Raw genomic sequence first — 57330 nt, forward strand, 5'->3', positions numbered from 1 at the left:
TGCAATATTTACGTCAAAAGTAGACGGGCAGGTTATCGAGTGATGGAGAACTCAATCAATTTCCTAGAGGGTGAACTGAAATTAACCGTGAATCGTGAGAAAAGTGCGGTAGGAAGTCCACTGAAACGAAAGTTCCTGGGTTTTTGCCTACTGGCAACTAGAAACGGTGTCAAAATCCGACCACATCATAAGGCTAAGTCTACCGTGAAGCAAAAGTTGAAGAAAATAACAAAGCGGAGCAGAGGGAAGAGCATTGAAGTCCTCTTCAAACAAATCAAGCAGCTAATGACAGGGTGGATAAACTACTACGGCATTGGTGAAATGAAAAGCTTTATGAATGATTTGAATGGTTGGTTGAAACGACGAATCAGACAATACATTTGGAAACAGTGGAAAAACCCACGAACCAAACGTAGGAATCTCATTCAACTAGGTATCGAAAAGCAAAAAGCCTATGAATGGTCAAATACCCGAAAGGGTTACTGGAGGATTTCTGCCAGTTATATCCTTCATAGGTCTTTAACAGATAGAAAACTGGTACAACTCGGATATATGGATATATCCGCAAAATACCAGTTTGTACACTCAAATTATTGAACCGCCGTATACGGGTCCGTACGTACGGTGGTGTGAGAGGGTCGAACGAATCAATCTTCTGATTCGTTCACTCTACTCGATTTATATAGGGATATATAATACCTCGAAATTTCTCCGCTTATTTATTAAACCATGCTGATTTCCTCATCTCTTGGTCCTTGAGAGTTCGCTCTTTCTTTTTATTTATGGGTGTCAAAGAGGTGTCAGACTGCACGCCTTTGTTCAAAGATAAGAAAGCATAAAAGTTTGTACCTAGTTTTAGTGTCTAGCTCCGGGCGCCATCGGCTCGAGGTCATAAACCAATCCCTTCCCAAAGGCAAAAAACGCCTTCAGTCAGGGCTCGTCTTATGCTTGTCGCCGAAAGGTGGGCGCCCTGCGCTTTTCTTATTGTCATTTATAGGATTTGCACCTCAAAACGGACCCCTTCTGCGTTTTTTCATATTTTAATGACTTGTTATTCAATAAATGCACCAATAAGTTCAATAAAGTTTTGCATTTACTACAAACAGATAATTTCTATTACTGAATGACGATATTCCCCGCATATTGAACATAGCCTTTACTCGTTCGAAGTACTAAATCTAACACATACTCCCCTTTTACTTCTGGGAAATAAAATGTACGGTTATCACTTAGTTCTAATTTTTTCTTTTCATCGTTTACCCAAACCGAAATGTTTAACTCTCTAACATCAAAATCTTCATGTTCAAAAAGTAATTCTGCTTGTTGTCCAGAATTAACCATTACTTGTTTTTGCTCTCTTGCCAACGATTGAATGTCTTCCGTTTCTATTTGGTATTGTACAGGAGAACGCCATTCTATATTTGCTTCTTCTAATTCCGTCAATTCATTATTATCTATTTGAATTTTAACAGTAGGAACACATAAACCTTATAATATCAGTATAGATATAAAGACGAATTCATATGCGAATTCGTCTTAAAAATGACCTGTTATTTTTGATTTTCTACCTCTGAACCGAATTACTTAGATTAAATTCAACGCTCTTTGCTTTTAGGTAAGAAATTATAAAATGATTCGTATGCTTTTACAAAAACTCCTCTGTTTTGTTAGTCATCTAGTATAATTCGTTTCCTTCTTTGTCTAGGGACACGTATTGTTAAAACACCATCGCGATAAGAGGCTTTTACATCCTTTTCTTTGACAGTATAAGGTAAGCTAATCGTCCTTGATGATTTATTGCTAGAGAGTTTTTTATAGTAATAATTTTGTTTGGTATTAGTCTCCTCAAGTTGTTCAGTATGATTGATGGAAATAATTAGTTGATTTCCAATAAATTCAATGCTTATCTGTTCTCTTTTTATCCCAGGGAGATCAGCTTTTATAACAAGTTCATTTTCTGTTTCATACATATCTACTGGAATTTGTAGCACTGGAAATGGGTGATCAAAAAAATCATCAATGGTGTCTAAAAGCTTTCTAACAGGTTTTTGATGAAAAAAATCATTCATCGATTTCATTAAATCACCAAATGGTTCTCTTTCAAGCTTTTTGGGGTATTGTTTATCTTTATCTGGATCCATCGTATTACCTCCTACTATGTTTCTGGGTCTTTAATAAAATATTCAACTAAAATGTATTCGGTTATTATTTTTTTAGATCAACACATATCTAGAACACGCATTTTAGATAGAAAAAAAGCAAGACCATGTGGTGGCCTTGCTTAATTTAAAAATTTGTATGTAATTAAGCTAGTTCGTTCTCAATTACATGTTTGTCAAATATAAAATAACCTTGCTCATCTGTTTTAATGAAATTCTTTTTTTTCAACTTAGTTAAGGTTCTGCTAACCGTTTCTCTTGTTGTACCAATCATATTCGCCATGTCTTTATTTGTAAAGTGTGTTGTTAAAATAGTAGTACCATCCGTTAGCAACTTTCCATCTGTGTCTGCCAGACGTAATAAAAGCTTGATGATTTGCTCGTATGTATTATTTAATATTTGTGATTCAAGTCGGTTTTGAAGATCAATAATTTTTTCGCCCATTACGCGAAAAAGTTTTATGCAAACTTGAGGATGTTGAAGAAGCAACTTTTCAAAATGCGCAATTGAAATTATAACAATTCGAGCATCCTCAATAACTTGAGCAAAGGCAGGGTAGGTTCCCTTACGAAAAAAACCAACATGCGGAAACATATCACCTGATTTAAATATGGACACAATTTGTTCTTTTCCGTTTACGTCGTTTCGATAGATTTTAACTTTGCCGCTATGAATAAAGTAGACATTCTCAAGTGGATCGTCTTGCATGAAGACATGGATACCCTTAATAAAATGTCGATTTTGAGCAATGTTAACGATTTCTAATAATTCATCCCTTGAAAGTTCCTTAAAAAGAGGTACTAATTTCAATACTTCTTCAATTGTTGTTCGGTCCATACTATCAACTCCATTACTAAGTACTTAATTAATTGTAGCAAATAGTAAGTGAATATTAAAAAGAAAAAATCAGAAATATATAGGAAAGTATGATACTGTTGTTCACATTTTGATAACAAATTGGATTTGGATCTTAAAAGGCGATACTGCCAGTAACTACTAACTCAAATGATACACCAATTATCTTGTTTTATTATCTAGTACATAATTTCCTCTATTTTACATCATATTATGAATATAAAAACTCCACGAGAAAGTGAGACTTAGGTTATGGTACAAACTAGAGAAAAAGGTAAATCGATTTTAAGATTCCATCGAAACAGATGGTACATAATACTAGCAGCTTTAGAAAATAAGCAAGAAATAACACTTTTTGAAACTCCATTTCCTGCATTTGTGGGTTCTCCAATAAGACGATCACTTAAATTCTGTTAATGGTGCCCCTATGAAAAATGATAAAACAATAGAAGTTATATTATGGAGTATAGCTTTACCTGGCTTTGGTCAGATACTGAATAAACAATTATTTAAAGGAATTCTTTTTATACTATTAGAATTTATTATAAATGTTAGTAGTAATTTTAACACAGCGATTAGACTCAGCTTTTTAGGTGATATAGAAGGGGCAATTAATGTTACCGATTATCAGTGGCTCATGTTTTACCCATGTGTTTATATGTTTGCGATTTGGGATGCTCATCGTACAGCAACACCCGAAAGTTCGAGGTTTATTTTTCTGCCCTATGTATTTTCAGCCTACTTTGTCACTGTTGGTTTAATGTACTCAAGTCACATTATGATTTTCGGAAAAATTTTAGGACCTGTATGGTTACCCATGCTATTTGTGATTCCTGGGGTTTTGGTGGGATTTATTATCAGGGCTATTATATTAATACTTCGTCGTAATCAATAAAAGGCTGTTAATAAATTTTAAAAAAGTGGAGGATGCTCCACTTTTTTGTTGTTTAGGAATTTACAAAATTGTAAGGTTGTGTATAACTTCGTGTCTTTGTCTATCTACGTCTAGTTCCGGGCGCCCTGCGCTTTTCTTGTTTAGGAATTTATAATTAACCAATTTTTAATATTTCTGTAATATTTTTCAATATATTATGGTAAAATTGAAAATAAAAATCAGACTAGTTTATGATTTCAGAATTAATAATCTAGTAAGGGGGAAAAAATTTGAAAAGAAAGTACTTATCTTTAATGGCATTATTTTTTGCAGTCTTCATTGCGCTTGCAGGCTGTTTTAGTGGCGGCGAGGAAGCAAATAGTCCAGCTACACCAACGGACACTGAAAAACCAGCAGACAGTACTGAAGAAAAACCAGCGGAAAATAACGAACCTAAAATTTTAAGGCTAAACAATAGTTCAGAGCCAGGTTCATTACACCCTGGAACTGCACAAGGAACACATGATTCATGGGTTTTAGAGCATTCATTTGAAGGATTAACAAAGAAAACGCCAGAAGGTGAAATCGTAGCTGGAATGGCAGAAACATGGGATACAAGTGAAGATGGTAAGACTTGGACATTCTATTTACGAGATGGGGTTAAATGGTCAAATGGTGACCCGGTAACCGCTCAAGATTTTGAGTATGCCTGGAAGTATGCTTTAAATCCTAAAACTGCGTCTACATATGCTTATCAACTTTATTATCTAGAAGGTGGAGAAGCGTTTAACGCAGCTGAAGAGGGTGCTGATTTACAAGCACTTGAGGACGCTGTAGGAGTTAAAGCACTTAATGATAAAACACTAGAAGTAAAACTTGTTACGGGTACTCCATATTTCTTAGATTTAACTTCATTCTATACTTATTACCCAATTAATAAAAAAGTACAAGAGGAAAATCCAGAGTGGTATCAAGAAGCAGACACTTATGTATCTAACGGAGCCTTCAAATTAACTGAATGGAAGCATAAAGAAAGCATGAAGCTTGAGAAAAACGAATATTATTATGATAGTGCAAAAATCAATTTAGATGAGGTTCAATTTGTGATTATTGATGATGAGAACACTGTTTGGCAGATGTATCGTTCTGATGAGATAGATCTAGTTTATCCATTACCACAGGATGTCCAAGGACAATTACTAGCTAATAATGATCCAGAGTTCAACCTTGGACCAGATCTAGCTATCTACTACTATAATATCAATACTGAAGTAAAACCGTTTAATAACGCTAAAGTTAGAAAAGCATTGTCGATGGCAATTGATCGTGAAACGATTGTTGAGCACGTCGCTCAAGGTGGTCAAACACCAGCTTACTCGGTAGTTCCTCCTGGAATACCTGATGTAATTGGTGATTTTCAAGAAAACACAGGTAAATTATTTGAGGCAAACGCAGAAGAAGCTAAGAAACTATTAGAAGAAGGTTTAGCGAAAGAAGGTATGGACGCACTTCCTCCATTTACGTTAACATATAACACTTCTGAAGGGCATAAGCTAATTGCTGAAGCCGTTCAAGAAATGTTTCGTAAAAATTTAGGTGTTGAAATTACACTTGAAAATGTAGAGTTCCAAGTAAAACTTGATCGTGAAAAGGCAGGAGACTATACGATTTCGCGGGCAGGCTGGGTTGGTGACTATGTTGATCCAATGACATTTATGGATTTATGGGTATCAGATGGACCCTATAATGATGCTAATTGGAGTAATGCTGAGTATGATAGACTTGTAAACTTAGCTAAGTCTTCAATGGATCAGGCAGAACGTATGCAAGCAATGCATGACGCTGAGAAGATATTAATGGATGAGATGCCAATTATACCAGTCTATTTCTACACAAAACCATTTACTGTTAAACCATATGTGACTGGTATTTATACACCAATTAACAGTTATCCTCAGTTTATTTATGCGGATATTAAAAAGTAATAGGTTTCATAAGAATCGAGGTATGCTTAGGGTATACCCCGATTTTTAATGACTATTATATTTATTCTCTACCGCATATTTAAAATAGAAACCATTAATTGAAATTATTGGGGGGTAATGAAATGTTGATGTATACCATCAAACGACTAGGTTGGGCAGTGCTTACGTTGTGGGTAATTATTACAATTACTTTTACACTAATGCATACTATTCCTGGAAATCCATTTGCACAAGAAGGAACAATGCCTAAAGCGGTATATGATAATTTACAAAGCTACTATAACTTGGACAAACCACTAATCGTGCAGTACGGTCTTTATTTAAAAGCATTAGTTCAATTTGATTTTGGACCTTCTTTAAAATCATCTTCTATTTCAGTTAACGATTATATTAAAAATGGGTTCCCGATATCTTTACATTTAGGTGCTCAGGCTCTTTTGATTGCGGTTACTTTTGGGTTAATCCTTGGTGTTATCGCATCCTTATATCGGAACAAATTTCCTGACTATCTATCTATGGTTCTTGCGATTATCGGAATTTCAGTACCTAGTTTTATATTAGCAACGTTTTTAATGAATTTCTTAGCAGTGGAATGGAGATTATTCCCGGTTGCTACCTGGAAATCATGGTCACATACAGTTTTACCATCCATCTCCCTTGCAATGATGCCCATGGCATATATAGCTCGGTTGATGCGTTCAAGTATGTTAGAGGTTTTAAGTCAAGATTATATTATTACAGCAAAAGCAAAAGGGTTAAAAAAAGGTGTAATAATCATAAAGCATGCGGTAAGAAATGCGATATTACCTGTAATAACGGTACTTGGGATATTAACTGCAAACCTTGTAACTGGAAGTTTTATTATTGAAAGCATTTTCGGGATACCTGGTATGGGAGAAATGTTTGTTAAAGGTATTTCAAACCGAGATTATCCAGTTATTCTTGGTTCTACCGTTTTTTATAGTGCAATCCTCATCTTCTTGATATTCATAGTCGATATTGCTTACACATGGATCGATCCAAGAATTAAGGTGACGGGGGAGAGTAAATAATGGCAAATGATCTAAAGTTAACAGAGGATATGTTTACTCCTGTAGAGGATAACTTTAAAGAGGCTGAAAAAATATCTCGTCCTATCCAGTCTTATTGGGCAGATACGTGGCGACGTTTTAAAGAAAATAAATTGGCGATGTTTGGTTTAATCGTTATTATTTTCTTGGTAATCATGGCGCTAATTGGTCCTTATTTAAATGGATACACATATTATGAACAAGATTTTACTAAAAAGAATTTGCGTCCGAACTTAGAACATTGGTTTGGAACTGATCAATCAGGTCGTGATTTGTTTACAAGAGCCTGGTATGGCGCAAGAATCTCCTTGTTTATTGGTTTTATGGCGGCACTAATAGATTTCGTTGCAGGTGTTGTATATGGAGGTATTTCAGCGGTCAAGGGTGGAAAGGTTGATAATGCAATGATGAGGATTGCTGAGATCCTTTATGCAATACCATATTTATTAATGGTTATTTTAATTATGATTGTGTTAGAACGTGGTTTATGGCCGATAATCATTGCGATGACTATCACCGGTTGGATTCCGATGGCAAGGCTTGTTAGAGGTCAAGTACTACAATTAAAGGAATACGAGTATATTCAGGCTGCTAACGCAATGGGAGCTTCTACCTCCTGGTCTCTTAGGAAGCATTTAATTCCTAATACAATGGGACCTATTTTAGTAAATGTAACATTAACTGTTCCATCGGCAATTTTTGCAGAAGCCACTCTTAGTTTTCTAGGGTTAGGGATCCCTGCACCGGAAGCGAGTTGGGGGACAATGGCCAATGACGCCCTTGGGAGTATATTAATAGGTAACTTTTATCAATTGTTTATTCCTGCTATTCTCATATCACTAACTATGTTTGCTTTTAATGTCTTTGGAGATGGTTTAAGAGACGCTTTAGATCCTAAATTACGAAAATAGTAGGGAGGACAACCAATGGGGAATTTGTTAGAAGTAAAGGACTTACACGTTTCGTTTAAAACGTATGCTGGTGAAGTACAGGCGGTCAGGGGTGTATCTTTTTATGTGAAACCTGGTGAGGCTGTAGCAATTGTTGGTGAATCAGGTTGCGGTAAAAGTGTAACTGCGAAATCCATTATGCGTCTACTACCGGAACCTCAAGCAATCATTAAGGAGGGGTCTATTCATTTAAACAATAGTAATCTAGCTGAAAAAAGTGAAAGAGAAATGCAAAAAATACGTGGCAATGAAATAGGGATGATTTTTCAAGACCCAATGACTTCATTAAACCCCACGAGTCGCATTGGAGTGCAAATTACAGAAGGGCTTTTAAAACATAATAGTATGTCGCGAAAAGAGGCATATGGCACTGCGATCAATATGTTAGAGATGGTAGGCATACCGAACCCTGAAAAACGTTATAATCAATACCCACATGAATTTTCGGGAGGAATGCGTCAGAGGGTAATGATAGCAATGGCGCTTGTTTGTCAACCCAACCTATTAATAGCAGATGAACCAACAACTGCATTGGATGTTACAATCCAAGCCCAGATTTTAAAACTAATGAAAGACCTTCAAGAAAAAACGGATACATCGATTATTTTAATTACACACGATCTTGGAGTAGTTGCAGAAATGTGTGACCGAGTTGTAATCATGTACGCAGGTCAAGTTGTTGAATCCGGTACCATAAATGAAATTTTCGCTAGTCCCAACCATCCCTATACAGAAGGTCTATTAAAATCGATGCCTCGAATAGATATGAGTAGGAATGAAAAGTTATCTCCAATTCCAGGTACTCCACCAGATTTACTTGATCCTCCAAAGGGTTGTGCTTTCTATGCCCGTTGTGAGAAGGCTATGAAAGTATGTAAAGAGCATGCACCAACTCTTGAAAAAATCGGTAAAACTGCGCAAGCGGCTTGTTGGTTACACCACCCTTTAGCAAAGTCTGTACAAAAGAGTTCATAAGGAGGGATTACGTTGTCGACTGAATCAACAATAAATGAGAAGCCTTTGGTACAAATAAAAAATCTGAAAAAGTACTTTCACTCAAGTGGAGTCCCTTTAAAAGCTGTGGACAATATAAGCTTAGATATTTTACGTGGAGAAACAGTTGGGTTAGTTGGTGAAAGTGGATGTGGGAAATCAACTGTAGGTAAAACAATTATCCGTTTGTTGGAACCATCAGATGGTGAAGTAATCTTTGATGGGGAAAATATATATAAACTATCATCTTCAGCTATGAAGAGGCTTCGAAAGGATGTCCAAATTATTTTCCAAGACCCTTACGCATCTCTTAATCCTAGAATGCAAATTGAGGATATTATTGCAGAACCGCTAGATATTCATCGTGTAGCTAAAGGGAAAAAACGTAAGGAACGTGTAGTCGAATTATTAGAACTAGTTGGCCTAAATCCGGAACACGCAAACCGTTATCCTCATGAATTTAGTGGCGGGCAAAGGCAAAGGATTGGAATTGCAAGAGCGTTGGCGCTTAATCCAAAGTTTATTGTTTGTGATGAACCAATATCTGCACTAGATGTTTCAATCCAAGCCCAAGTAGTCAATTTGTTAAAGGATTTGCAAGAGAAAATGGGATTAACGTATTTATTTATTGCACATGATCTCTCGATGGTAAAATATATTTCTGATCGAGTATTAGTCATGTATCTAGGAAATATGGTTGAACTTGCAGATAGTGAAGAGGTGTATGAAGAACCACTACATCCATATACTCAAGCCTTATTGTCTGCTGTTCCAATTCCGGATCCGACCAAACACTCAGAGCGGATTATATTAGAAGGAGATGTTCCAAGTCCTATGAATCCCCCGAGTGGCTGTGTTTTTAGAACTCGTTGCCAGCACGCCATGGATATTTGTGCAAAAGAGACTCCAGGGTGGAAAGAAGTAAAACCTCGACATTTTACTGCATGCCATTTATATAATGAAACTACAAAAAATTGATCCGTTATGGGGTCGATTTTTTATTTATAAGTCGATTCATATCTAAGAAAATGTCTCTTCACCATTATTTGTGAACATGGACGATATAATGAGTAGGAAAAGTCTCTTGTTTAACAACATCAAATTCTGGCAAATCTAGTGAAATGGAAAAAAATTCCAGAATCTCCTGTAATGTTTGTTTTAGTCACTAACATTATTGCCAGGAATCTGTGAATGTTTTCCTTTTTTTAGTCAAATCACAAAAAGTGGTGATGAATCAAGAAAATATACATAAAACATAAAAGAGCAGAGATAATGAAACATCTCTGCTCTTTGCTTATTGTAAGAAAGCATAAAAATTTTCACCTAGTTTTGGTGTCTAGTTGCGGTCTCCCTACGTTTCTCTTATTTAGTAAAATGATTTTTGCAGTATGTAATGATCATCTCTTCTTCTTCTTGTTCAAGCTCAAAATCTAAATGTTGATTAGTTTCCTTCTCAATTAAATGGTACTGTGCAATGCGTTCACCCTTTTCGTCTGTGACGAGTATAGCTCTAATAAAGATGCCTTTTTCAGAGTGTAACTCATCTTCAATCGGAACCTCTATATGTAATATAAATTCATAACGCTCACCAGTTAATAAACCCATAGGGTCCTCTAATTTTGAAATGGTATGACCAGTTATGTTCATATGTTAGTTTCATCCTCTCTTTTTAAATCCTCTCTTATTATATACATACAATGAGAATTATAAAAGGAATACATTAATGCTGCTATATAAAGTGGTATTGCTTCAGACTTAGAGACCTCGTTCATCAACTTACTTTCTTTTTTTAAATAATGGTATATAGTTTACACATATTCATATGCCTATCCCAAGGGAAGAGTATAGAGCGATAAAAAAGGACCGATTCGCTAGTCGGTCCTTAGTTAATTGTTAAAGCATATTAATTATACAAAGGCTGCTCCAACAATTATTAGTAAAATGAATAATACTACGATCAGAGCGAATGCTCCGCCTCCACCGACACCAGCGCCATAGCCACCGACACCAGCGCCATAGCCACCAACACCAGCGCCATAGCCACCAACACCAGCGCCATAGCCGCCATAATTACCAAATCCATATCCAAAACCCATAATAATTCTCCTTTCATTTATAGGATTAATATAGCCTATTATGGAAAGAGTAGAATTGATTGTACTTATGCCTATTTTAATAAAAAAGTAATGTTGATAAGGAATTAGAAAATAATTCTTAAAGAATGCTCTAAATGGATATATATGCCCATACGTTAGAAGATTTACTTGAATAGGATATAAACGATTAACATGATAGGGGAGGTGTAGGGATGTCCGGAAATAAAAAAGAAAAGGTAATTTATGTTGATAACTTAATCATTCATGCAAAAAACGTTGAAATTATTCATGATCGTATTGATGATCATATTGATGATCGAAAAGAAGGCGACTTTTCAAGGAGAGATCCATGGGGGCTCTTTTGGGGAAAAAGAAAACAAATGGATGAAGTAAATGAGCAAGAAGGGGAAATACAAGATATAGAAAAGCGTCATAATTTAGAGGACACGAGCAAATAAGGTAAGGAATTTTACTCCTGTACTTCAATTTGAGAAGACAGGAGTCTCCTAATTCGTTTGTCACTATAATATCTACTTAAAAAAATATTGGGTGAACTGAAATTCAATTGCTTCGAGATTGTCCAGATATTTGCAAAATACTTAGCTGAAAATAATCATTTAGCTATATCCGTTGCTCGATATTTTGCATATGTTTATGAATTATGTGGAAATACATGTGGACAGTTTCCAGATGCTAATCACAATAATGTGCTACAAACATGCTTACACTGTACACAAGAATGTCGTTAGCTGCAACACCGTTTACGTTCCTTAAGGTGGGCGGAAAACGCAACTACCTCCCTAAAATAATGCAGCATAGGTTACAATTGAGGTAACATATGATAAATGATGCAAAAGATGCAAAATCTCAGGAAGGCATTCTTTTAATATGATTGGAATGTTTTTTGTTAATCTCTCGTCATTTTGGAGATACTATCTTGCTTTTGTTTGAATGATATTTTTATTATCCTTCGTTTTAGTTGGTAGTATTTTATTTGAACACGCTTTTTATTAACTTCTGATAAAGAAATTGTGGTTCTAATGGACGCGCCGATTGGTACTTTTAGCTTAGTTTCGATTTTTGAAATCCTTTTGGGAGGATTTCAAAAAGTTTCAATGCTAGAATTTTGCATCTTTTTTTCTTAGTTTAGGAATTATAAATTATAAAAGTCTATCTACTTTTTATAGGATGATAATTGACTAATCTATAGACATTTTGTAAAATTTATACAACAAACATGAACCCATATTCATAGATTAGTTATTGTAGGAGGAAAAAATGGGAGATGAAAAAAAGCTACCGTCAGACGTTACAGATGAGTTAGATGAAGAAACATTGTTTATGGTGTCACAGACATTTAAAGCTCTTGGTGATCCAACAAGAATTAGAATTCTACACCTTTTATTCCAAAAGGAACATTCTGTAAATGAAATCGCTGAAAAATTAAGCCTTTTACAAACAACGGTTTCTCACCAATTACGATTTTTAAAAAACTTACGATTAGTGAAATATCGCCGTGAAGGAACGTCTTTGTATTATTCACATGATGATAACCATGTTATGAACATACTTGAACAAACAATTCATCACGCTAGACATCATTAGGATTTTAAATAAAGAGGTGCAAAAACCCTGCGCTTTTCTAATTTATTTTACTTCATAGTTAGAAGAACCTCACAATATTGGTATAAGGTTCAGTATTTAAAAACTAGAACAGAAATATTATAAACCAATTAACAAATTTCACGTACACCTGCGTATAATCTTGTTAGATTTTCGGCATTTGCCGATTTATTCGGCTTATGGGTTTTCCCAGAGCGTCATTATATTCTTCCTCCTACTTTTGGTAGGAGGAATTTTCTTTTTATATAAAAAAACAAAAAACAAACTAGAAAAAGAAATACAAAATTATCTAGGTTCAGCATAATTCCACGTTTGAACCATTTCGTTACTGATGAGGGTTTAACACCAAGAAATTGTACTTTTATAGCAGAAAGTCAGTATACCCCTTAGTGTCATAGGGTAAATAATTTACTATAATACACTCTTCTATACAGGTGTAGGCATGAAGTCCCTCCAAATGTCTTTCTATCACTTATTATATTTTATAGAAAAACTTAACTTATTGTTGCACATAATTGAGTGAGGGAATATAATTTGTCTAAGGGAAACATTTTTATATTAGACAAACACAATGTAGATTACTCTAAGTAACGAGGTGAATCAAAGTGACATCAAGTAAAATGAAACAAAAGGCATTGGCAAAGTCCGCGCAAGATGCTTTAAGTGGTCGGACACACGGATTCAGAAGAGTGCTACCGTTTTTAGGTCCTGCTTTTATAGCAGCTGTAGCTTATATTGATCCCGGAAATTTCGCAACAAATATAGCATCGGGATCCCAATACGGATATTTGTTGCTTTGGGTTGTGTTATTCTCAAATTTGATGGCTGTGTTGATTCAATCCATGTCTGCAAAACTTGGTATTGCCACTGGAAAGAATTTACCAGAAGTAGCTCGAGAACAATTTCCGAAGCCTGTTTCCTTTGGGCTCTGGATTCAAGGTGAATTAGTAGTGATAGCGACGGATTTGGCAGAATTTATTGGTACGGCACTTGGACTTTACTTACTTTTTGGTATTCCACTTTTTCCGTCAGCAATCATAGCAGCAATTGGATCTTTTGCTATTCTCGAATTACAAAGACGAGGAGTACGGTCTTTAGAGGCAGGAATTACTGGGCTTGTTTTCATTGTGGTTATTGCTTTTGGAATTCAGGTGTTTTTTGCAAACCCAGAAATGAGTCCACTTTTAACTGGCTTGTTTACGCCAAGGTTTGACGATGTGAACAGTGTGCTACTTGCTGCTGGAATACTTGGGGCAACGGTAATGCCACATGCTATTTATTTACATTCAGCACTTACGCAGCGACGGGTAATTGGTAGAAACGAAGAAGAACGCAAAAAGATATTCCGTTTTGAGTTTATTGATATTGTGATTGCAATGGTAATTGCAGGGGCTATCAATGCAAGCATGTTAATAATAGCAGCATCAACGTTCTTTTATAATGGCTTAGTTGTAGAGGATTTAGGTGTAGCTTTTGAACAATTGGGGATCTTAATTGGTCCTTTTGCAGCTATTTTATTCGGTATTGGCTTGCTTACCGCAGGATTAGCAAGTTCCACTGTCGGTACAATGTCAGGGGATATTATTATGCAAGGGTTTATAAGGAGAAGAATCCCAATATATTTAAGACGCCTTATAACCGTTACACCACCTCTTATAATTATTGCAATGGGTATTGATGCAACAAAAGCACTTGTAATGAGCCAAATCATTTTATCTTTTGGGATTGCATTTGCGTTAATTCCATTGGTTCTTTTTACAAGCAATCGGAAACTAATGGGTGGTCTAGTTAATAAGAAGATTACGACAATCATTGCATGGGGCATCTCTTTTGTTATCATTGCGTTAAATATATTTTTGCTATACCAGTACTTTTTAGGGTAGTGATGAAAAAGTCGGCATAACCTTATGTTTTGCTGGCTTTTTAATGGTATTAGAATTTATATGTGAAAGCATAAAATTTTGTGTCTAAATAAATCCGTCATTTATTTAATTAAGGTATAATTGGGGTAGGTATATTACAGTTTAGTTGATTTTACCAAAGGAAACTGCCCGATCGGCTTTATAATCTTCTCAAATCATCCTTCTGTTACCTTTGACATTTTGTAATTTTTATATCCATTTAGGTGTGCAATAATTCAAATGGGTAACAATTAGCATTAGTTATAATATTTTTGGTAGGAGGAAAAGGTAATGAAACAGTTTTTTTTCATCATTGGTGTGCTAGTGATTACATTAGCTCTAACGGCATGCGGGCAGGATAACGAGGAAGATCTTGAAGACAAAAATATAGTAGATGAAACGGAAACAAAACCGGAAACCGGTCAAAGCTCCAAGACAGAGCAGGTACCGAAAAAGGATGGAGCCGTTGCATCTAACAGTTTTTTTGAACCGTTCGATGGTAAGATTGAACATATCCACGGACTTGGATATGCCGGAAATCAAAATGCCCCGTTTTTCGCTTCCCATGACGGTATAAAAGTATTTGAAGATGGCAAATGGTACAAAACAAAAGAAGAAAACAATGATTATATGGGATTTAATGCAACAAAAAATGGCTTTTATGCAAGTGGACACCCAGGAGAAGACTCAGAGCTCCCCAATCCATTTGGAATTAAAAGAAGCTTTGATAATGGTCAAACCCTTGAAAATCTTGCTCTTGAAGGAGAAACGGATTTTCATGCAATGGGGGTCGGTTTTGAAAAGAACGTTATATTTGTGATGAATCCGAACAGAAATTCCCTAATGGAAGCAAACAAATTCTATGTTAGTGAAGATGAAGCAAAAACTTGGAAAGAGATAAGTGCGCAAGGGCTGGAGCAGGAAATAATTAGCATTGCTGTCCATCCAAATAATCCAGATATCCTCGCGGCAGCTGGAAAGGAAGGTATCTACCTGTCAGAGGATAAGGGAAAGAACTTTGAATTAATCACAAAGGGTATGCAGGGAACGGCTATATTTTTTACTGAAAATGCCCTTTGGTATGGCGCTTATAATGGAACACCTCTATTAGTGGAGCGTTCACTGTCAGATGGATCTGAGAAAAACAGGAAGCTGCCCGACATGAAACAGGATGCCGTCCTTTATTTGGCTGAAAATCCTCAAAATGATAATGAAATAACCTTTGTTACATTTAACGGAAGCGTATACCAAACTACTGATGGGACAGCCTCATGGAAAACATTGGTTGAAGAAGGGAATCTAAAATAATCCTGAGTTCTTTAATAGGTAAATGGTTGCGGGGCGTAAGGATATTATGCGGCCAGCTGAACTTTCCTGGAGGAAACCTGACCTGTTCAAATTGGCGGGTCTGGTTTTTTTTTCCTGTTTTAATATAATGGACTGCTAAGAAGAAGCGTTGCGGTGGTGAATTATGGATAAAAGTGAAAAACAAGATATGAACTAGCCTGATAAGCAAGAAAATTCATTAGACGAACAAATGTTGTTATTTTGGATCACAAAACTTTAAAGACTTATTAGACGCAACAAGAGTTAGATTCCATCATTTACTGTCTCAAAAACAAAAATTCTGAAATCGCTGAGAATCTGCATCTACTGAAATCTAACGTTTCTCATCGATTTACGATTTCTAAAAAAATTTTATTAATAGAGAGTAGCTGCTTTAGTAGCTTCTTTTTTTGTATTAATTTTAGGTGGTGGAGCATCTGATATTTGTAATTGGACAAAAATATATACCGTGCATACGTTTGTATATGAATATATAACTGTGTAAACAATATGGACATAAGGAGGGATTAGTATGGGTCACTCTCACTCTCATTCCCATAGTGAGGGCAATTCGCATAGCCATGGACAAAACGTAAACAAAAGAGCATTAAAACTATCCTTCTTTATCATAACTTTTTATATGATAATAGAAGTAATTGGTGGGGTTATGACAAACAGCCTTGCCCTCTTATCTGATGCTGGGCATATGCTGAGTGATGCCACTGCCTTAGGGCTCAGTTATTTGGCCATGACATTAGGCGAACGTAAGGCAACAGAATTTAAGACGTTTGGCTTTAAAAGATTTGAAGTACTTGTTGCCTTTATTAATGGTTTAACGCTGATTGGAATTTCGCTCTATATCTTTTGGGAAGCATACAGGCGGTTATCCCAACCGCCTGAAGTTATAAGCACTGGAATGCTGATCGTAGCAACTATTGGATTAGTTGTTAATATCCTTGCTGCTTATTTATTGATGAAAGGTGACACATCTGGAAACCTGAATATGAAAAGTGCGTTCCTGCATGTTATTGGAGATTTGCTTGGTTCGGTTGGAGCGATTACTGCTGCACTTTTCATTATGTTCTTCGAATGGGATTTAGCAGATCCAATTGCCAGTGTCCTAGTTGCGGTTCTTATCATTATTAGTGCCTACCGAGTAACCAAGGATTCTATTCATATTTTAATGGAAGGCGTACCGGTACATATAAAGGTGGATGATGTTCAAAAAGCCCTCACCTCGATCAAAAATGTCGTTGGAGTACATGATCTTCACATTTGGGCGATTTCCTCCGATATCCCTTCTTTAAGCTGCCATATTCTTATCGAGGATACCCAGTTCAGTCAAGCGGTTTTAAAAGATGCAAAAGATTTACTTCATGATAAATTTGGTATTGAACATACAACAATCCAAATTGATACGCCCGATATCCAATGTGATATAAAGGATCATTAATCTAAACCGAAATGGATAGCATTACAAAAGGACCATCTAAAACTGTTAAACAATTTTAGATGGTCCTTTTCTTTTCAAGTATTTTACTTTTTTGTTTGAATGCCAACAATTTAACATAAGTTACCGGTTTTATGTGAAAATAATCTCTATCATTCTATCTTTATTGGACGCAAATTATTAGATTATTAACGGAACATGTTTTATTCATTGAGTCCAATTATATTGATGGAAGAATATTAGTTTTATAAATTAACTTATTCATATATGTATTGACATTTAAAGACTACCAGACATATAATAAAATCATATATATGATTATATACTCATATATTGTTATTAGAAATCGATTTTTAATCTATTACAAAATAATAAAAGTTATATTAAAAAACAAGAAGGTGATCGTATGGGAGCAAGAGCAGCAATTAAAAGAGAGCTTGTGCTTGAAGGCCTTGATTGCGCTGGATGTGCGGCAAAAATTGAAAAGAATGTCAAGGCAATTAACGGCGTGGACGAATGCTCGGTCAATTTTGTGACGAAGACTTTGACAATGAAAACAGATGATTTAAATGGCGATGGTGTTGTATCGGAAGCGAGGCAGCTTATTAATAGCCTAGAGCCTGGGATTCGCATTAAAGATAAGACAATGGGACACACATCAAAAAAACAGGTTTTGTTTTTAAAGGGGCTGGATTGTGCAAACTGTGCTGCAAAAGTTGAAAAGCATGTTAACGGTATGGAAGGTGTAACAATAGCAACTGTTGATTTTGTTTCAAAGAAGCTTATTATTGAGGCGCAGAACTCTAATGCGTTGAGCAGAATTGTAAGTGACGCAATGATCAGTATCCCAAAAATTGAACCGGATATAGAGGTTGTCGTTGAACAAAATTCTTTAAATGATGAAGATGGAGAAGATTCTGGTATTAAAAAAATGATTTTCCGGCTAGCGGGGGCAGTTATTTTAGGTGCGATTGCCCTAATAGGTGATTTCGGTACAGCAGTTGAACTACCTATATTTATTTTTAGTTACTTGTTAGCAGGCGGTGACATCCTTTTAAAAGCTGGCAGAAACATCATCCGTGGGCAGATTTTTGATGAGAATTTCCTAATGTCTATTGCAACCATTGGAGCATTTGCTATCGGTGAATACCCAGAAGGTATTGCTGTTATGTTATTTTTCCAGGTCGGGGAGTTGTTTCAAAGTATTGCCGTTAATCGTTCCCGAAAATCCATCAGTGATTTAATGGATATCCGACCCGAATTTGCAACCTTAAAAATTGGAACTGAGACGAAGCGGGTAGCACCAGAAGTTGTTAATGTTGGCGATGTGATTTTAGTTAAACCTGGTGAGAAAATTCCACTTGACGGAATGATCGTTGAAGGATTTTCCATGGTTGATACATCTGCTTTAACAGGTGAATCCGTTCCAAGAGAAGTGGAAGAAGGAAACGAAGTATTAAGCGGATTTATGAATACAAATGGGGTCTTGACGATTCAAGTCACCAAAGAATACAGTGAATCAACGGTAGCTAAGATTCTCGATTTAGTTCAAAATGCAAGCAGTCGTAAAGCGGAAACAGAGAAATTCATCACCAGATTCGCACGATATTATACACCTGTTGTTGTGCTTGTTGCTGCGTTACTTGCAGTTATTCCACCACTTGTTATTGAGGGTGCTACCTTCTCTGATTGGATTTATCGTTCGCTTGTTTTCTTGGTTATATCGTGTCCGTGCGCTCTTGTTGTTTCGATCCCACTTGGATTCTTTGGTGGAATCGGCGGAGCGTCTAAAAGCGGTATTCTCGTAAAAGGAAGTAATTATTTAGAAGCATTAAATAATGTGAAGTATGTTGTGTTTGATAAAACCGGAACATTGACTAAAGGCGTATTTAAAGTGACAGACATTGTACCAAAAAGTGACATGACAGAGGGAAACTTATTAGAATATGCAGCCTTAGCAGAAAGCTATTCAAACCATCCAATTGCCCAATCCATCTTAGCCACATATGGTAAAGAGATCAATAAGGATGAAATCGCAAGTTATGATGAAATTGCCGGACACGGAATTAAAATTGAAGTGAATGGTAAGACGATATTAGCTGGTAATAAAAAGTTAATGCATAAAGAAGCGGTTTTATTTAAAGAAGCAGATGTAATAGGAACAATGGTTCATCTTGCAGTGGATGGGGAATATGCCGGCTACATTGTCATTTCTGATGAAGTGAAGGAAGACTCTAAAAAAGCAATTGAAGGCTTAAAAGCATTGGGAATTAAAAAGACAGTCATGCTGACAGGTGATGCAAAAAAGGTCGGGGAAGCTGTTGGACAAAAGCTAGGATTAGATGAAGTCCGAGCTGAATTGCTCCCACATGAAAAAGTCGAACAGGTGGAATTGCTGGACAGTCAAAAACAAAAAAATGAAAAGTTGATTTTTGTAGGTGATGGTATTAATGATACACCTGTATTAGCACGAGCAGATATCGGAATAGCAATGGGCGGACTAGGATCAGATGCAGCGATTGAAGCTGCAGATGTTGTAATCATGACTGATGAACCGTCAAAAATTGTCACCGCTATAAAAATCGCCAAACGCACCCGTAGAATTGTTTGGCAAAATATTATTTTTGCTCTTGGTACTAAAGGGATCGTCTTGTTATTAGGGGCATTCGGCCTTGCAACGATGTGGGAAGCAATTATTTCCGATGTTGGTGTAACATTGCTTGCCGTTCTTAATGCGATGCGTGCGTTAAAAGTTGACCGTTTATCATAAATGCAAAAATGGCAATTGGTGGTTCATTAATCAAAGTCTATGATAAAGTGTTAAAAAGGGTGAAATCTCTTAATTGTTAACAATCTAAAATAAAGTTGTGTACTTTTAATATAGGCCAATCTGAAGCTTATACCAAAACTAAAAAAAGTGGTTGACTTGTTAACCAAAGAGTAAACAACAGCACTACTATCTATATTTATGAGACTTCACTTGCAGCCAGTCCACTAACGACTTTGAACAGGTATTGCACCAAATATTAAAATAGCTAGAAACTTTAAATCAATCAAGGATATAGCTTGATTGATTTTTTTATAATATCTGGATTTATATGTGACAGCATAAAATTTTATGCCTAGTTTTGGTGTTTTGCTCCGGTCGTCATCTACCCTATGGTATAAGCCATTTCCTTTAAGGAGAAAAAAACACCTTCTTATAGGAACTGCCTTATGCTTACCTTACACAGGATGTGCTGATGTCGATGTTCCTTGGAAGCGGGGCCCTGCGCTTTTGTTCTTCGCAGATATGAATATTTTAATTTTATAGAGTGTTTCGATATCGTTTAAATCTCTAATCCAACTTTTTCTAAAAAGAAAGACTTTAATAACGAACGTCTATTCGCTACAATAGAAGTATTGGATGAGGTGAAAATGATGAGAGTTCGAAAAAATATTCATGAGGTTATTGAGTTAATTAGGGAAACGCCACAATTTCAAGAGAATTTAGTACATTGGCATACAATTGAACCTAAAGCTGCAGATTGTGTTGATATTCCAGATAGTATTAATGATAGATTAAAATCCGCATTAAATAAAAGAGGGATAAATAATCTTTATACGCACCAAGCAAGTGCATATAGTGCGGTCAGGAATAATGAAAACTTTGTTGCTGTCACACCCACTGCTTCTGGGAAAACACTCTGCTATAATCTACCCGTACTGCAAAATATACTGGAAAATAATCAAAGTAGAGCGTTATACTTATTTCCTACTAAAGCACTTGCTCAAGACCAAAAAAGTGAACTTAATGAAATCATCGAAGAAATGGGTGCGGCGATAAATAGCTATACATATGACGGAGATACGCCAGCAAATATTAGGCAGGTCGTTAGAAAGGCCGGTCATATTGTAATTACCAACCCTGATATGCTCCATTCCGCAATCCTTCCACATCATACAAAATGGGTTTCTTTATTTGAGAACCTTAAATATGTTGTCATTGATGAACTGCATATTTATCGAGGAGTTTTTGGAAGTCATGTTGCAAATGTAATCCGTAGATTAAAGAGAATCTGTGAATTTTATGGAAGTAAGCCAATTTTTATGTGTACATCAGCTACTATTGCAAATCCAAAGGAACTTGCCGAACAATTAACTGGTGTAGAAATGAAACTGATAGATAATAATGGGGCACCAACTGGCAAAAAACACTTTGTTTTTTATAATCCACCGATTGTCAATAAACCGTTAAATATTCGTAGAAGTGCGACACTTGAAGTAAGGAAACTAGCAAGTGAATTTTTAAAAAATAAAATTCAAACGATTGTATTTGCAAGAAGTAGAGTGCGGGTTGAAATTATCTTAACTTATTTACAAGAGCTGGTTAAAAATCAGCTTGGTGCTAAATCAATACGTGGCTATAGAGGTGGGTATTTACCTAAGCAACGTCGTGAAATTGAGAAAGGGTTGCGTAATGGTGAGATTTACGGGGTTGTTAGCACGAATGCACTTGAGTTAGGCGTCGATATAGGTCAACTACAAGTTTGTATAATGACTGGGTATCCAGGGACGATTGCGAGTGCCTGGCAGCAAGCTGGTCGTGCTGGAAGAAGGCAAGGAGAAGCGATTATCATCATGGTTGCAAGCTCAAGTCCATTGGATCAATATATGATTCAAAACCCTGACTATTTTTTCAGTAGTAATCCAGAGACAGCTCGTATTAACCCAGATAATTTAATTATTTTAGTTGACCATATTAAGTGTGCTGCCTATGAATTACCTTTTCAAGAAGGTGACACATTTGATGGGGTAGATCTAGAGGAGCTTTTAGAGTTTCTAACAGAAGAACGAGTATTGCATCATAACGGAAGTAAATGGTATTGGATGAATGATTCATTCCCTGCTCACAACATTAGCCTGCGGTCTGCATCACAAGAAAATATTGTTATTATTGATCAATCCGATGTTGCTTCTGTAAAAGTAATTGGAGAGATGGATAGATTTAGCGCTATGACGCTTTTACATGATGAGGCGATTTATCTTCATCAAGGGGTTCAATACCAGGTAGAAAAGCTTGATTGGGAGGAAAAGAAGGCGTTTGTCCGTGAGGTTGATGTGGATTACTTTACCGACGCTAATCTAGCTGTTCAATTACGAGTGTTAGAGATTGATAAGGAACGCATACAAGAGAAATTTGAAATTGGCTTTGGTGATGTAACGGTTCAAGCAATGGCTACCATCTTTAAAAAGATAAAATTTGAAACACATGAGAATATCGGTTCAGGACCGATTCATTTGCCTGAAGAAGAACTCCATACATCAGCAGCATGGATCAGTATAAGTAAAGCTGAGTTAGAAGAGTTAAGTGAACAAAGGATTGAGGAAGGTCTTATTGGTGTTGCAAATGTCTTACGCCATGTTGCCCCGCTCCTTGTAATGTGCGATCCAGCTGATTTGCACGTCGTTCCACAAGTAAAAGCAGTCCATAATGAGCAGCCTACAATATTTCTATATGATAGATACCCAGGTGGCGTGGGATTGAGTGAAAAAGTTTATGGAATTTTCGAAGCTATTTTAGAAGAAGCTGAAAAAATGATTTCATACTGTAGCTGCGAAACTGGATGTCCTTCATGCATTGGTACTGAAGTATCAAATGATATGATAAAACTAGATGCACTTAAACTAGTTCAGAAACTTAAAAAACAAGTTAAATGAAAACGAGGGCTTTCAATGTCAATAAAGGGTAAATTAAATCGTTTAAAAAATCATATTACATTAGAACAACCTCGCGAACAAAAGAAAACCACAGAGGTAACAGAAACCAAGAAAGAGGAAATCCCATTCCTTGAGAAGTGGCTTCAATTTGGAGCAAAGCCATTTTATTTTGACGACTCTTATTGTTTAGTAAGAACTGTAACATATCCACTAGACTATCAACATGGGCTATATTGCTTTAAGGAATTAAATGATATCGTGAAAATGTGGAATGAAACTAGCACCGAGCACCCTCTGTCTAGTAGAGATCATAGGTCTTCTGATTTATTCTTTTTTGATACAGAAACAACTGGTCTAGGAGGTGGAGTGGGTAACACAATTTTTCTACTAGGACAAGCAAGGATAACAGAGCAAGAAGTTGTTCTAACTCAACATTTTCTTCCAAATCCAGGAGCTGAAGTTGCACTATTTCAGAGCTTCCTTTCATGTGTGGATTACACCACATTAGTTACTTATAACGGAAAATCATTTGATTGGCCACAGCTTAAGACTCGTCATACCCTTATAAGAGATGCAATCCCCAAATTACCTGAATTTGGTCATTTTGATTTATATCATGCTTCACGAAGACTATGGAAAAAAAGACTCGAATCTGTACGCTTAACGAATGTTGAAAAAGAAATTCTAGATATTAAAAGAACGAATGATGTGCCAGGTTACTTAGCACCGATTATTTACTTCGATTATCTTCAAAACAAAAATCCAGAAGGAATATTTGGTGTAATGGTACATAATGAAGCAGATATACTTTCACTTATCAGTTTATATATTCATTTATCCAAAACTCTCTTATCTACCGATACCAATCAATCTGAACAGTATGAAGTAGCTCGTTGGTTTGATTCACTAGGGCAAAAAAGAGTGGCGGCAGAGGGGTACAGGTTAGCTTCGTTACAAAATACTGATGAATCTATCAGTGCTAAGTTTGCTTTAGCCATTATCAATAAGAAAAATCGAAATTGGAGTGAGGCAATTCTTAACTATAAAGATGTTTATAGGCATGGTGGGACTCATTATAAAATAAAAGCCGCGATTGAATTATCAAAGCTGTACGAACATAAAATCAAGGATATCCAAACCGCTAGTGATTTTGCAGAGCTTGCTTTTAATTTGTGGAAAGGTAAACAAAGACTAATAAAAGCAAAGGAAGTGACCGAGCGCTTAGAGTTCGAAAAACGAATTTCTCGGCTAAAAAACAAATGTGGGAATGTTCAGTAAATATTCCTCGGGTAAGTGCAAAATTTGAGGTTTTTTAAGCTGATTTGTCGATTATAGAAAAAATATGGTATTCTTTAAATTTACATTGTAGAAAAATGTTGATAGGTGTAAAATATAAATTTGGAATGATTCATTTTCGTTCTAACTTTATAATTGTAATGGAGAGAGTAGCATGTATAAAAAAGTTCTATATTTATACTTTTTAGTTGTTTTTATTATTGTATGGATCCTCTCAGGAATTAAAGATGGACTTTATACATTTCTATAAACGATAAATTAAATTCTTTAGTTAACAGGTAAATTAATCGTTAAAAATGAAGCAATCTTAAATAAACCTAGTAAAATAGGTATTTGTATTAGTACATGTGGCCCCATTTCTTCATAGGCTGATAGTGTAACACAGATGAAGGAAAGGAAAGGGGAAATTCATATGTTTGGAAGACCTAACATGGCAGCACCTATTGTATACCCAACAAAATGTAACACTCAACATTTTTGTCATAAGACGGTAGTACCACATATTCATCCGTCACATACTCAAAATGTAAACCATCACATGTATGAGCATGTACACTATTATCCACACACTGAATCTGTTGCGAATGAAGTTTCACATCAACATTTTAACTGCGGTCCTGGTATGCCGCACCCGTTCCCAGGCAGATAATGATAGACGAACAGGGGCTGAGACAGATCAGTTCCTGTTTCTCTATATTACTTATTTTATATTTAAAGGAGTTATAAATTGAGTAGGATAGTTGCCGTATCAGGCTATAAGCCGCATGAATTAGGTATCTTTAAAAATGATCAACCAGAAGTTGACTTCATTAAAAAGGCTTTAAAGAAACAGATCCAACAATTAGCAGAAGATGGTTTAGAGTGGGTTATCGTTAGTGGACAATTAGGTACTGAACTATGGGCCGCAGAAATTACATACGATCTTCAAGTAGAATATCCTGATTTAAAGCTTGCGGTCTTTACACCATTTCTCGAACAAGAAGAAAATTGGAAAGATGATAATAAAGAGTATTATGATTTTATTTTGTCTCAAGCCGATTATGTTAATAGTATAACGAATAAAAAATATGAGAATCCCAACCAATTCCGTTTAAAGAATCAATTTTTTATTGATAAAAGTGATGCCCTGATTCTGTTATATGATGAGGATAACCCTGGTAATCCTCAATATATTCTAAAAGAGGCAAAAAAGCGGGCAGAAAATGAGCAATATGATATTTACTTGATAAATTCATATGATTTGCAAATGATTGTTGAAGAAGAAAGGATGAAAAAGACAAATTTTTGGCCTGAATGAGAGAAATAACCTATTGGCTTTAATTACATCTTAAAAGAAAAATTGACAAGCCGTTAAATTTTTGAAAAAATAGAATGAGAAGATTGGGGAAAGTGTATCGAGGTGAATACTATGTTATCGGATAAAAAGTTAAACGTGAAAGATATTCTTGAAAAAGAATTTAGGACAGGTATGAGGGGATATAAACAAGAGGATGTGGACAAATTTTTAGATTTAATCATAAAAGATTACGAAACATTCCAACAAGAAATTGATGAACTACAACAGGAAAATGTACGATTGAAGCGCCAATTAGATGATTCATTTAAAAAACAACCTACACCACCACAAACAGGGACCACTAATTTTGACATATTAAAAAGGTTATCCAATTTAGAAAAACATGTATTTGGAAGTAAGTTGTTTGATTGATGTCAAATATTACTAGTGAAAATTAGTTGCTTTTCTGCGCTTTTTTTACTATAATAATTTAGCAACATTAATAACGTTCGGGTAATTGCTGTAAATTAATTTTTACAGAGGAAAGTCCATGCTCGCACGGTCTGAGATGTCCGTAGTGTTCGTGCCTAGCGAAAAAATAAGCTAGGGTAGTTTGGTGTAAACTGGACTAACGGCAGGGAAAAAACCTAAGTCCTTATGGATATGGTTTGAATACCTTGAAAGTGCCACAGTGACGTAGTCTTGTAAGAAATTACAAGAGTGGAACGGGTAAACCCCTCGAGCGAGAAACCCAAATTTGGTAGGGGCACCTTCCTTAAGGAATTCAACAAGAGGAAGGACAGACCTATTGCGGTCTGTAGATAGATGATTACCACCTATGTACGAGGCATTTTGCCGATTGCAGTACGCTGGTACAAAACATGGCTTATAGAACGTTATTAGTGTATATAAATTACGTTATTTAAAAGCTCTCCTGTATAGGGGGGCTTTTATTTAAAGATTAAGAAAGAATAAAAATTTGAACCTAGTTTTAGTGTCTAGCTCCGGGCGCCATCGGCTCTATGGCATAAGCCAATCCCTTCCCGAAGGCAAAAAACGCCTTCAGTCAGGGCTCGTCTTATGCTTGACTTGCACAGGATGTGCTGATGTCGATGTTCGCCACAGGACGTGGCGGGTTTTAATCGACGCGCCGATAGGCTGGCGCCCTGCACTTTTCTTAATGCAAAGTATATAGTAAGGTTGTTATATGAAAATAAATTACATAGAAACAAAAATAAATGATTACATAGTAGATTGGATAAAGCAAAATTAAAAATAAGGGTGAATGAATTTGGGAAAAATGACGTTAATTGCGACATCAGCAATGGGAATTGAAGCGATTGTTGCTAAGGAAGTTCGTGATTTAGGATATGAATGCACAGTTGAAAATGGAAAAGTGATCTTTGAGGCTGATGAGAAGGCTATTTGTAGAAGTAATCTATGGCTTAGAACTGCAGATCGTGTAAAAATAAAAATTGGTGAGTTTAAAGCTACAAGTTTTGATGAATTATTTGAAAAAACCAAAGCTTTAAACTGGGGTGACTTTTTACCGGAAAACGCTGAATTTCCTGTTATTGGAAAGTCTGTTAAATCTCAATTATTTAGTGTTTCAGACTGTCAAAGCATCGTGAAAAAGGCCGTTGTTGAAAATCTAAAAAAACACTACAAAAAACAAACAAATTGGCTAGAGGAGAGTGGTCCGTTTTTCCGTATTGAAATAGCACTTCTTAAAGACGTAGCCACATTAACTATTGACGCAAGTGGTTCTGGTTTACATAAACGGGGGTATCGTGTTGGTCAAGGAGAAGCACCTATTAAAGAAACATTAGCAGCTACCTTAATTAAACTTACGAATTGGACACCAGACCGCCCTTTTGTTGATCCTTTTTGCGGATCCGGTACAATTCCAATTGAGGCTGCGTTAATCGGACAAAATATTGCTCCTGGTTTTAATCGTGGCTTTGCATCGGAAGAATGGGACTGGATTGGGAAAAGTATATGGGATGAAGCTAGACAAGAAGTCGAAGACCTGGCTAAATATGATCAACCATTGGATATAATGGGACTCGATATTGATCACAGAATGATTCAAGTCTCAAAAGATAACGCTGAGGAAGCCGGTTTTACTGAGTTGCTTAGTTTTAAACAAATGCAAGTATCTGATTTTACGACAAACAAAGATTATGGTGTGCTCATCGGTAATCCTCCATACGGTGAACGTCTAGGCGAAAAAAAAGCTGTAGAATTGATGTACAAAGAAATGGGGAAGGCTTTCTCTAAGTTAGATACTTGGTCAGTGTACATGCTTACATCCAATGAAAATTTTGAAAACATATATGGTAAGCCTGCAACTAAAAAGCGTAAATTATTTAATGGCTTTATTAAAACCGACTTTTATCAGTATTTCGGACCACGTCCGCCACGAGATAACTAGGTTAGTGAATTACATTCATTCCTGTTGATTAAACGCTGTTTGCGTAAACAATGTACCAGTTAATTTCAATTAGAAAGCTGTGTAGTGGTGTCTTATCTTTCCTAGACGTAACAAAGATTATTTATATAACATCAATCTTACCATATCTAAAATAATTTTTTAATATGAATATAATTTCAAAACACGACATAAAATGTAATTGTTAATTATATTGTTGTGCAGGAGTGTGTGAGTTGAATACGATGGACTTTTCTAAAATACGTGAAGCATTAGAAACTTCATATAAAGCGTTATTAAGGGAAGCTGGACAAGAAACGAGTGGATTTGAAAATATTTCACAAGCCGAAGAAGAATATCTACAGGGATTATCACATGCAACATCCGTTGGAAAAGAGTATTTACGTTATAGAAAGTAAGGTTTATTTGAATTGTTTTGCTTATTTCTAGCTTTCGTGAAAAAAGTGTACACCTACTTAGTTACAACCTTAGAAAAATACCTACCATGTCTACTCGCCAAATGGCGAGTTTTCTTATTAGATTGACTTACTAGTCAATCTATAAGATAATTACAGTTTAGTCTTATAAAGGTTTTGGAGGTTTTATTTAATGATTCGAGAGCGATTGCCTTTTCAAGTTTCAAAAAATGATAATTTTTTTGACAAGTTGAATGAATGGATTGGCGATATTTTTTATGATATTTTACCTGAAAAGGGATATGAGCTAAGAGATGAACAAATTTTTATGGCGTTTCAACTGGAAAGGGCATTTAAGGAAAAATCAGTTGTATTCGCTGAAGCTGGAGTAGGTACTGGGAAAACATTTGTATACTTGTTATATGCACTGTGTTATGCAAGATATACAGGAAAACCAGCTATAATTGCTTGTGCGGATGAGTCACTAATTGAACAGCTCGTTAAACAAGAAGGAGATATAGAAAAGCTTTCAAAAGCACTTGATTTACATATAGATGTTAGATTGGCAAAATCACAAGATCAATATTTATGTTTACGTAAACTTGATGACACTTTGCTTAAAACGGAATCTACTTTAATAGAAGAAATCCATGGTGATTTACCTGAGTTTGTACATAATCATTCTGCTTTGCAGTCCTTTTATCATTATGGTGATCGGAAAAATTACCCTCGTGTAAATGATGATGAATGGGATAAAGTGGCATGGGATTCTTTTCAGGACTGTTTTGCATGTGAAAAACGGCATAGATGTGGACAAACCTTATCAAGAGATTACTACAGAAAAGCATCAGATTTAATCATCTGTTCACATGACTTTTACATGGAGCATACTTGGACTGTTGAGGCAAGGAAGCGTGAAGGTCAATTACCATTACTACCAGAGGGTAGTTCTGTTGTTTTTGATGAAGGTCATTTATTAGAGTTTGCAGCACAAAAAGCGTTGACATACCGCGTCAGGGAATCTACGCTTGAAAATCTGTTAACCAGACTTTTAGAAAACGATATTCGCGAAGAACTAGCCTATCTAATTGAAAGCACGATTGAACAAAATGAACGCTTTTTCAATACACTAAATAATTATTCAAGTAGTGTTGTAGGATCAGATAGAATGGATATCTCTTTTAGCGGTGAGGTTAAGAAAGAGGCGGGTGAGCTATATCGTAAGCTTACACAAATAGGAGAAGGTTTAGTTTTTGAAAGTGAAACGTACACGATCAACCAATATGAACTTAACATTGTAGATGAACACATAGATCGTATGGAATATTCAATAAAATTATTATTAGAAAATGACGACGCCATTTCGTGGATGGAGCAGTCTTTTGAAAATGACAGTACATTAGTAATTATGCCACATGCAGTTGAACATATTTTAAGCGAGAAGGTTTTCTCAAAAGAGATTCCATTTATATTTTCTTCTGCAACATTAGCAGATAATAAGTCATTTGATTATATTGCAACAAGTCTTGGTATAGACAAATTTCAGTCATTCTCGGTAGAATCACCGTTTAATTATAATGACCAAATGACTATTTATACACCTGTGTTTCAAGCTAAAGATGGGCTGCTGTCTGCGAAACTAGCTTATACCATTAAACAATTGGATAAGACAAATGGACGAGCACTCATTCTATTTAATTCAAAGGAAGAACTACAGCTATTTAAAGAACACATTAGAAATAAAACTAAATATACATTTTTGTTCGAAGGTGAACAAGAAATAAGTGAATTAGTTTCACGTTTTCAAAACAATGAACAGTCTATCCTTTGTGCTGTCCATTTATGGGAGGGATTGGATATCCCTGGACCATCATTATCAAATGTTATAATTTGGTCTTTACCATATCCACCAAATGACCCTGTGTTTCAAGCCAAACGAAAGTCAGCTAGTGATTCGTTCTGGAAAGTAGATGTTCCTTATATGCTGCTAAGACTTAAACAAGGCGTAGGACGCTTAATAAGGGCCCATGACGATAAGGGTATTGTTTCGATATACCTGACGGACGATATAGAAAATGAAGTTTTGGATAAAATTAAACAAGCGTTACCAACAAACATTAGAGAAGAATAGAATTATTCTTCTCTTTAATTTTACCAATTTGATGCACCATATTTAGTTTACACGCCACATTAAGGGACTTTAATACCACCACTGATCTTTATAAGGATTAAAAAAGGAAATGGTGCAAAGTGTGTTGAAATACAATAAGGAGTCTAAAAAATATATGGGGGTTACATAGATGCCTGAAATTCAGAAAACTGAGAAGCAATTTTTAGATTATGTAAAGAAAATGACGAGCTACAATGAAGCAATTGGTCTTATGTTTTGGGACTTGAGAACGGGAGCTCCGAAAAAAGGGGTAGAGCAACGTTCTGAAATCATTGGTATGCTATCGTCTGATGTGTTCAAAATGTCAACGTCAGAAGAAATGGCAGCATACATTGCGAAATTAACAGCCAAAGATGTTGTTGAACAATTATCCGAAATAACAAGAAAAACGCTTGAAGAATCTAAAAAAGAATATGATCGCAATAAAAAGATACCTGCAGAGGAGTATAAAGAATATGTTATTCTCCGATCTAAAGCTGAATCGATATGGGAAAAAGCAAAAGAACAAGCTGATTTTGCAATGTTTCAGCCATACTTAGAAAAACTTGTTGAATTCACAAAAAAATTCGTTAATTATTGGGGTTATGAAGGTAATAAATATAATACATTACTTGATATGTATGAGCCGGGTGTAACTGTCGATGTACTAGATGAAGTATTTTCTAATTTAAGAGACAGGATTGTTCCACTTGTAAAAGCGATTTCCGAATCTACCAATCAGCCAGAGACGTCGTTTTTATTTGCGTCATTTCCAAAAGAGAAACAACGTGACTTTAGTCTTTCTTTACTAAAGGATATGGGATATGATTTTGAGGCTGGAAGACTAGATGAAACAGTACATCCGTTTGCTATTGGGTTAAACCCAGGTGATGTACGCGTCACAACAAAATATGATGAACAAGATTTTCGGACTGCTGTTTTTGGAACAATTCATGAAGGTGGACACGCACTTTATGAGCAAAATATTTCTTCAGAATTAATTGGGACGCCTTTATGCACGGGAACATCAATGGGGATACATGAGTCACAATCACTGTTTTATGAAAACTTCGTTGGTCGAAGCTTCTCATATTGGAAGAATAATTATGCTTCATTAAAGCGTTTTGCAGATGGACAGTTTGATGACATTTCTATTGATGAATTTTATCGTGCTATAAACGAGTCAAAGCCATCATTGATTCGAATTGAAGCTGATGAGTTAACATACCCACTCCATGTTATGGTCCGTTATGAGATAGAGAAAGGTTTATTTAATGATGAAATTGACGTAAAAGATTTACCTGAAATCTGGAATTCGAAATACGAAGAATATTTAGGGATTAGACCAAAAGACGATGCGCAAGGTGTTCTTCAGGACGTTCATTGGGCAGGTGCGAGTTTTGGTTACTTCCCATCATACGCATTAGGATATATGTATGCAGCACAATTAAAACAAGCGATGTTAAAGGATCTTCCAAACTATGATACATTGCTTGAAGAAGGAAACCTTCAACCAATTAAAGAGTGGATGACAGCGAACGTACATAAACATGGGAAACTAAAAAAACCACTTGAGATACTACAAGATATAACAGGGGAAGGATTAAATGCTGATCATTTAATTAAATATTTGGAAGACAAATATAGTAGTGTATATCACTTAAAATTTTCTTGAAATTTAAAAAAACTCTCCGAAAAGTGGGGAGTTTTTTTAAAATAAACGGAACCAACATTGCTACGAGAAGTCATGTTGGTTTCTTAAAAGATAAGAAAATATAAAAGTTTGTTCCTAGTTTTAGTGTCTAGCTCCGGGCGCCCTGCGCTTTTCTTATGTTAAAATAAGTTATTAAAGCCTTTTGATCCTGGTGGTGCATTTTGAATCATATCAATAAGCGGAATTGCATAAGCGATAAGAATTAATGCAATTAATACCCCAACCCATATTTTCCAGTTTTCTAAAATCATTGGAGTTTTTTCTGCATGATCTGTAACCTCACCAATAGGGAATTCTGTTTCACCTTTTGGTGCAAAGAATGCAAGGTTAACAACAATTACTAATATTAGAATAATTCCTATAAATAGAATAGTGCCTCCAACTGCTTGTGCAATTTGATAAGGAATCCATTCGGCTGCTTGTGCTGAATTTCCATAGGTTGAAAATGAAGAACGTCTCGGTGCACCAAGTAAACCTGCAAAGTGCATAGAAGTTGACATAAATGCCATACCAACTACCCAAACGATTGTTTGAACAATGGCTAATTTATTCATAGCTTTTGTCATAACACGACCAGTGATGTGTGGAATCAGCCAGTAAGCAATTCCAAAGAATGTTAATAATACAGTAGTAGCAACAGTTAAGTGAAAATGTCCAGTTACCCATATTGTATTATGAATAACTTGGTTCATTTGGTTTGATGCGTTAATTATACCACCTGCACCTGCTGGAATAAAAATTAGCATTCCCATGAATGGAGCGAAAAAGCGAGCGTCTCCCCAAGGTAGTTTTCTAAACCAGCCAAATAGACCAGTTGCACCCTTAGAACGACCATACATTTCAAATGTTGCAAACATTGAGAATGCTGTCATAAGTGACGGAATGATAACCATGAAAGTTAATACGACCTGTACAAATTTCCAAACAGGGTCGATTCCAGGTTCTGTTAGTTGATGGTGAAATCCAACTGGAATAGAGAATAATAAGAATAATACAAAGGATAATCTTGCTAACGCATCAGAAAATATTTTTGCTCCAATGACTTTAGGTACGACTACATACCAGGCCATGTAGGCTGGTAGTAACCAGAAATAAACTAATGGGTGACCAAAATACCAGAATAATGATCTACTTACTAATACATCAATTTCTTCCACAAGACCAAGTGACAATGGCAAGAACTGAAGTAATACTGTCGCTGCAACTCCTAAAGTAGCCACTAGCCATAAAATCATCGTAATAACTGCCATAAAAGCAAGAAGGGGTGTAACTGCTCCGGGGTTAGCTTTCTTCCATTTTCCAAAGTGAGAAAACATTGTAAAACCACTAACCCAACTTCCGACGACAACTAAGGTTAATCCTATATAAAATGCAGGGTGCGCCATAAGTGGTGCATAAAATGTATATAAAACTGAAGCTTCTCCGAGTAATATAGTAGTAGCTGTCATAGCTGTACCAACTGTCATTAGCCAAAAACCAATCCAGCCCCAAAAACGTACTTTGTCTGATAACGTTCCTGCAGTCTTACTTAAAGAAGCAAATAAAAATCCAACGATAAAAAAGGTAGTAAGTACAAGTGCAAGTAATACACCGTGTACTGTAAGTATTTGATAGTAGCCAATGCCAGCAGGTAACGTAAATTTACCTGAACGAACTAATGTCTGTAGTAAACCAGCAAAACCTCCAAGGAATAAAGCGATAAATGCGACGTAAATATGAGCCATTGCTAGCTTCCCATCGCGAGAATTAATTTTTGAGTTTGTTGCATTACTCATTGTTCAACCACCTCGATTTTTGCATTCATCATATGGTGACCTGCTCCGCAATATTCATTACATAGGATTAGATATTCACCAGTTTTATTAAACTTTTGTGTGTAAGTATTTACATACCCTGGTTCAGCCATCATATTGATATTAGTACCAACTACTTGAAACCCATGGACAACGTCTGTGGTAGTTACATTTATGACAACCTCAGATCCTTTAGGAATTTGTATTTGATTTGGTGTAAACGCAAAAGCGGAGGCAATAATATTTAACTCATATTTGTTCCCCTCAATTTGTCTTAACCCAGGATTATCAAATGGTGCAGTTTCATGTACTTTCTCGGGGTCAATAGTAACTAAAGAGCTAGCGGGTTTAGTCCCCATATAGAAAGCGCCCACTCCTACTGTTGTTAAAAATACTAATAATGTCCCAATCCCGAATAGTAGCCATATTTTTTCAAACTTATGCATGTGCATGGCTTTTCTCTCCCTTCAGATTTACAAGTAACGAATTTTTAATGACTTTAGCGTTACTACAACACGATTATAAGTTGTTGACACGATCTAGAAATAAGAAGTAAACACCTACCCAAGTAGCGATTAAGAAAAACCCAAGTAAAAATACTGAAGCTAGAGTCCCTTTTAACGAAGAACTATCTTCAATCTTGTGTTTTTTTGGAGTTTCAATTTTCGTCATGTTTTCCATCCCCTTTTTAATTATTTTAGAAATTAATTAATGAATACATTTCCATAATACAAAACAAATTTTTAAAATCGATATACATTTTGAGGATGTCATAAATTGTTCATTCCTTATCTAAACACTATATTAATAGGGAAAAGTTTATAAATCAGTGATATTAATCACATATATAATCTAGAAATGTGAAGGATTTGTGACTTAAAACACATCTTTAATATAGTGAGTTTAAACGTTTAAGGGTAGTACACGAATTTCATAGACGAGTTATTTTCTATCAATCTACCTCTAAAGGAAGCTGACTAAATAAAAGTAGTTCCTAGCGGAGCCCTATATTAATGGCAAAAACTAAACTCACGTTAACGCTTTACGCATCTGGTTGCATATAATAGGATATTACTTTTATAGATGTAGTAAATGGACTGTAATAGAAGGATGGGTGATTGCCATGAGAAAACATTATTGTACGAAATGTTTAACATTTCTTGAAAAATCACAAAAGCATTGTCTGAGATGTGGTGCTGTAGAAGTGAAAATAATCGAGATCAATGTACAAATAAATAATACGAAGGATTACTAGTGCTTTAAAAATAGTAAATGAACCTTCTAAAATGGGGGTTCTACATCCCCACTGATTGTTAGTTGAACTTATAACGTTAGGAGCGTGCACGTCCTGTGCGTCGTCGGGTCTTTAGGTGCAGTATATCCCCCACCTAAACTCCTCGCATTCTCCAAGTTTTGAGGTGGGGATTTTACTGCACCTTAAGCGTGGAATAAAAATAATAGTGACTGAGGATGTACCCAATTTAATTTGAGTACTCTTTCTTTAAAGGTAGTTTGTTTGGTTGAATATTCCAATAGTTTATGATAAAAATGAATGAGAAGAGAGGTGTAAAAATGTATTTCGTAGTTTTTGATCTAGGTTGTTCGGACTGTGGAGAGAGTTCAAATTTAGTAGGATTATTCACAACGGAAGATATTGCTAGGAAATCTTTAAACCAATATATTGATGAGAACAGTCTTGAAGGTAATGACGATCATGAACTAATTATTTATAAGATTGATACATTGGATAAAATTTACAATAATAGCTATACTCACATTGTTTTTAGTTCCTTTACATCGAACAATAAACAATAGTTTTTAAAAATAGGAGTGATCTTAATGTATTTACCATCATTTGATTTGCATAATAAAGTTGCTATTGTTACAGGTGCTGGGAGGGGAATTGGAAGAGCGATTGCGATTGGACTTGCTGAAGCAGGAGCAGACGTAGCGCTGTTAGCCCGTACAAAAGAAAGTATAGACTCGGTTGCAAATGAAATACATAATTTAGGTGGGAAAGCATATCCAATACAAACAGACGTTACAAAACGAGATGAAGTCAAACAAGCAGTTCATAGTGTTGTAGAACAAGCGGGTAAGGTTCATATATTAGTAAACAATGCAGGAATGAATATCAGAACACCAGCATTAGAAGTGACAGAGGATCAGTGGAAAACAATTATGGATACAAACTTAAAGTCAGCCTTCATAATGGCTCAAGAGGTTGGAAGAGTAATGAAAGAACAAAATGAAGGTGGGAAGATTATCAATATTTCATCAGTTGCGGGGCATGTCGCCTTACGAACGGGTGTCGTTTATGCAGCAACAAAGGCTGGACTTATCCAAATGACCAAAGTCTTGGCATTAGAGTGGGGGAAGTATGATATTAATGTCAATTCCATCGGACCCTGGTATTTTAAAACCCCTTTAACTGAAAAATTGCTTCAAGATGAAAAATATGTCCAAGATATTTTATCTGTAACACCTCTAAATCGAATTGGTGAATTAGAAGAGCTTGTAGGCCCTACAGTATTCCTCTCGTCTGCTGCAGGCAATTATATAACTGGCCAAACATTATTTGTTGATGGCGGAATGACAATTAACGGTTTTTAAGCACACATTTATTATTGATGCCATAACCTATTTGTAGGCTGATGTCTACAAGGAGGTAGTGTTAATATATGGTACAAATGAAGAATTATTATGCTGGATCTAACTCGAGTGTTGGTTTCTACTCTTTATATGATGAGGCATTAAAAGGATTAGATCGACTATATATTTTAAAGGGTGGACCTGGAACAGGTAAATCTACTTTTATGAGAAAGATTGGACTTTTCTTAATGGAAAAAGGATATGGACTTGAGTATTTACATTGTTCTTCAGATAACCAATCAATCGATGGCTTAATTATACCTGAGTTAAAGCTAGGGTTTGTGGATGGTACTGCCCCGCATATAGTTGAGCCAAAATATCCTGGGGTGATAGAAAAAGTAATTGATTTAGGACAATTTAGAAATGATTACCAATTATCAAAAAATAAAAATGAAATAATTGATATAACTGATGATATTTCAGAGAACTTTCAAGCTGCGTATAAAGTGTTTGCAGAAGCAAAGAAGATACATTTGCAAAGAGAGGATATATATTTATCATCGATGGATTTTAAAAAAGCAGATGATGTCACATCTGGCTTAATGGAAAAGATATTTAGCCAAACTCCTGAAAAAGAATCAACACCACATAGTAGAAAACGTTTTTTTGGGGCTGCAACTCCAAAAGGTGCAGTTAATTTTATTGACAATCTAACAGAAGATCTAGAAAAACGCTTTATTATAAAGGGTAGACCTGGTAGCGGGAAATCTACTTTAATGAAGGCAATTGGTAAGCGCGCAGAAGAAAGCGGTTTATCAGTGGAGTATTTTCAATGCGCATTTGACCCATCAAGCGTTGATATGATTATTATTCCATCATTAAGTGTGTCAATTGTAGATGGAACTGCTCCACATGTAGTCGATCCGTTTAGAATGCAAGACGAAGTAGTGGATATGTTTAAATTATGTATGGATACAAGTATAGAAGTGACTCATCAAAAAGAGATTCATGAACTAAACACAATCTATAAAAATAAAATGGCGCTTGCTACAAATTTCTTAAGTGAAGCAAAACGATTACATGATAAAATTGAGGATTATTACAAAGAAGCAATGGACTTTTCAGCTGTAGATAACAAAAGAGAAGATGTCATTAAAGACGTATGCAAGGAATTTTTGTAAGTTAAAAGGGAGCACAATGTGCTTCCTTTTATTTAAAAATTTAATGTTTTGCTCCGGGCTCCCTGCGCTTTACTAATAGAGCATATAGGTAAGAGAATGAATATAATTTCAAGAATTGTTATATCTAGTTCATCAAAAGCATTAAAATAATTTGTAGTTTCCTTATGAACAAATGTTACATTTGAGGTTATTGTCAATCCTCCAACGAAAAAACATTTATTTAAAAGTAACAAAATTCGACAAAAAATTAGCAAAAAAAACAATTTAGCTTATTAGTATTCAGAAGGGATAAACTTAACATTTGTTTCTATTTCTTTATTTGTTTGATCTTATTTTATTAAAGTTTAACTAGCTCTTCTTCAAAGTAAAAAGTTGCGGGATTTTCAACAATCGTATAGGAGTATCGTTTCATATTTGCAATATAGCTCCATTGGTTTATTGTGACAGTTTCTCCTGTATGCTTTACAACCACTGTTTCACCGTTATTGAATTTATTTTTATTTTTCACGTAGGACCTCCATAAACTTTTATCGTAATTTCTATTATAACACTATATAATAGAATATTTGCATGAATCATTAATCTTTTCATAATTTCTAAAATCAAAGCTCCGGTATGAAAGTGAAAATTATTCAATTAAAAATCAGTGTAAAAATATATTCTTTCATATGTAAAATACACCACTGTTAGAGAGATTTAAAAAGTATATGAAAGGGTCGTACCAACTTGACAAATATTTACTGATGTATTCCCTTTAGTAATGACTTATAATAAGGTTTGCACAACAACAAAGCAATAACTCCTTTAAAACGTTTAGCTTTCCTGCCTTTTTAGTGGGAAAGCTTTTTTTATTGTTTAGGAATTTACAAAATTGTAAGTTGTGTATAACTTCGTGTCTCTGTCATCTACGTCTAGCCCCAGGCGCCATCGGACCAGAGGTCATAAACCATTCCCTTTAAGAAGGAAAAACCACCTTCTTGAATAAACCGTCTTTTGCTTGACTTGCACAGGATGTGCTGATGTCGATCTTCGCCACAGGACGTGGCGGGTTTTAATCGACGCGCTGAAAGACTGGCGCCCTGCACTTATCTTTTACATAATTTTACTTGCTGTGTAAATAATAGCTATAAGTCGAATGTCGAGGGGTTCTTCTTTATGCCTAGAGTTGTGTCAGTAGGTGAATGTGTACCACCATTTGAAGTTTCTCAAGAACAAACTGTTGAATTTGCAAAAGAGCTGTTCCAGGACTCTTTTAAGGAGATAAGTAGATTATTACAGGTTTTTGAAAAGGGGCAAATTCAGAAACGCAATTTTACTACAGATTTAAGTTGGTTTAAGAGGGATCATAGCTTTGAACATAAAAATATTTTATATATAGAAAATGCAATTAATTTTGGTGTTCAAGCAATAGAACAATGCTTGACCAATGAACTTTTCCTCAAAAAGTCTATTCCGTATTCAGAAATAGATGCGTTATTCTTTATTTCAAGCACAGGTATTTCAACCCCAAGTATTGATGCAAGGATCATGAACAAATTGCCATTCTCCCCCCATATCAAAAGAATTCCGATTTGGGGTCTAGGATGTGCTGGAGGAGCTTCAGGTTTATCCAGAGCATATGAGTATTGCAAAGCTTTCCCGGACTCGAAGGTTCTGATACTTTCAGTTGAGCTATGTAGTCTCACCTTTCAAAGAAATGATCGCACAAAAAGTAATTTAATTGGAACCAGCTTGTTTGCAGACGGGGTTGCATGTGCATGTGTTGTTGGAAATAGTGTGAATGTTGCTGAAATAAGTCAATTATCAACCTTACCAACTATTATCGACACACAATCAACCATAATGAAAGATTCAGAAGATGTGATGGGCTGGGAAGTGAAAAACGAGGGCTTATATGTTGTTTTTTCAAAGGATATTCCAGCAATAATTAGTACATGGCTTAGACCTAATGTCATAAAGTTATTATCGGAACATAAAGTAGAAATCTGTCAAATAAACCACTTTATCGCACATCCCGGCGGTAAAAAAGTGCTTGAAGCCTATGAACAATCACTAGGGATGGAGCCTGAAAAGACAAAAATATCCTTTGATGTATTACGTGAGCATGGAAATATGTCGTCAGCGACATTGTTATATGTCCTTAAGCGATTTATGAAATTAGATTCTATAAAACCAGGTGATTATGGTTTAGCCGCTGCCCTTGGACCAGGATTCAGTTCAGAATTATTACTTCTTAAATGGGAGTGAAAACCGATATGGCTTTTTGGTTGTTGTATATCTTTATAATTATCCAAAGACTGACTGAGTTATATCTAGCAAAATGCAATGAGGTGAAGATGAAAAGACGGGGAGCAATTGAGGTTGGTGGTGATCACTATAAATATATTATGACAGTACATCTATTATTTTTTATTTCATTTTTTACTGAATATGTACTTTCTAACAAGTCGCTTTCTGTGCTGTGGCCGATGCTTTTGTTTATATTCGTATTTACACAGGCTATTAGGGTATGGGCATTGTATTCTTTAGGAGAATACTGGAATACGAAAATCATAATTTTGCCAAATGCAGATATTGTTGCAAAAGGCCCATATAAATATATCAGGCATCCAAATTATGCAATTGTCGCGCTGGAAATTTTAATTATTCCATTACTATTTAATTGCTACATCACTTCGATAGTATTTACATTTTTAAATAGTATTGTTTTATCGATTAGAATTTCAGTAGAGGAAAAAGCCTTAATGGACTTACTTGAGTATAAACAAGAATTTTCGAGTCGTTCGCGCTTTCTTCCTGTACGATTAGCAACTAAAACAGCGAAATGATTACTAACTTGAGTTTCCCGTTGATAGCCGTGTCGGACGGAAAATGGAAAACTCTCGGATATTCATGATCACTTAGCCGGTAGAGCCAAAAAGACTCTAGGGTTTAAAAACCTGACACTTGGTTTTTTTGATGGGAAAAAAATGCTTCCCCTTGATTTTGGCCTTTCATTCCGAAAATCCTTTAAAAGCGAAGTACAGAAAAGAACAATATCGAAAGAACCGCCACCATAGCTCTGTTGGGTATAAGAGAGAGAAAGAGTGTAAGATAGACAAAATCACCAATGGGATTCAGATGATCAAAAGAGCCGTTAAACATGGGGCTAAAGCATGTACTAGTTGACAGCTGGTTTAGCAGTAAGGGGTTTATCCAGTCCATAAGAGAAATCAAAAATAAATCCATGCATGTGATTTGTGTCGTTCGAAAAGATAAACACCTATAATAGGACTAAACTAAATGCCAAGCAACTCTTAAGTACGTTGAAGAAAGAGGGAAAAGAAAAACGCTGTCGCAAAAGAATAAAGGGTTCCGTTTTAAGGTACATAACGGAAAATTGACATTAGAAATGGCATACGAATCGACATATGCCATTTTCCTTTTATATAGGGATTTATAATGTAAAATAAAACCACTAATGACAAAATAAATTTAAAGGATAATGCTTATTGGACACTCAAAATTAAGGGTCAATTGAGATGTCATTTCTTACACATTTCCATATACAACAGAAGTAAACTCCTAAATTAGTAACCAGTGATCGTTAAAATAAGAGGAGATTTTCCGGTTAAATTACGTAATAAGGCTTGGTTCGGGGTATATAAGCGGAGTTTTTCCGCTTAAGCGATGCAAAATGATCCATTTTGACGTTTTTTGTGTAAATAGTCGGAATTCTTCCGTCTATTTAAGCTATTTTAAGTGCTATTTCGTAATTAAGAGAAATTTCTCCGCTTATTTATTAAACCATGCTGATTCCCTCATCTCTTGGTCCTTGAGGGTTCGCTCTTTATTTTTATTTATGGGTGTCAAAGAGGTGTCAAATCTGTTGTCAGAATGCACGCCTTTTTCAATGTCATTTATAGGATTTGCACCTCAAAGAGTTCAAAAACTCCCCAGAATATCAATTTCTGAAGGGAGCTATTTGAAGACTCATTTTTAGGTAAACAATTATTACAAGAGGATAAAGCTGCATAGGCAATTAAAATGGAATAATAGACAAGCCTTATATAACAAGGGTTTAGGCAGGATTATGAGTTAGAAAATCCTGTTTATTAAGGGTGCGAAACTCAAGTACTAAAAATAATTTTCGCAATAATCTAATTGAAAATGATTATCCTTAATGATAAACTAAGTGTATTGATTGAAAATAATTATCACTATCACAATTAAACTATATAATAGGTGGGTGACAATCATGATTCTGACATTTATTATAGCTACAATATTGGTATATTCCTTGTTAATGTTTTACGTAGTTAAAAAAGTAAATCATGCACATACAGATAAATCTTCTATTCAATCAAAACGATTACGTTCAAATAAAACAGCATTATGGGAAGCAGAAGCAACCAGGTAGGTATGTACCTGGTATTTTTTTGCTGTTTAGGAATTTATAAAATTGTAAGGTTGTGTATAAATTCGTATCTCTGTCTATCTACGTCTAGCTCCAGGCGCCATCGGACCTGAGGTCATAAGCCAATCCCTTCCCGAAGGCAAAAAACGCCTTTAGTCAGGGCCCGTCTTATGCTTGACTTGCACAGGATGTGCTGATGTCGATGTTGCCACAGGACGTGGCGGGTTTTAATTGACGCGCCAAAAGGCGGGCGCCTGCGCTTTTCTAATAACCATTTAAAAAAACACTTGAATAGAGTAAAATACAGATATGATAATATGTAGTATATAAGGGGAATTAAAACAGATGGTACAGACAGAGTATAGTATTAAGGTAACAACAAAGGAGCAACTACTATCAAAACTAGTCTATTTATATCAAGAGATTATTCAAAAGAGTGATGAAAAAAATGCAACGAAGGTTCTTCAATTACTTAGAAAACTTCGAGATTCTGAATATATGATTGGATTTTGTGGTCACTTTTCAGCTGGAAAGTCCAGTATGATAAATGAGTTAATTGGTGAGAACATCCTTCCGTCAAGTCCTATCCCAACAAGTGCAAACTTAGTTAAGGTGAAAACGGGTGATGAGTATGCGCGTGTTTATTATAAACAGGGCGATATCATTGAGTATACGGCACCATATGACTATGGCCTAATTAAATCATACTGTAAAGATGGTGATACGATTGACTCAATTGAAATAAGTCATCAAAACAAATCGCTACCAAATGGAGTAACGATCATGGATACTCCAGGTATTGATTCAACAGATGATGCGCACCGAGTTGCGACAGAGTCAGCCTTGCATTTAGCAGATTTACTGTTGTATGTAATGGATTATAACCATGTTCAATCTGAGTTAAATCTCCAGTTTACAAAGGATTTAGCTGACCGTAAGAAACCTCTTTATTTAGTTATTAACCAAATAGATAAACACAGGGAACAGGAACTTGAGTTTGATAATTTTAAAAAGGGTGTTAAACAGGCATTTCTGGAATGGAATGTCGTTCCCGAGGATATTTTTTACACTTCCATAAGGGATAAAAACAATGATAATAACCAATTGCCTGAATTGAAGAAACTCATTGCCGAGAAAATTGATCATAAAGATGAGTTATTAATAGAAAGTACAGTGTCTTCAATATACCAAATAATTGATGATCATCTAGCGTTTCTAGACGATTTTCACGCAAAAGACAAAGAAAGTTATGAACGTGATTTAAGCTCCCTTTCGTTTGAGAATCGAGAGGTAATCCATGTTAGGGTAAGTGAGCTTACGAACGAACTAGAAAAAGGTAAACAAAACGTAGAAAAAAATCGAGAAACCTTTCTTTCTCAGTTAAATGATATTTTAGACAATGCTTATTTAATGCCTTTTACTACCCGTGATTTAGCTCGGTCCTATATAGAGGCCCGCCAAATAGAATTTAAAATTGGTTTACTTTTTTCAAAAGCAAAAACAGATAAAGCAAGAAATGAACGTTTAAAGTTGTTTTATGAAGATTTTCAGGAAAAGGTTTCATCCCAGCTTGAGTGGCACATTAAAGAATTTGCTAGTAAATTTTTAAAGAAATGTGATCTTCCTGGACTAATTGGTAATGTTGAGAAGTTAACATATTCATTTAATGAAGAATTATTAGCACGTATCGTCAAAAAAGATGCAGGTTTAACAGGCGATTACATTCTAACCTATACGAGTGATGTAGCACATGAGGTTAAGAAACAATACCGACTTTTAGCTATGCAGCTATTGGAATTGATTACCACTTCTTTATATGAACGAATGGAGAATGATTCAACCAAGCTTCAAGATGAGCTAAAACAATATCAGAATTACGAAAAAGCTTTTAATAAACTTATCAACTTACAACAAGCTAAAGTTCGAACGAAGAGACATTTAGTAAATCTTATAGCAGGTAAAATAGAAGGTAACGATAAACTTCCTTCTAGCCTTGATGATTTACTTAAAGAAAACATCGTTTTAGCTGAGGGGGAAACAGATCTTACTAAAATTAGTAATCAAAAAGTTGAACAAACTGTATGGAAATCATACAAACCAAGTGAAAGTAAAGTAGTGGATGGTAAGGCGAGAGTTACAGAAACGGTTTCGAATCTGCTTTTTGCTAAAAATCAAATCGAATCAATTACTGGACTCTCTTCTATTGCAAGAGATATGGCAGAGAAAGCGAACAGATTAGAAAATAGACAATTTACGGTTGCGTTATTTGGAGCATTTAGTGCAGGGAAGTCTTCGTTTGCAAATGCCTTAATGGGAGATTTTGTATTACCAGTTTCACCAAACCCAACGACTGCAACTATTAACAAAATAGTACCACCAACTACTGATAGAAAACATGGTACTGTAATTGTAAAGGTTAAATCAGAATCTCAGCTTTTACAGGATATACAACATTCTTTACAAGTTTTTAATGAAGAGATTACATCAATATCAGATGCACTAAGAGTGATTACTAATAAATTAACTAATCGAACTGTAGAAGCTAAAGAAAAACCCCACTATGCTTTTTTACAGGCTGTTAATAATGGCTATTCAGAATTATCCAGCCATTTGGGTAAGATTTTAACAATTGATGTAGAAGGTTTTAAAGAGTATGTTGCGAATGAAGAGAAAGCGTGCTTCGTTGAATGGATTGAATTGTACTTTGATTGTGAACTAACAAGGCAAGGAATTACACTTGTAGATACACCGGGAGCCGATTCTATTAATGCGCGACATACAGGGGTTGCGTTTGATTATATTAAGAATGCTGACGCAATTTTATTTGTTACGTATTATAACCATGCTTTCTCTAAAGCAGATCGTGAATTCCTGATCCAATTAGGGAGAGTTAAAGACACATTTAGTATGGATAAGATGTTTTTTATCATCAATGCAGCAGACCTAGCTAATGACAAAGACGAATTGCTAACAGTAGAGGAATACGTAGGTACTGAGCTCGTGAGCTATGGAATTAGGAAGCCACGTCTTTATTCATTATCAAGCCAATTAGCCTTAAAAGAGAAAATAATGGATGTACCAGTAAATGATCAGTCTTTGGTATTACAATCTTCTGGAATAAAGCAGTTTGAAAGTGATTTTAAATCGTTCATTGTCGAAGAACTTACAGAAATGGCAATTATCTCTGCTTATAGCGATATCGACCGGGCAACGAAAATCATTCAAGAATACATCTCATCTGCAAAGGAAGATAAAGAGATTAAATTAGCTAAACTAGATCAAGTAAAAAAGTCACAAGTTACTATACAAACTACGATTAACAGTTTCGAAGTTGACTTCGAAAAAAACGCAGTACAACAAGAAATTGAAGAATTAACCTATTATATTAAACAAAGAGTATTTTTACGATACCCTGATTTATTTAAGGAATCATTTAACCCATCTGTTTTACGCGAGGATGGGCGTGATATGAAAAAAGCACTGCAAGCATGTTTACAGGAATTGCTAGAGTCAATTGGTTATGACCTTGCGCAAGAAATGCGGGCTACTTCACTTAGAACTGAAAAATTTATTTTTAGGACAGTTGATGAGATTCTAGTCTCTTTAAGAAAGAATATTCAAGTAACCAATCCAGCAATCCAGCTTGCTGAACCCGGGGAGATAGTATATAGTAATCCAGAATTTGAGAGCGGTTTGCAAGACATTGATAAAGATCTGTTTAAGAAGGCGTTGTCCATATTTAAAAATGCAAAGTCATTTTTTGAGAAAAATGATAAGAAATATGTGATGCAAGAGCTTGAGAATAATCTGCAAGCTCCGATCTCAGCTTATTTAGAACAGAATAAGCTTTACCTTCAGGATGTTTATTTGAAGGATTTTTCAAAGGCTGTTGATGCGTTAAAAGAGAGAGTTTTACAAGAAATTAATGAATATTTTGAGGGTAGTATCCTTGCTTTATCTGAAAATGTCGATGTTGACGCTTTGGAAAAAATCGCAGTAAGTCTAGCTCAAATGAAGAAGGTAGATCAATAAATGGATCAAACCATTCTTCAGCAATTAAGACAACTTGAGCAAACTAAGGAAATTTAGATAATCTATGCTTGTGAATCTGGCAGTCGTTCGTATGGGACTCATTCAGATGAAAGTGATTATGATGTGAAATTTATTTATTGTAAGAGTCTTAAACGATATCTGAGCTTAACACGAGAACCTGAAATAATTGACCAGAATGCAATTCCGTTGATAGAGATGCATGGATGGGATATCTTTAAGACATTGGAGTTATTTAAAAGGTCAAACCCTTCTCTTTATGAGTGGCTTTTTTCACCAGTGATCTATTGTGAAGATGAAGATTTTCTTTTTGCCCTACGAGAGATCGCAGCTACTAGTTATTCATTGAGGAAAATCTCGTTTCACTATTTAAGTTTAACTAATATGAACATCAAAACTTTAACCAACAATCAATTAGGAGGTATCCCGTTAGTTAAAACACTATTACAAGCTGCTCGTGGGACCTTGTCAATTCTTTATATTTTAGAAAATAAAAAGCTACCGCCTATTAAATTTTTAGACTTAGTAGGAGAGGTGAGTATAGAAGCTAACGATAAGGAACTTCTTTATGTTTTACTAGAGAATAAAAGAGCACAAACCAATTTAACTAACCTACAATATCATCATTTACTTTCGTTTCTAAATAGAGAAGGATCTAAATGGGAGGAACACATTAGAGAATTACCAGATAAAAAAATGGATGTGCAAATTCTTAATGAACTTCTTTGGAACCAGCTTGGAGTGTAGAGAATGATAAAACGAAATCGTTACCATGCCTGTGCTACCTGTATAAATTTTGTTGCAACAAAAAAAGACCAAGGAATGTTATATTACTGTAAACGGTTAGGTTATGAAACGAAGTCTGATTATGTATTTAATTGCTGGGAACCAAAGCCCAACGTGGTAAAACTAATAAATAAAAATGAATAATTTTGGAGGTAGAAAAAATGAGTGGTAACGTACATGAGGCTATTTCAAAGCACTCAAAGAAACAACATGAGGTAGTTAAAACTTTTATAAATCTGGAGCAAATGCGTGAGCTTTATATTGAGGAAGCAGTTGATTTATGCCAACAAACTAAACCTTTTACGGTTGATAAAATAAATGCTGTTACACGCAGTATAAACGATCTTGCTAAAAAAGGGATCGTTCCAACGAGAAAATACGTAACAGAAGAAATGGTTAAAACATATGTAGGAAGAAAATAACTTGATAATGGGGGGAACAAGGGTGAAGCATATTGTCGGTATTGATTGGTTAAGTTCACGATTAACAGATTCAAACGTTCGCATAATTGATTGTCGGTTTCAATTAGGCAATCCAACTTACGGATTAACGGAATATATAGAAGAGCATATAATTGGAGCTTTATATTTTGATCTTGAAAAGGATTTATCAGGTCAAGTTCAAACACATGGGGGGAGACATCCATTACCTCAACTGGAGGAATTTGTCGATAAATTATCTCATGCGGGTATTGACCATTCAAAGACTGTAGTTGCTTACGATGATCAAGGGGGAGCATTTGCTTCAAGATTATGGTGGCTACTAAAATTCCTTGGACACGAGGAAGTGTATGTTCTAGATGGAGGGTTTTCAGCTTGGAAAGAACAAAATTTTCCTGTAACAAACGAAATACCTGCAATAGAACGAGCAGTATTTAACCCAATCGTAAATAGAAATATGTTGGTAGAAGTTTCTGACGTGAAAGAAGCTATAAAACAGGATTCAGCTACAATAATCGATTCGCGTGAACAGGTAAGGTTCCTTGGAATTGAAGAGCCAATTGATAAAGTGGCTGGTCACATTCCTAGTGCTGTTAATGCCTTTTGGAAAGACGGGATAGAGGCTAATGGTCACTGGAAAAATGAAAGTGATCAAAAAGAACGTTTCTCACAGGTAGTAAATGTTGATAAAGATATAATAGTTTATTGTGGTTCTGGAGTGACTGCCTGCCCAAACATACTATCACTATCAGAAGCAGGGTATAATAATGTTAAACTTTACAGTGGCAGCTGGAGTGATTGGATCACATACGATGATAATCCGATTGCAAAAGGATAGGATCTTACATAAAAAACGCATCAATACCCATACTAAATGTACAAACATTGTTCTTTGGGGGCGATTAGATGAATAAATCGGAGAAAGATAACAAAAACCACACAGTTACAAATGCAGGAAAGATAAAAAACGCAGAGCTTAAAAGAGAATTTGAATCTTATGCAAAAATTGAAACAGAAAAAATGAGTAAGGACATGAATTAAATCTTGGTCTCCCACAATACCCAAAAAAGTAAGAACCTGCCGTTAGTACGGGAGGTTTTTTAAGGTTTCCCAAATAAAGCAAGATATTATAAAAACTCTATATTAATTTATGCTATACTATTTACTGTTGTTATTTTTAAAAAAATTAGTAGAAGAGGTAGTATAATATGAATGAATCAAAGATATTGCTAATAGATGGTATGGCACTTTTATTTCGGTCATTTTTTGCAACAGCAATGAGTGGATATTATATGGTAAACAGTAAAGGACAACCTACAAATGGAGTCCATGGTTTTGTAAAGCATATGCTGACAGCGGTAAATAAATTTCAGCCAACACATGTTGTATGTTGTTGGGATATGGGAAGTACAACTTTCCGCACAGAGCTATTCGAAGGGTATAAAGCTAATCGAAATGCACCGCCAATAGAGCTTATCCCTCAATTTGATTTAGTAAAAGAAGTAGCCGCTTGTTTTGATATTCCAAATATTGGCTTGGTAGGCTTTGAGGCTGATGATTGTATTGGTACACTTGCTAAGAAATATGGTGAGCATGGAAAAGTTTCAATCTTAACAGGAGACCAAGATATCTTACAGCTCCTCGATGATAATATCTCGGTCGTTCTTCTTCAAAAAGGATATGGTAATTATAATGTTTATGATCCAACAACTTTTTTTGAAGAAAAAGGGATTACCCCTAGCCAAATGATTGATTTAAAGGCGTTAATGGGGGATAGTAGTGATAATTATCCTGGTGTTCGTGGAATTGGTGAAAAAACAGCGATTAAGTTACTGCAGCAATATGAAACAATAGAAGGTATCCTTGAAAATCTTGATTCATTAACGAAAGGTCAAAGGTCTAAAATTCAAGAAGATCTAGAAATGCTTCATTTATCAAGAAAGCTTGCTAAGATTCACTGTGAAGTCCCTATTTCTTGTTCACTAGAGGACGCCACCATTACTATTGATAGAAATAAAGTGTTGGATAAATTTACAGAGCTTGAATTTAAAGGCCTTGAAAAATTAATAGGTTAAAATTAAGGAATAAGAGATTTTATATGGTAACCCTTTTTGTAATATAAGAAACCATAAAATGTGTATCTAGTTTTAATGTCTAGCCCCAGGTGCCGTCGCAGTTGAGGTCATAAGCCAGTTCCTTTAAGAAGGAAAAACCACCTTCTTAAAGAAACCGTCTTATGCTTGTTATTTTGTATTTTTCTTCTTTGCTGCTTCTTCTAATTGACTTTTAGGGTCTTCAGTTAATTCCGCATCCTGCCCATATCCTTGTGGGTTAACACCTGGTGCTTTTGTTCCACGATTTTTCCCTCTACTCATACAACTCACCTCCAATGTTAGTTTTTCCATAATGTTTAAGATTATGTTTGAATAGAAATACCGCTAATCCAAAAACTAACTTTGAGGTGATTCGTCATGAATAAGGCAGTCTATACTGCATTAGCTACAATAGGTTTAGCTCAATTTTTAAAAATACCCATAAAGAAAATAAAAACTGGAACATGGGATTGGGGTACTTTTATCGAAACAGGAGGAATGCCAAGCTCCCACTCAGCAGGCGTTTCCTCATTGGCTACATTTGTTGCATTAAGAAAAGGTACAACCACAATAGACTTTGCATTATCGACAATATTTGGACTTATCGTCATGTATGATGCTCAAGGTATTCGCAGACAAACTGGGGAGTTAACTCTAAAAGTAAATGACCTAGATGAACATGTGGAACGGTTACAGGGTGAAAAAGAGAAGCATTATCACGATAATAAGGAAAGAAAGTTAAAAGAAATGTTAGGCCACCAACCAGAAGAAGTGGTTGGAGGAGCTTTATTTGGAGTATTGATGGGGGCATTAGGTTATATTTTATCGAAAAAATAATAGTTATTTTCGACAAAATACGCTAAGATAAGAAGGAGATATTCTTTTTAAGGACGGAGAAACTATTGAATAAATCAATTAAAACAGTACAGGATTATCTTTCTTACTTAGCGGAAAAGGGCTTTATGTTTGGAGAGGATGCACTTGGTTTTATATCATTCGGACAACATTATACTAGTTCCTCCGATGAACTAGTGAATACGGCTATTGAAATTACATTAAAGGCACAAAAACAGTTTGACGGTAGCTTCTTTGTTTCAGTTTTAGAAACGCTTAAAGAGAACAATATTACAAAGCGAAAAGATGCGATCGAACTCGTAGAAATGAAAAATATTATGTGAATTATAGACGAAAAGCGACCAACTTGTATAGTAAACTGTTCCGTTTTGGAGGTACATAACGGAAAATTAACATTAGAAATGGCATACGAATCAATGTATGCCATTTTCCTTTTATATAGGGATTTATAATACCTCTTATAGTAAAATAAAACCACTAATGACAAAATAAATTTAAAGGACAATGCTTACTTGGACACTCAAAATTAAGTGTCAATTGGGATGTCAATTCTTACACATTTCCATATACATCAGAAGTCATCTCCTAAATTTAGTAACCAGTGATTGTTAAAATAAGAGGAGATTTTCCGGTTAAATTACGTAATAAGGCTTGGTACGGGGTATATAAGCGGAGGTTTTCCGCTTATGCAATGCAAAATGATCCATTTTGACGTTTTTTGTGTAAATAGTCGGAATCCTTCCGTCTATTTAAGCGATTTTAAGTGCTATTTCGTAATTAAGAGAGATTTCTCCGCTTATTTATTAAACCATGCTGATTCCCTCATCTCTTGGTCCTTGAGGGTTCGCTCTTTCTTTTTATTTATGGGTGTCAAAGAGTCAGACTGCACGCCTTTTTCATTGTCATTTATAGGATTTGCACCTCAAAACGGAACCCTTTACTTGTATAGTAGGTCGCTTTTGTCATTGGATTTCAATTTCTATTGATGCCTTCATTTTTTTTCGTTGTGGTAGCTCAGCAAATATCATTCCAACAAAAATAAGTAAACAACCTGCTAAAGCTATAATCGTTAATCTCTCATCAGCTAGATAGTAACCTCCTAGTGCTGCAAACACTGGTTCCATAGCGAAAATAAGAGCAACTCTGGTAGGTGTTGTATATTTTTGAAAATTGGTTTGAATTAAGAATGCCAAGGCTGTTGCGAAAATTGATGTAATTAACAGTGCTCCTAAGACTTCCCTTGTCATAATCAGTTCCTTCGTAAAGACAGCTTGCCAATCTTCAAACAAGAATGCAAATATGGAAGATAATATCGCTACCGTTATAATTTGTGTAACTGTTAACACCAAAGTTGGAAAAAGTGAGGTGAATTTTCCTGTAAAAATTATATGCAATGCAAAGGAAATCGCACAAAAAAAGACAAGAATATCACCCTGATTAACACTTACTTGATCCCCCATTGTGAGGAAATACAGGCCAACCGTTGCAACAAGAACACCAAGAATTGCGTTAAGTGTTGGCTTTTGCTTTAACAGGAAAAACGAGAAAAGGGGAACCAAAACGACACTCAAACCAGTTATAAAGCCTGCTTTAGAAGAAGTAGTATACAATAAGCCAAACGTCTGTAAAGCATAACCACCGAAAAGCCATAACCCCATTACAAATCCAGCACCCAATAGCTTTTTGTTTACTTGTTTAAGCTGATGTCGGTAAAACAATACAAGTAATAAAAACAAAATAAGTCCTGCAATAAAAAAACGTGTTGCATTAAATGTCATCGGTTCTAAGAACCTAATCGCATTTTGAACTAAAACAAATGTCGTACCCCAAATAAAAGCGACAAATAACAAACTGCAATCTGCAAATAATGATTTTTTCAATCTATTTCATTCCTTTATATTCGTGATGGACAAAGCCTCTTAATACTAGTCTCATTTTATTTTATATTTAGTCTTATGGCCTGTCTGGCAAGTTCATCTGCCACCTTGTTCTCACTACTTGGAATCCATTTAAGAAAAAATAAATCAAGTTGGTTCGCTAATAATAGTGATTGTTCTAAAAGTGGAACAAACTTTTTATTTTTTACATATTCCTTTTCAATCGCTCTATTAACAAGTTGAGAATCGGTTCTAAAAGAAACTGTTTTGTATCCATTTTCAACACAAATTGCTAATCCTTTGATTAGAGCATGGTATTCGGCCTCATGATTTGACATACTACCTAGAGGAATGGAATATCTTTCAACAACGTCAATTCCTTTGATAAAAATGCCAGCTCCAGATGCTCCAGGATTACCGGCACTTGCGCCATCAATATAAACTTCAATCATAATTTAGCCTCCCTACAAAAGAAACTACAAGTAGTTTATCACACTAAACCACTATAGAACAGAAAATATCATGACTTTATTATAGTGTATAATGATATGAAATAATGGAAAAATGTAAGTAAGTTTCACTTGAAAGGAAGGGTTTCATGAAACTTTGGGTCGAATGGACTTATAAAACGCCAAGGAATAAAGTAGTCGTTTTAAATACAGAACTTATGCCAGCAGAAGAAGCGTTATTGCTAACTGATGATTTTGAAAAAACAGGACGTGTGAAAGAACTATTCTTTTACGATGAGCAGCATACGAAATGGACAAAAAAAGAAATAACCAAGCTGTTGAAGGAAGTGGATACAGAACCACATGATATTGTAGCGTATTTCGATGGAGGTTTTGAATTAGCAAATCACAAAGCCGGATTAGGAGCTGTCATATACTATACACAAAATAAAAAGCAATTTAGAGTTCGGGTAAATGAAGCGTTTGATGAATTAGAAACGAACAATGAAGCTGAATATGCTGCCTTCTGGTTCCTGTTACAAAAGCTTGAAGAAATAGGGGTGCACCATCTCCCGGTGACGTTTCGAGGAGACTCTCATGTGGTCTTAAAACAATTATCAGGGGAATGGCCTTGTCTAGAAGAAAAATTGAATCGATGGTTAGACAGGATTGAAGAAAAATTAGGTAAATTGGATATTAGGCCGATTTATGACCCAATTCTGAGAAAAGAAAATATCGAAGCTGATAAATTAGCTACTAAAGCACTACAAGGTGTATTTGTTTCGAGTAATTTTGAAATTAATGGGTAAGTAATTAAGCCTATTCATCATATCAATAAAACAATAGTTGAAACAGGAGCTGAAGATTGTAATGAATAAAAAGCTAATTAGATTGGAAGTTGGTGAGATACTCGATACGTATTGCCAAGATTGTTTTTTGAAAAGTTATTTTCGAAAAGAATATGGGAAAAAATATGCTCAATCTTTCTGTATTAATAAGTGTACTGTAGGGCAAAAGCTTAAAAATTACGGTCAAAAGCTTTCGTAATATCGTCTTAATACAGGCAGCATAGTTTATTTTCTATGAAAAATACCGCCTCAATGGGCGGTATTATTGCTTAGCTTGTATTAGTTGCTGTTCACATCGTGATAGTGTATTTTCAGATTGCTGTAAAAACTCATTATCGACTCCCGTTTGTTGTTCAACAGCATGTGCTAGTTGTGTTCGTGCATCTTGAACGGCCCTAGTTGCATTAAGTAAAAATTCCTCGTCCATGCTCATTGTTGCAGATCCAACCATTTTTTCTGCTGCTGTAATAGACATTTCAACCTGTTTAAGATCATTAAAGCCTGTGTAAATATCTTCATTTTGATTATTCGTCACTTTAAGCACCTCCTGAATATATCGTTAGTCAAGTGAGCGTGAAATATACCATAGAATACTCTAATAAAGCCTTCTTTTGACTAGACCATTTCGAATTTAGCAATTATGTTTAATACTATACATATCAAAAAAACTGTTCCTAGAAATAAAGAATACAATTATATCAACTATTAAACAGGCTGCAAAAATCCGTAATTATTTCATTTGTCTTTATTTTAGCTACTAAAAAGACGCATTCTTGAATACCATTAATTAAAAAGTAGTGGAGGGCGTCTTATGTATCGATGTAAGTTAAATGGTCAAGAGGTAATCATTAGACTATCATCAAAGGTAGAAAAACTAGATATTGACAAATCATCATTATACAGAAAGGTTGCAGGACTTGAGGAAGTACTAATCGATTTAGTTGACAAAGAGGACATCGCCTTAGTGGATAAAGACCACGGCATAATTGTAATAGAGTCAAATTTAATTGAGATGCCTATTATAACGATTCAACATATTATTCAAAAAGAATATGTTTTTGACTGATTTTTTGTTTTTGAAATGGTAACTTTGATATATAATAGATTCATACTAAAAGAGAGGGACTATTCCTCTCTTATTTTAATGACTAGGTGATTAGATATGAAAGTTGTTATTGCTGAAAAACCCGATCAGGCTTCTAAGCTAGCTTCACCCTTTAAATCTAAAAAGAATCAAGGGTTTATTGAAGTCTATCCAAATGATGTTTTTCCGAAGGGTGCATTTTTCACTTGGGCCATTGGCCATATATGTGAGTTACTATCACCTGAAGAATATGAGTCTTCGTGGAAAAAATGGTCAATTGGGACATTGCCAATGATACCAGAAAAATTTCAATACAAAGTGATGAAATCTAAACAAAAACAGTACAATGTAATCCGACAGCTTTTACATAATAACCAAGTTACAGAAATCATCCATGCAGGAGATGCTGGTCGTGAAGGTGAATTAATTATTCGCACGATACTTGCTACCTCTGGTATAAAAAAAATAATGAAGCGGCTATGGATATCGTCTTTAACGGAAAAAGCTGTAAAAGACGGATTTAGTAGCTTGCTACCAGAAGAAGAAACCAGAAATCTATACTATGAAGCTAGAGCAAGGGCATGTGCTGATTGGATTGTTGGGCTGAATGCGTCTAGAGTCTATTCCCTATTATTAAAGGAAAAGGGAGTATCGGATGTTTTTTCAGCTGGTCGTGTACAAACACCAACATTAGCACTAATTGTTAAAAGAGAAAAAGAAATTAGTAGTTTTAAGTCTGATCCATTCTGGGAAGTTCTTGCAACGTTTATAATCGATGGAAAAGTATATGAAGGAAAATGGGAGAAAGACAACGAACCTCGGATACTAGATAAAAATATGGCTGAAAAGATTGCCGACTTTTGTAAGGATAAGCCTGCAAAGGTTAGTGAACTTATTAAAGACCGAAAAGAATATTTGCCACCTTCTTTATTTAACTTATCATCCCTACAAGCTACCGCAAATAAAGCATTCAAATTTTCTCCTAAAAAAACGTTAGATGTTGCACAAGGTTTATATACGAAGGGATATCTCTCTTATCCGAGGTCAGATTCAAGCTTTATTACAGAAGGTGAAGCAGAGGCGATTCCAGAAATATTTTCAAAACTAAGTAAGCAAGCGGAGTACCAAGCACTATTTCCTACACCTATAGCTTCGATTATGTCAAATAAACGTTTTGTGAATGAGAAAAAGGTGACAGATCACTATGCCATTATTCCAACTGAGCAAGTTCCCAACGTATCAAAGCTTTCTTCCGATGAGCAAAAATTATACGATTTAGTTGTTCGTAGACTAATTGCAGCACACTATGAAGAAGCAATTTTTGATTATACCACAATCATTACATTAGTAGACGATCGTGCGACTTTTAAATCTAAAGGGAAACAACAAGTGCAAGAAGGTTGGAGGAAGGTCCTCTTTCACGAGGAAACCAAAAAAGATGCAGATGTTCTTTTGCCAAATGTAGAAATAAATGAAACCGGTAATGTAAAAACAGTTAAAGTAAAAGAAGGAAAAACACAACCGCCTAAAAGGTATACAGAAGGGCAACTGATTACCCTTATGAAGACGGCTGGAAAGCACTTGGATAACAATGAGCTAGAGAAGGTACTTATGAAAAAAGAGGGGTTAGGTACCGAAGCCACACGCGCCGGGATCATTACGATGCTAAAGGATCGAAAATATATTAATGTTGAAAAAAATCAGGTGTTTGCAACTGAAAAAGGAATGCTATTAATAGATGCTATTGGTGAAAAAATCCTTGCATCACCAGAAATGACGGCTAAGTGGGAGCAAAGATTAAGTGAAATTGGTGAGGGGAAAGCATCGGCGGCAGAATTTATGGAACAAACAAAGAAACTAGCTCAAAAAATCGTAACGGATGCCATTGACCAATCTAAAAGCTGGAACTTTGATCATATAAATATAGATAAAATACCAACTAGAAAATCAAAATTCACGACAGGGATTGAAGTTGGAAAATGTAAGCTTTGTAATGGTAAGGTTGTTGATAAAGGTAGTTTTTATGGATGTACAAACTATAAAGAGAATAAATGTACATTTACCCTGTCAAAAAAAATCTTAACAAAAACAATTTCACAAACAAATATACAGAAAATCCTGTCAGAGGGAAAATCAAACCTTATCAAGGGCTTTAAAAAGGGTGATAAAACGTTTAATGCATCTTTAGTATGGAATGAAAAGGACCAAAAAATCATATTTGTTTTTGAGACTACTGAATCAAAAACCACAATGAATTAAATATTAGCTCATTGTGGTTTTTTTTTATTGTTTAGGAATTTATCACTAGCGTTGCATAAAAAAATTATGAAAAAGTCAAGAGTGTAAAAAAGGTATATTTTTGAATATCATTCCAAAATATGACATAACAGAATATTCTGTATTTTTACTTTTAGGTTAATTGAGAAAAAAGGGTAAGGGGTCCTATTTGAAGGTAGTCCTTATCCATAATTTTACAAATAAACAGGGTCATATGTTAATTCATCTAAATGCTGAACATCTCCTTTTTCAAACTGTGCTAGGGTTTCAGTGAAAACCTGTTCATGGTTTAGTCGCCTTCGACCATCTGATGATCGATCAGGCCTTTCAAAAAGTGCTTTTAC

General features: G+C 35.3%; 56 protein-coding genes, 1 other RNA gene and 1 pseudogene. 45 read left to right on the forward strand and 13 right to left on the reverse strand.

Annotation, left to right across the window (positions count from 1 at the left end; genetic code table 11):
• On the forward strand, positions 1-597 hold a 597-nt coding region (locus PY093_RS14365), incomplete at its 5' end, for a group II intron maturase-specific domain-containing protein (RefSeq protein WP_275644170.1).
• Positions 598-1116: 519 nt separating this feature from the next.
• Here the strand turns inward: PY093_RS14365 and PY093_RS14370 are convergent.
• The 3 genes from PY093_RS14370 to PY093_RS14380 all read right to left on the reverse strand — a co-directional run bounded on the left by PY093_RS14370 (position 1117) and on the right by PY093_RS14380 (position 2997).
• On the reverse strand, positions 1117-1443 hold the full coding sequence (locus PY093_RS14370) for a hypothetical protein (RefSeq protein ID WP_275646550.1): 327 nt from the start codon (positions 1441-1443) through the stop codon (positions 1117-1119).
• A gap of 224 nt (positions 1444-1667) precedes the next feature.
• A complete protein-coding gene (locus PY093_RS14375; protein ID WP_275646551.1) occupies positions 1668-2141 on the reverse strand; it encodes an Hsp20/alpha crystallin family protein in 474 nt (157 codons plus the stop codon).
• Positions 2142-2304: 163 nt separating this feature from the next.
• On the reverse strand, positions 2305-2997 hold the full coding sequence (locus tag PY093_RS14380) for a Crp/Fnr family transcriptional regulator (RefSeq protein WP_275646552.1): 693 nt from the start codon (positions 2995-2997) through the stop codon (positions 2305-2307).
• Between the two features lie 270 nt (positions 2998-3267).
• Here PY093_RS14380 and PY093_RS14385 point away from each other — a divergent pair, with 270 nt between their 5' ends.
• From PY093_RS14385 to PY093_RS14415, 7 genes are all read left to right on the forward strand, one after another.
• A complete protein-coding gene (locus PY093_RS14385; RefSeq protein WP_275646553.1) occupies positions 3268-3432 on the forward strand; it encodes a hypothetical protein in 165 nt (54 codons plus the stop codon).
• A 10-nt stretch (positions 3433-3442) separates the two neighbouring features.
• Entirely contained in the window at positions 3443-3910 is a 468-nt protein-coding gene (locus PY093_RS14390; protein WP_275646554.1) for a hypothetical protein, read from the forward strand.
• 269 nt (positions 3911-4179) lie between these two features.
• Positions 4180-5874 (forward strand): peptide ABC transporter substrate-binding protein, encoded by a 1695-nt coding sequence (locus PY093_RS14395; RefSeq protein WP_275646555.1) that lies wholly within the window; start codon positions 4180-4182, stop codon positions 5872-5874.
• Positions 5875-5996: 122 nt separating this feature from the next.
• Positions 5997-6926 carry an ABC transporter permease gene (locus PY093_RS14400; RefSeq protein WP_275646556.1) on the forward strand — a complete coding sequence of 310 codons (930 nt, stop codon included), beginning with the start codon at positions 5997-5999 and terminating at the stop codon, positions 6924-6926.
• Positions 6926-7855 carry an ABC transporter permease gene (locus PY093_RS14405; RefSeq protein ID WP_275646557.1) on the forward strand — a complete coding sequence of 310 codons (930 nt, stop codon included), beginning with the start codon at positions 6926-6928 and terminating at the stop codon, positions 7853-7855. Before PY093_RS14400 ends, PY093_RS14405 begins: the two co-directional genes overlap by 1 nt.
• A 15-nt stretch (positions 7856-7870) precedes the next feature.
• The gene (locus PY093_RS14410; protein WP_275646558.1) at positions 7871-8869 is read left to right on the forward strand and encodes an ABC transporter ATP-binding protein; all 999 of its coding nucleotides are present in this window, start codon (positions 7871-7873) and stop codon (positions 8867-8869) included.
• Positions 8870-8881: 12 nt separating this feature from the next.
• On the forward strand, positions 8882-9865 hold the full coding sequence (locus PY093_RS14415) for an ABC transporter ATP-binding protein (protein WP_275646559.1): 984 nt from the start codon (positions 8882-8884) through the stop codon (positions 9863-9865).
• A 384-nt stretch (positions 9866-10249) separates the two neighbouring features.
• Here PY093_RS14415 and PY093_RS14420 read toward each other — a convergent pair whose 3' ends face one another.
• Positions 10250-10534 (reverse strand): DUF6509 family protein, encoded by a 285-nt coding sequence (locus tag PY093_RS14420; RefSeq protein WP_275646560.1) that lies wholly within the window; start codon positions 10532-10534, stop codon positions 10250-10252.
• A gap of 260 nt (positions 10535-10794) precedes the next feature.
• Positions 10795-10983 carry a YjcZ family sporulation protein gene (locus tag PY093_RS14425; protein ID WP_275646561.1) on the reverse strand — a complete coding sequence of 63 codons (189 nt, stop codon included), beginning with the start codon at positions 10981-10983 and terminating at the stop codon, positions 10795-10797.
• A gap of 212 nt (positions 10984-11195) precedes the next feature.
• Between PY093_RS14425 and PY093_RS14430 the strand changes: the two genes are divergently transcribed.
• The 17 genes from PY093_RS14430 (at position 11196) to PY093_RS14505 (ending at position 32226) form a co-directional block, all read left to right on the forward strand.
• Positions 11196-11441, forward strand: a complete 246-nt coding sequence (locus PY093_RS14430) for a hypothetical protein (RefSeq protein ID WP_275646562.1) — start codon at positions 11196-11198, stop codon at positions 11439-11441.
• An 87-nt stretch (positions 11442-11528) separates the two neighbouring features.
• A complete protein-coding gene (locus PY093_RS21450) occupies positions 11529-11732 on the forward strand; it encodes a four-helix bundle copper-binding protein (RefSeq protein ID WP_481769304.1) in 204 nt (67 codons plus the stop codon).
• A 529-nt stretch (positions 11733-12261) separates the two neighbouring features.
• Complete coding sequence (locus PY093_RS14435) at positions 12262-12588, forward strand: ArsR/SmtB family transcription factor (RefSeq protein ID WP_275646563.1); 327 nt, start codon at positions 12262-12264, stop codon at positions 12586-12588.
• 638 nt (positions 12589-13226) lie between these two features.
• The gene (locus PY093_RS14440) at positions 13227-14489 is read left to right on the forward strand and encodes an Nramp family divalent metal transporter (protein WP_275646600.1); all 1263 of its coding nucleotides are present in this window, start codon (positions 13227-13229) and stop codon (positions 14487-14489) included.
• Between the two features lie 309 nt (positions 14490-14798).
• A complete protein-coding gene (locus PY093_RS14445) occupies positions 14799-15815 on the forward strand; it encodes a F510_1955 family glycosylhydrolase (protein ID WP_275646564.1) in 1017 nt (338 codons plus the stop codon).
• Between the two features lie 550 nt (positions 15816-16365).
• Positions 16366-17286 carry a cation diffusion facilitator family transporter gene (locus PY093_RS14450; protein WP_275646565.1) on the forward strand — a complete coding sequence of 307 codons (921 nt, stop codon included), beginning with the start codon at positions 16366-16368 and terminating at the stop codon, positions 17284-17286.
• 403 nt (positions 17287-17689) lie between these two features.
• Positions 17690-20053 (forward strand): heavy metal translocating P-type ATPase, encoded by a 2364-nt coding sequence (locus tag PY093_RS14455; protein ID WP_275646566.1) that lies wholly within the window; start codon positions 17690-17692, stop codon positions 20051-20053.
• A gap of 650 nt (positions 20054-20703) precedes the next feature.
• Positions 20704-22983, forward strand: coding sequence for a DEAD/DEAH box helicase (locus PY093_RS14460; RefSeq protein WP_275646601.1), 2280 nt, complete (start codon positions 20704-20706; stop codon positions 22981-22983).
• 15 nt (positions 22984-22998) lie between these two features.
• Positions 22999-24261: a ribonuclease H-like domain-containing protein gene (locus PY093_RS14465; protein WP_275646567.1), complete on the forward strand. Its 1263-nt coding sequence runs from the start codon at positions 22999-23001 to the stop codon at positions 24259-24261.
• Positions 24262-24691: 430 nt separating this feature from the next.
• Positions 24692-24928, forward strand: a complete 237-nt coding sequence (locus PY093_RS14470) for a CotD family spore coat protein (protein ID WP_275646568.1) — start codon at positions 24692-24694, stop codon at positions 24926-24928.
• Positions 24929-25006: 78 nt separating this feature from the next.
• Positions 25007-25576, forward strand: coding sequence for an SLOG family protein (locus tag PY093_RS14475; protein WP_275646569.1), 570 nt, complete (start codon positions 25007-25009; stop codon positions 25574-25576).
• A gap of 111 nt (positions 25577-25687) precedes the next feature.
• Entirely contained in the window at positions 25688-25987 is a 300-nt protein-coding gene (gpsB, locus tag PY093_RS14480) for a cell division regulator GpsB (protein WP_275646570.1), read from the forward strand.
• A gap of 73 nt (positions 25988-26060) precedes the next feature.
• An RNA gene (gene rnpB / locus PY093_RS14485) (RNase P RNA component class B) lies at positions 26061-26449 on the forward strand.
• A gap of 397 nt (positions 26450-26846) precedes the next feature.
• Entirely contained in the window at positions 26847-27989 is a 1143-nt protein-coding gene (locus PY093_RS14490) for a THUMP domain-containing class I SAM-dependent RNA methyltransferase (protein ID WP_275646571.1), read from the forward strand.
• A gap of 242 nt (positions 27990-28231) precedes the next feature.
• Positions 28232-28405 (forward strand): DUF3921 family protein, encoded by a 174-nt coding sequence (locus PY093_RS14495; RefSeq protein WP_275646602.1) that lies wholly within the window; start codon positions 28232-28234, stop codon positions 28403-28405.
• Positions 28406-28595: 190 nt separating this feature from the next.
• Positions 28596-30533, forward strand: a complete 1938-nt coding sequence (locus tag PY093_RS14500; protein ID WP_275646572.1) for an ATP-dependent DNA helicase — start codon at positions 28596-28598, stop codon at positions 30531-30533.
• Positions 30534-30702: 169 nt separating this feature from the next.
• Positions 30703-32226, forward strand: a complete 1524-nt coding sequence (locus tag PY093_RS14505) for a carboxypeptidase M32 (RefSeq protein WP_275646573.1) — start codon at positions 30703-30705, stop codon at positions 32224-32226.
• Positions 32227-32384: 158 nt separating this feature from the next.
• Here PY093_RS14505 and PY093_RS14510 read toward each other — a convergent pair whose 3' ends face one another.
• From PY093_RS14510 to PY093_RS14520, 3 genes are all read right to left on the reverse strand, one after another.
• Positions 32385-34040, reverse strand: a complete 1656-nt coding sequence (locus tag PY093_RS14510) for a b(o/a)3-type cytochrome-c oxidase subunit 1 (RefSeq protein ID WP_275646574.1) — start codon at positions 34038-34040, stop codon at positions 32385-32387.
• On the reverse strand, positions 34037-34510 hold the full coding sequence (locus tag PY093_RS14515; protein WP_275646575.1) for a cytochrome c oxidase subunit II: 474 nt from the start codon (positions 34508-34510) through the stop codon (positions 34037-34039). The genes PY093_RS14510 and PY093_RS14515 overlap by 4 nt, the downstream gene beginning before the upstream one ends.
• A gap of 67 nt (positions 34511-34577) precedes the next feature.
• Positions 34578-34730, reverse strand: coding sequence for a cytochrome c oxidase subunit 2A (locus tag PY093_RS14520; RefSeq protein ID WP_275646576.1), 153 nt, complete (start codon positions 34728-34730; stop codon positions 34578-34580).
• A gap of 900 nt (positions 34731-35630) precedes the next feature.
• Here PY093_RS14520 and PY093_RS14525 point away from each other — a divergent pair.
• The 3 genes from PY093_RS14525 to PY093_RS14535 all read left to right on the forward strand — a co-directional run bounded on the left by PY093_RS14525 (position 35631) and on the right by PY093_RS14535 (position 37831).
• Positions 35631-35873, forward strand: coding sequence for a hypothetical protein (locus PY093_RS14525; RefSeq protein WP_275646577.1), 243 nt, complete (start codon positions 35631-35633; stop codon positions 35871-35873).
• 24 nt (positions 35874-35897) lie between these two features.
• Positions 35898-36671 carry an SDR family NAD(P)-dependent oxidoreductase gene (locus PY093_RS14530; RefSeq protein WP_275646578.1) on the forward strand — a complete coding sequence of 258 codons (774 nt, stop codon included), beginning with the start codon at positions 35898-35900 and terminating at the stop codon, positions 36669-36671.
• A 68-nt stretch (positions 36672-36739) separates the two neighbouring features.
• Positions 36740-37831 (forward strand): PRK06851 family protein, encoded by a 1092-nt coding sequence (locus PY093_RS14535; RefSeq protein ID WP_275646579.1) that lies wholly within the window; start codon positions 36740-36742, stop codon positions 37829-37831.
• Between the two features lie 337 nt (positions 37832-38168).
• Here PY093_RS14535 and PY093_RS14540 read toward each other — a convergent pair whose 3' ends face one another.
• Entirely contained in the window at positions 38169-38339 is a 171-nt protein-coding gene (locus PY093_RS14540; RefSeq protein WP_275646580.1) for a hypothetical protein, read from the reverse strand.
• 647 nt (positions 38340-38986) lie between these two features.
• Here PY093_RS14540 and PY093_RS14545 point away from each other — a divergent pair.
• The 11 genes and pseudogenes from PY093_RS14545 to PY093_RS14590 all read left to right on the forward strand — a co-directional run bounded on the left by PY093_RS14545 (position 38987) and on the right by PY093_RS14590 (position 49578).
• Positions 38987-40078, forward strand: coding sequence for a type III polyketide synthase (locus PY093_RS14545; RefSeq protein WP_275646581.1), 1092 nt, complete (start codon positions 38987-38989; stop codon positions 40076-40078).
• A gap of 8 nt (positions 40079-40086) precedes the next feature.
• The gene (locus PY093_RS14550) at positions 40087-40659 is read left to right on the forward strand and encodes an isoprenylcysteine carboxyl methyltransferase family protein (RefSeq protein ID WP_275646582.1); all 573 of its coding nucleotides are present in this window, start codon (positions 40087-40089) and stop codon (positions 40657-40659) included.
• 7 nt (positions 40660-40666) lie between these two features.
• Positions 40667-41175: pseudogene (locus PY093_RS21455) on the forward strand (IS4 family transposase); the annotation flags it as partial.
• A gap of 893 nt (positions 41176-42068) precedes the next feature.
• A complete protein-coding gene (locus PY093_RS14555) occupies positions 42069-42230 on the forward strand; it encodes a hypothetical protein (RefSeq protein ID WP_275646583.1) in 162 nt (53 codons plus the stop codon).
• A gap of 342 nt (positions 42231-42572) precedes the next feature.
• Positions 42573-46259 (forward strand): dynamin family protein, encoded by a 3687-nt coding sequence (locus PY093_RS14560; protein WP_275646584.1) that lies wholly within the window; start codon positions 42573-42575, stop codon positions 46257-46259.
• Positions 46260-46319: 60 nt separating this feature from the next.
• On the forward strand, positions 46320-47024 hold the full coding sequence (locus tag PY093_RS14565; protein WP_275646603.1) for a nucleotidyltransferase domain-containing protein: 705 nt from the start codon (positions 46320-46322) through the stop codon (positions 47022-47024).
• Positions 47025-47027: 3 nt separating this feature from the next.
• Complete coding sequence (locus tag PY093_RS14570) at positions 47028-47207, forward strand: hypothetical protein (protein ID WP_275646585.1); 180 nt, start codon at positions 47028-47030, stop codon at positions 47205-47207.
• Between the two features lie 17 nt (positions 47208-47224).
• A complete protein-coding gene (locus PY093_RS14575; protein ID WP_275646586.1) occupies positions 47225-47485 on the forward strand; it encodes a YpbS family protein in 261 nt (86 codons plus the stop codon).
• Between the two features lie 22 nt (positions 47486-47507).
• Positions 47508-48341, forward strand: a complete 834-nt coding sequence (locus tag PY093_RS14580; protein WP_275646587.1) for a sulfurtransferase — start codon at positions 47508-47510, stop codon at positions 48339-48341.
• A gap of 68 nt (positions 48342-48409) precedes the next feature.
• Entirely contained in the window at positions 48410-48544 is a 135-nt protein-coding gene (locus tag PY093_RS14585; RefSeq protein ID WP_275646588.1) for a hypothetical protein, read from the forward strand.
• Between the two features lie 167 nt (positions 48545-48711).
• Positions 48712-49578 carry a 5'-3' exonuclease gene (locus tag PY093_RS14590; RefSeq protein ID WP_275646589.1) on the forward strand — a complete coding sequence of 289 codons (867 nt, stop codon included), beginning with the start codon at positions 48712-48714 and terminating at the stop codon, positions 49576-49578.
• Between the two features lie 168 nt (positions 49579-49746).
• Here PY093_RS14590 and sspL read toward each other — a convergent pair whose 3' ends face one another.
• On the reverse strand, positions 49747-49878 hold the full coding sequence (sspL, locus tag PY093_RS14595) for a small, acid-soluble spore protein L (RefSeq protein ID WP_275646590.1): 132 nt from the start codon (positions 49876-49878) through the stop codon (positions 49747-49749).
• Positions 49879-49974: 96 nt separating this feature from the next.
• On the opposite strand from sspL, the gene PY093_RS14600 reads away from it, so the two are divergent.
• Together PY093_RS14600 and PY093_RS14605 are read left to right on the forward strand one after the other, a co-directional pair.
• The gene (locus PY093_RS14600; protein ID WP_275646591.1) at positions 49975-50433 is read left to right on the forward strand and encodes a divergent PAP2 family protein; all 459 of its coding nucleotides are present in this window, start codon (positions 49975-49977) and stop codon (positions 50431-50433) included.
• 65 nt (positions 50434-50498) lie between these two features.
• A complete protein-coding gene (locus tag PY093_RS14605) occupies positions 50499-50774 on the forward strand; it encodes a DUF6123 family protein (RefSeq protein ID WP_275646592.1) in 276 nt (91 codons plus the stop codon).
• A 639-nt stretch (positions 50775-51413) separates the two neighbouring features.
• Here the strand turns inward: PY093_RS14605 and PY093_RS14610 are convergent.
• A complete protein-coding gene (locus PY093_RS14610) occupies positions 51414-52331 on the reverse strand; it encodes a DMT family transporter (protein WP_275646593.1) in 918 nt (305 codons plus the stop codon).
• Positions 52332-52387: 56 nt separating this feature from the next.
• Positions 52388-52780: a reverse transcriptase-like protein gene (locus PY093_RS14615; RefSeq protein WP_275646594.1), complete on the reverse strand. Its 393-nt coding sequence runs from the start codon at positions 52778-52780 to the stop codon at positions 52388-52390.
• 146 nt (positions 52781-52926) lie between these two features.
• On the opposite strand from PY093_RS14615, the gene PY093_RS14620 reads away from it, so the two are divergent.
• A complete protein-coding gene (locus PY093_RS14620; protein ID WP_275646595.1) occupies positions 52927-53586 on the forward strand; it encodes a ribonuclease H family protein in 660 nt (219 codons plus the stop codon).
• Positions 53587-53647: 61 nt separating this feature from the next.
• Positions 53648-53824 (forward strand): zinc-finger domain-containing protein, encoded by a 177-nt coding sequence (locus tag PY093_RS14625; protein WP_275646596.1) that lies wholly within the window; start codon positions 53648-53650, stop codon positions 53822-53824.
• A gap of 63 nt (positions 53825-53887) precedes the next feature.
• On the opposite strand, the gene PY093_RS14630 is transcribed toward PY093_RS14625, so the two are convergent.
• A complete protein-coding gene (locus tag PY093_RS14630; protein WP_275646597.1) occupies positions 53888-54160 on the reverse strand; it encodes a DUF2564 family protein in 273 nt (90 codons plus the stop codon).
• A 276-nt stretch (positions 54161-54436) separates the two neighbouring features.
• Here PY093_RS14630 and PY093_RS14635 point away from each other — a divergent pair, with 276 nt between their 5' ends.
• Both PY093_RS14635 and PY093_RS14640 read left to right on the forward strand, forming a co-directional pair.
• Entirely contained in the window at positions 54437-54691 is a 255-nt protein-coding gene (locus tag PY093_RS14635) for a hypothetical protein (protein WP_275646598.1), read from the forward strand.
• A gap of 96 nt (positions 54692-54787) precedes the next feature.
• Positions 54788-56968, forward strand: a complete 2181-nt coding sequence (locus PY093_RS14640) for a DNA topoisomerase III (protein WP_275646599.1) — start codon at positions 54788-54790, stop codon at positions 56966-56968.
• The last annotated feature ends 362 nt before the right edge of the window (positions 56969-57330 follow it).

It is taken from the genome of Cytobacillus sp. S13-E01 (genome assembly GCF_029193815.1).
Lineage (GTDB): Bacteria > Bacillota > Bacilli > Bacillales > Bacillaceae_L > Bacillus_BV.

Excerpts from the sequence above, each read along its gene's own strand:
- PY093_RS14375 (WP_275646551.1), bottom strand. The coding sequence starts at position 2,141 with ATGGATCCAGATAAAGATAAACAATACCCCAAAAAGCTTGAAAGAGAA.
- PY093_RS14380 (WP_275646552.1), bottom strand. The coding sequence starts at position 2,997 with ATGGACCGAACAACAATTGAAGAAGTATTGAAATTAGTACCTCTTTTT.
- PY093_RS14385 (WP_275646553.1), top strand. The coding sequence starts at position 3,268 with ATGGTACAAACTAGAGAAAAAGGTAAATCGATTTTAAGATTCCATCGA.
- PY093_RS14390 (WP_275646554.1), top strand. The coding sequence starts at position 3,443 with ATGAAAAATGATAAAACAATAGAAGTTATATTATGGAGTATAGCTTTA.
- PY093_RS14400 (WP_275646556.1), top strand. The coding sequence starts at position 5,997 with ATGTTGATGTATACCATCAAACGACTAGGTTGGGCAGTGCTTACGTTG.
- PY093_RS14405 (WP_275646557.1), top strand. The coding sequence starts at position 6,926 with ATGGCAAATGATCTAAAGTTAACAGAGGATATGTTTACTCCTGTAGAG.
- PY093_RS14410 (WP_275646558.1), top strand. The coding sequence starts at position 7,871 with ATGGGGAATTTGTTAGAAGTAAAGGACTTACACGTTTCGTTTAAAACG.
- PY093_RS14420 (WP_275646560.1), bottom strand. The coding sequence starts at position 10,534 with ATGAACATAACTGGTCATACCATTTCAAAATTAGAGGACCCTATGGGT.
- PY093_RS14425 (WP_275646561.1), bottom strand. The coding sequence starts at position 10,983 with ATGGGTTTTGGATATGGATTTGGTAATTATGGCGGCTATGGCGCTGGT.
- PY093_RS14430 (WP_275646562.1), top strand. The coding sequence starts at position 11,196 with ATGTCCGGAAATAAAAAAGAAAAGGTAATTTATGTTGATAACTTAATC.
- PY093_RS14435 (WP_275646563.1), top strand. The coding sequence starts at position 12,262 with ATGGGAGATGAAAAAAAGCTACCGTCAGACGTTACAGATGAGTTAGAT.
- PY093_RS14440 (WP_275646600.1), top strand. The coding sequence starts at position 13,227 with ATGAAACAAAAGGCATTGGCAAAGTCCGCGCAAGATGCTTTAAGTGGT.
- PY093_RS14445 (WP_275646564.1), top strand. The coding sequence starts at position 14,799 with ATGAAACAGTTTTTTTTCATCATTGGTGTGCTAGTGATTACATTAGCT.
- PY093_RS14450 (WP_275646565.1), top strand. The coding sequence starts at position 16,366 with ATGGGTCACTCTCACTCTCATTCCCATAGTGAGGGCAATTCGCATAGC.
- PY093_RS14455 (WP_275646566.1), top strand. The coding sequence starts at position 17,690 with ATGGGAGCAAGAGCAGCAATTAAAAGAGAGCTTGTGCTTGAAGGCCTT.
- PY093_RS14460 (WP_275646601.1), top strand. The coding sequence starts at position 20,704 with ATGAGAGTTCGAAAAAATATTCATGAGGTTATTGAGTTAATTAGGGAA.
- PY093_RS14465 (WP_275646567.1), top strand. The coding sequence starts at position 22,999 with ATGTCAATAAAGGGTAAATTAAATCGTTTAAAAAATCATATTACATTA.
- PY093_RS14470 (WP_275646568.1), top strand. The coding sequence starts at position 24,692 with ATGTTTGGAAGACCTAACATGGCAGCACCTATTGTATACCCAACAAAA.
- gpsB (WP_275646570.1), top strand. The coding sequence starts at position 25,688 with ATGTTATCGGATAAAAAGTTAAACGTGAAAGATATTCTTGAAAAAGAA.
- PY093_RS14495 (WP_275646602.1), top strand. The coding sequence starts at position 28,232 with ATGGACTTTTCTAAAATACGTGAAGCATTAGAAACTTCATATAAAGCG.
- PY093_RS14500 (WP_275646572.1), top strand. The coding sequence starts at position 28,596 with ATGATTCGAGAGCGATTGCCTTTTCAAGTTTCAAAAAATGATAATTTT.
- PY093_RS14505 (WP_275646573.1), top strand. The coding sequence starts at position 30,703 with ATGCCTGAAATTCAGAAAACTGAGAAGCAATTTTTAGATTATGTAAAG.
- PY093_RS14510 (WP_275646574.1), bottom strand. The coding sequence starts at position 34,040 with ATGAGTAATGCAACAAACTCAAAAATTAATTCTCGCGATGGGAAGCTA.
- PY093_RS14515 (WP_275646575.1), bottom strand. The coding sequence starts at position 34,510 with ATGCACATGCATAAGTTTGAAAAAATATGGCTACTATTCGGGATTGGG.
- PY093_RS14520 (WP_275646576.1), bottom strand. The coding sequence starts at position 34,730 with ATGACGAAAATTGAAACTCCAAAAAAACACAAGATTGAAGATAGTTCT.
- PY093_RS14525 (WP_275646577.1), top strand. The coding sequence starts at position 35,631 with ATGTATTTCGTAGTTTTTGATCTAGGTTGTTCGGACTGTGGAGAGAGT.
- PY093_RS14530 (WP_275646578.1), top strand. The coding sequence starts at position 35,898 with ATGTATTTACCATCATTTGATTTGCATAATAAAGTTGCTATTGTTACA.
- PY093_RS14535 (WP_275646579.1), top strand. The coding sequence starts at position 36,740 with ATGGTACAAATGAAGAATTATTATGCTGGATCTAACTCGAGTGTTGGT.
- PY093_RS14545 (WP_275646581.1), top strand. The coding sequence starts at position 38,987 with ATGCCTAGAGTTGTGTCAGTAGGTGAATGTGTACCACCATTTGAAGTT.
- PY093_RS14550 (WP_275646582.1), top strand. The coding sequence starts at position 40,087 with ATGGCTTTTTGGTTGTTGTATATCTTTATAATTATCCAAAGACTGACT.
- PY093_RS14555 (WP_275646583.1), top strand. The coding sequence starts at position 42,069 with ATGATTCTGACATTTATTATAGCTACAATATTGGTATATTCCTTGTTA.
- PY093_RS14560 (WP_275646584.1), top strand. The coding sequence starts at position 42,573 with ATGGTACAGACAGAGTATAGTATTAAGGTAACAACAAAGGAGCAACTA.
- PY093_RS14570 (WP_275646585.1), top strand. The coding sequence starts at position 47,028 with ATGATAAAACGAAATCGTTACCATGCCTGTGCTACCTGTATAAATTTT.
- PY093_RS14575 (WP_275646586.1), top strand. The coding sequence starts at position 47,225 with ATGAGTGGTAACGTACATGAGGCTATTTCAAAGCACTCAAAGAAACAA.
- PY093_RS14585 (WP_275646588.1), top strand. The coding sequence starts at position 48,410 with ATGAATAAATCGGAGAAAGATAACAAAAACCACACAGTTACAAATGCA.
- PY093_RS14590 (WP_275646589.1), top strand. The coding sequence starts at position 48,712 with ATGAATGAATCAAAGATATTGCTAATAGATGGTATGGCACTTTTATTT.
- sspL (WP_275646590.1), bottom strand. The coding sequence starts at position 49,878 with ATGAGTAGAGGGAAAAATCGTGGAACAAAAGCACCAGGTGTTAACCCA.
- PY093_RS14600 (WP_275646591.1), top strand. The coding sequence starts at position 49,975 with ATGAATAAGGCAGTCTATACTGCATTAGCTACAATAGGTTTAGCTCAA.
- PY093_RS14615 (WP_275646594.1), bottom strand. The coding sequence starts at position 52,780 with ATGATTGAAGTTTATATTGATGGCGCAAGTGCCGGTAATCCTGGAGCA.
- PY093_RS14620 (WP_275646595.1), top strand. The coding sequence starts at position 52,927 with ATGAAACTTTGGGTCGAATGGACTTATAAAACGCCAAGGAATAAAGTA.
- PY093_RS14625 (WP_275646596.1), top strand. The coding sequence starts at position 53,648 with ATGAATAAAAAGCTAATTAGATTGGAAGTTGGTGAGATACTCGATACG.
- PY093_RS14635 (WP_275646598.1), top strand. The coding sequence starts at position 54,437 with ATGTATCGATGTAAGTTAAATGGTCAAGAGGTAATCATTAGACTATCA.
- PY093_RS14640 (WP_275646599.1), top strand. The coding sequence starts at position 54,788 with ATGAAAGTTGTTATTGCTGAAAAACCCGATCAGGCTTCTAAGCTAGCT.